The sequence below is a fragment of the Streptosporangium sp. NPDC004379 genome, from assembly GCF_042873875.1.
In the GTDB taxonomy this organism is placed as follows: domain Bacteria; phylum Actinomycetota; class Actinomycetes; order Streptosporangiales; family Streptosporangiaceae; genus Streptosporangium.
This window is the reverse complement of record NZ_JBIAMC010000008.1, coordinates 247,588-305,258: the sequence shown is the minus strand read 5'-3', so window position 1 is coordinate 305,258 and position 57,671 is coordinate 247,588. Positions and strand designations below refer to the sequence as shown.

The following is a 57,671-nucleotide window of genomic DNA, read 5'->3' as shown; positions in this document are numbered from 1 at the left end:
GGTGCAGGATGTGGGCCGCGGTGCCGTACCGGCCGACCAGTTCGAGGACGCGCGCCACCGCGGAGATGCCGCCGCTGCGCGGCCGCCGCCGCTCGTAGTCGAGGTAGGAGCGCGGCTCCCCCTTCCACCGGTCGAGCAGGGTGAAGATGGACTCGTCCTCGGCGTGCAGAAGCAGCTGCACACCGCCGATCGCGGCGGCCGCGAAGATCTTCTCCAGCGCGGCCGGATCCCTGACCACGGTCGGCGCGGTGTGGTGGCCCGCCATGAAGACCTTGGCGGTCGTCGCGATCGCGGGGTCGAGGCGGGCGAGCAGCCCGGGGCGGTGAGGGTCGGCCCCCATGTGGAACCGGTAGTCGACCAGCGACGTCCCGGCGACCAGCTCGGCCTTGGCGACGAGCGTCTCCGGGTCGAGGGTCGGCGGCACCGTGTTCGGCATGTCGATGACGGTCGTCACGCCGCCCGCGACGGCGGCGCGGCTCCCGTGGGCCCAGTCCTCCTTGTGCTCCAGGCCGGGCGTGCGGAAGTGCACGTGCGAGTCGATCAGCCCCGGCAGGACGTAGCAGCCGTCCGCCCGCACCCGGGGGACGTCCGGCGGCACGCCGCCTCCCCCGCCGCCCCTGTCTCCGTCATCGTCTCCCCCGGCGTCGAGCACGGCGGTGATCCGGCCGCCGGTCACGACGACGGTCGCCGGGCGCACCCCGGCGGGGGTGACGACGCGGCCGCCGGTCACCACCAGGTCGGGGCGTGTCCTCAGTTCGTCCATGACGCCGCCATCAGGTCCCGGCACAGGTCGTTGGTCGGCCCCATCAGCGCCACCGCGCGGGCGTCGGCGATGAAGCGGTTGAGCTGGTGGCCCACCACGTACGCGGTGGACCCGAGCATGCGGGCCACCTCCAGGCAGACCTGCTCGGCCGTGGCGGAGGCGAAGAGCTTGCTCTGCAGCGTGACCGTGCCGGGCGTGGCCGACAGCCTCCGTCCCGCGCTGTCGACGATCGCGCGGGCCGCCTCCACCTGGGCGCTGAGCTCCGCGAGCCGCTGCCTGGCGGCCTGCGTGCCGAGCGGTCCCGGCCTACGGGCGTGGTCGATCGCGACGTCCAGCGCCGCCTGCGCGATGCCGACCGACACCGCGCCGAGGGTCGCGCCGGTCTCGCGGACGGCGGCGATGATGGCCGGCGCCTGCCCCAGCGGGCCCAGCCGGTCCTCGTCGGGGACCTCGCAGTCGCGCAGGTTCACGAAACCGGTCGCCGACCCCCGCATGCCGGCCAGGTCGAGCGACCGGTCCACCTCCAGGCCGGGGTTGTCGCCCCGCACCAGGAAGAAGGACTGGCCCGCGGAGCCGTACAGACCGTCCTGACCGGCGTGAACGTCCTGGCCGTTCCGGCCGTCCTGGCCGCTGTGAACGCCCTGGCCGTTCCGGCCGGTCTGGGCGCCCTCGCCGGAGCGGTCGTCGTGCGCGGCGGCGGTCGTCGCGAGCACGAGGTAGATGTCCGCCACCCCGGCCCCGGTGGTGAACGACTTGGCGCCGTTGAGCCGCCAGCGGCCGTCGGGCGTCCGGACGCCCGTCGTGGAGATGTTCTTCTTGGCGGCGCCGGCGCCCCGCTCGCTCCACGCCGAGGCGGCCAGGCACTCGCCGGACGCGAACGCGGGCAGCAGCGCGGCCTTCTGCTCGGCGCCGCCCCACTCGACGACGCGCATGGTGACGGCGAAGTGCTGGAACAGGATGATCGCCACCGACGGATTGACCCGGGCGACCCGTTCGACCACCGAGTTGACCGTGGCCGCGTCCCCGCCCGCGCCCCCGTACTCCACGGGCACCGCGGTGGCGAGCAGCCCCGAGCGGCGGAGTTCGGCCAGCGCCTGCTCGTCCGGCCATCCGCTGACGGCGGTCCGGGCCGCGGAGTGGAGAAGCGTCTCCAGCACCGGGCCCGGTTCGATCACGCTGACACCGACAGACATTCGACAGTCTCCTTGAACTGGAAATGGGCAAGCGACTCGATGAGGAACGAGCCGTGGAAGGCGACCCGGCGGTTGCCGACGGTGATCCAGGCGATCTCGCGTTCCCGGTCGCGCAGGCGCACGGCCGCCAGGACGTCGACGCTCCCGCCGGGGGTGTCGACGTGGATCGCGCCGCCGTCGTACCGGGCCTCCTTCGCGGCCAGCCACGGGACGGTGCCGGGGATCCCGATCGCCGCCCCCAGGCACGCCGCGCCGGTCAGCGCCAGCGTGGGATGCCAGGTCGGCACCGACACCGCGCGCACCGCGATCCGCCCGCCCCCGGCCGGGACGGTGACCGCCACCTTCGGGAACACGCTCTCGGCCGGCCAGCCCAGGTGGGCCGCGGCCGCGCCGCGGATCCGCACCAGGCGGTCGAACAGCTCCGGGTCGTCGCCGAACAGTTCGTCGGCGCCGGAGATCCGCGCGCCGGAGCCGGACACGAAGACGTACGGGTTGCCCGCGGACACCAGGGAGACCTCGACCCGCTCGCCGTCCACGTCCAGGTCCGTCGTGGGCCGGCCGGTCAGCAGCAGCCGGGAGACGGGTTTGGGCGGCGCGTGCAGGAAGTGCATCGTGAACCCGGTCGTCCCCCGGCCGACCTCCTCGACCTCGCAGGCCAGGCAGTCGCCGTTGTTGAGGACGTTCACCCGCACCCGCATGCCCGGTCCGAGCCTGGGCAGCACGCCGGTCTCCGCCGCCGCCGTGATGGCGCACAGCACCGAGTTCCCGCACGAGCCCCGCAGGTCGAAGCCGGAAGGGTCGCCCGGCAGGGCCTGGACGAACCGGTAGTCGAGGTCGAACAGCGGATGCGCGGAGGGCTCGATCAGGGCGATCTTGAGCACGTGCGCCCCGCCCGCGTCGGCCAGCCAGCGGCGGGCCTCGGTGAGCGCGGCGAGCAGCGGCTCCCGCTGCCTGGGCAGATGCCTGGCGTCGAGCACCAGTGTGGGACAGGGGCTTCCCGCCGCGTAGGCGAGGTGGCCGATCATGCCGCCATCTCCGTCTCCTCCGCCTGCCGGCGCGTTCCCAGGCGGAACTGGTCGAGCCACACCTCGTGGACGAGCAGCGCCCAGATCGTCAGCGCCGTGGTGTCGTCCGGCCGCGCCGCCTGCCGGGTGAACAGGTCCCGCACCGCGGCGGGGTCGAGCCGCCCGGCGGGGCGCAGCCGGTCGCCGGCGAGCATGTCCGTGGCGTACTCCCACAGGGGCCAGCCGGGCGCGAGCATCGCGGTGACCGGCAGGGTGAAGGGCTGCTTCGCGCGGTTCGTCACGCTCTCCGGCAGCAGGCCGCGGGCGGCGGCGTACAGCGCGCGCTTGACCTGCCCGCCGCCGATCCGCAGCCCGTCCGGCAGCGCCCGGCCCAGCTCGACGACGCCGCGCTGGCAGTACGGCAGGCGCACCTCGACCGACCGCGCCATGCTCATGTGGTCCACCCGGCGCAGGTGGTAGGCGGGCAGGCGGTGGCGCAGCTCGAACTCGGTGATCCGCCGCAGCACGGTCCCGCCGCCGCGGTCCAGCAGCTCCGTCGCCTCCGCGGGGACGGCGGGCGGCCCCTCGCGCAGCAGCGCCGCGTAGTCGCGGGTGTACAGGCCCGCGCGCCGGTCGGCGGGCAGGACCCCGAGGCTGTCGAGGTAGGCCCGGCGCCAGGGGGCGCCCGCCTCGGCGGCGGCAGCGGCGGCCCGCATCCGGTCGTAGCCGCCGAACACCTCGTCGGCGGCGTCCCCGCTGAGCGCGACCTTGAACCCGGCGTCCCGCACCGCCCCGAACAGGGCGTAGGTGCTGAGCGTGATCGGGTCGGCGTTCGGCTGGCCCAGGTGCCACACGACGTCGGCCAGCATGTCGGGGAACGTCGCGGGGTCGATCTCCACCTGGTGGTAGCGGGCTCCGGCCCGCTCGGCCACCTCGCGCGCGTAGTGGCGCTCGTCGGCGGGCCAGCGTCCCCGGTAGGCGATGTTGAAGGTGTGCAGGGTCCCGGGCCGCCGCGCGGCGAGGGCGGTGACGAGGCTGGAGTCGAGCCCGCCGGAGGTGATGGTGGCGACCGGCACGTCGGCGGTCAGCAGCAGATCCACCTCCCGGCGGAGCCTGTCCCGCAGCTCGCCGCCCACCTCGGCGAGACCGTCGGAGCCGGTCTCCGGCCGCGGCGTCACCGTCCGCTCCCGGACGCGCAGGCGCAGCCCCGCGGCCGCGTCGCAGGTCGCGGTGACGCCCGGGGGGAACACCCTGACGTCGGCGAACATGGTCTGCTCGCCGAACGGGGTCTTGGTCGCGAGGTAGGCGTCGAGACCCGGTTCCCAGACCGCGGTGGAGACCCCCTCGAACGCGAGGAGGGACGGGATCTCCGACGAGAAGTACAGCGTGCGTCCCACCGGGTCCCACCGGTGGTACAGCGGCTTCATGCCCGCGTCGTCGGTGGCGAGCACCAGGCGGGGGGCGCCGCGCAGGTCGAGCACCGCGATCGCGTACATCCCGTCGAGGTGCTCGGCGAAGGCGTCGCCGTACACCCGGTAGAGGGCGGGAAGAATGGACCCGTCGCAGTGGTCGGGGAAGGTGAACCCCCGCCCGCGCAGGTCCTCGCGCAGCGCGTCGTGGTTGTAGATCTCGCCGTTGAAGACCACCTTGATCGTGCCGTCGGGCGAGACGTACGGCTGCCGTCCGGCTCCGGGATCCATGATGGCGAGCCGGGTGCTGCCCAGCGCGTAGCCGGGGCCCCGCGCGAGTCCCGCGCCGTCGGGTCCGCCGTGGCGTTGCAGCGCCTCGGCGGTCCTCAGCTCGTGTGGCGAAGCCGTCGTATTGAAATATCCGTATATGCGGCACATCCGCGTTAGCACTCCTCCCGTCCACTCCGCCGTGGTGCCGGCCGCCCCGTTCCGCGGCACGTGGCTCCCACCCGGCGTCGCGACGTCGGTGGCGGCGACGTCCGCCGGCACCGGCGGCCTTCCCGCCCGCCCGGCCGAATCCGTGTTACGGGTGATCGGGGAGTCCGGTAGGGGGCTCGCCCTCGGTCGCCGGAACCGGGGTTCCACGCCGCCGGCACGACGGCCGTGCCGGCGGATCCGGTTCTGCGGCAAGCCTGGCAGCAGCCCGGACGGCGGGGCACCTTTGGGATTGCGGTGATCGCCCGTCACCCCGGACGGCCGGGGCCGGCGTCCGGCGGGCGATCCGGCGTCCCGCCCCGCCCTCGCGCCGCCGACCCCTATCGCGGCGGCCCCGGCCCTCACCGCCGCGGCCTGGGAGGCGCCGGCTCCCGCCCGCCCGGCCGGACCGGTACGGCGGCCGTCCCGGGAAAGCACCGCAACCCTGAAGATGTGCCGCGGCCGGGCGGGCGGGAAGCTGATCGTGCAGGTCCCCGCGAGGCAGGAGGGGTCCGCTGTGCCGAGGACCGGCTCCGGCCATTCCCCCTCAGCCCCCTCGCCGCCTCCGCCCGCGGCGGGCCCGCCATGGACGCGTCATGGACCTGTCACGGACGCGGGCCGGGCCGCCGGGTTCCGCCCCGCCCGTCACCCGTCCCCATGACCGGCCTCCCATCCTTCCGACGTGCGAGGAGACCCGATGACCGTCAGTTTGCAGCCACCCGTGGCGACCGGCCACGCGGTGGTGTCGTCCCTGGAGGAGCTGGTGGGCGGCACCCCGCTGCTGCGGCTCGCCCTCCCCGACTGCCCACCGGACGTCCGGCTGCTGGCGAAGCTGGAGATGCTCAACCCCCTGTCGAGCGTCAAGGACCGGGCCGCGCTGCGGATGATCCTGGAGGCCGAGCGCTCCGGCGCCCTCCCCCCCAGCGGGGGCACGGTGATCGAGGCGTCGTCCGGCAACACCGGGATCTCGCTCGCCGCGCTCTGCGCCTCGCGCGGCCACCGGTGCGTCATCGTCCTGCCGGACAACGCCACCGAGGAGCGGCGCGCCATCCTGCGGGCGTTCGGCGCGGAGATCGTGCTGTCCCCGTTCCAGGAGGGCCTGCTCGCCGCGATCGAGCGGGGCGTGCAGCTCCACCGGTCCATCCCCGGCTCGTTCCTCGTCGGCCAGGAGCGCAACCCGGCGAACGTGGCGGCCCACTACGAGACGACCGGGCCGGAGATCTGGAACGCCTGCGGCGGCTCGGTGGACGTGTTCGTCTGCGCCGTGGGGACCGGCGGCACGCTGACCGGCGTCGCCCGATACCTCAAGGAGCAGGGCGACGTCCACGTCGTCGCCGTCGAGCCGGCGGGCTCGCCGGTCCTGTCCGGCGGCGAGCGGGGCCCGCACCGCATCCCCGGCATCGGCGGCGGCTTCGTCAACCCGGTCACCGACGTCACCTGCATCGACGAGGTGATCACCGTGACCGACGGGGACGCGATCGGCACGGCCCGCGACCTCGCCCGCCACTCCGGCCTGTTCGCGGGGATCTCCTCGGGCGCCGCCGTCCACGCCTCCCGGGTCCTGGCGGGCCGGGAGCGGTGGGCCGGGGCCACGATCGTCACGATCCTGCCGGACAGCGGCGAGCGGTATCTGTCCATCTGGGACGCCCCCGTGGACCCCGCGCCTCCGGCCACCCCGTCTCCGCAGACCACTCCCGTCCCCCTCAAAGGAAAGTGTGGAGCCTAAATGACCATCACGTCCGAGACCTCGAAGACGCACTGGAACGACGTCGCGATCGACTACGACAAGGTGCTGAACACCGACGCCTCCAACGTGGAACTGCTGTCCACCGCGGTCGGGCTGCTGCCCCCCGGCGCCACGGACCTGCTGGACGTCGGATCGGGCACGGGCCGGCTCACCTCGCTGTGCCGTGAGGCGCTGCCCGGGGCCCGGATCGTCGGTCTCGACCCCGCCCCGACGATGGTCGCGGCCGCGCTGGAGAAGTTCGCCGCCGACCCGGACGTGACGTTCACCGACGGCGTGGTGCAGGACCTCTCCCAGTTCCCCGACGACAGCTTCGACGTCGTGATCAGCAGCTTCGCCCTGCACCACCTGGAGCTGGACACCTACGCGGCCTCCGCCGCCGAGCTCTTCCGCGTCCTGCGGCCCGGCGGGCGCTTCATCAACGCCGACCAGTTCTGCCGGGTCATGGGCGAGCCCGGCGACCGGGAGCGCGCGCTCGACATCCTGGACCTGCTGACCGCCAAGGCGCGGCACTACCTCCTCAACGCCTGCTTCGAGCGCATGCTGCTGCAGGTGGACCTGCTCCCCCGCTTCATGCGCGAGGACGGCGAGATCCTCACCACGCCGGAGTTCTGGCGGGACCACCTGGTCGCGGCCGGCTTCGAGCAGGTCACGATCGTTCCCACCGCGCCGGTGGAGCTGTACAACCGGGTCATCTGGGCGGTCAAGCCCGCCGGCTGACCGTCCGCGCCGCCTGCCCAGGGCGGACCGGGACACCCCGGTCCGCCCTTCGCGTGCCCCGCGCCCTTCGCCCCCGTCGATCCGCCCCCGGACGCCGGAAGACCGTCCCAGGACGGCCGGACCCGGCGGTTCACGTGTTCCGGAAGGCCCCGGAGACCGGGAGGCCCCGGAGACCGGAAAACCGCTCCACCCGGATCGGATGACCCGGGTGGAGCGGCCTGTGCTTTCCCGTCCCCTGTGCCTCCGCGCCTCTCGTACGGCGCGGCGGCGCTCAGGCCAGCCTGGTGGCGCCGGGCATGATGTCGTCGCGGAAGCGGCCCGCCGGGTCCACCCGGTGGCGGACCAGGTCGGCGGCGGCGATCCGGGCGTCGGAGAGGTGCCGCTGCGGCTGCGCGTGCGACTCCACGAACGTCGGCGTCGTCCACCCGGTGTCCCAGGGGGCGAGCGCCTCCCGGACGGTCGCGATGTGCCGGGTGATGGCCTCGGCGGTGCCGGTGAGGTCCGGCACCCCTCCGCCCGAGTACGCGTAGGGGGCGTCGAGGCGGTCGAGCGCGCCGCCCTGCGGGTGGGACCTGGCGTAAGCGCCGCCGAGCTGGCGCAGGCCGGCGGAGATCAGCGGTGAGCCGGAGCCCTCGCCGACCACCCGCAGCAGCGCGTCGATCCCGTCGTCGCCTAGGTCGCCCAGCAGCATGTGGTCGCCGATGACGGCGACCGGGTCGGAGGGGTCCATGTGCGTGTCGAGGAGGTTCACCGGCTCGGTGAGCTGCCAGGTGTCGAGCACCGGCTCGGCGACGGCGCGCAGCGGGCCGAGCAGTTCGTCGGCGTACCGCCGCGCGGCGGCCACGTCGTCGCCGGTCTCGGCGAGCACCGCGCCGTCCACGCACAGGATGGGACCCGCCGACAGCATGGGCGGCACGTCGGGGATCTTCGGCAGGTTCAGCACCCGTACGGAGGTCGTCGCCTCCGGGGGCGCGTCCAGGGTCCAGCGGCGCCAGGCCCGCAGCAGCCCGGGGGCGTGGGCCGCGGGCCAGCAGGTCGTTCCCGTGACCACCTGGGCGGCGGGGAACAGCTTCACCTCGACGGCGGTGACGACGCCGAAGCCGCCGCCTCCGCCGCGCAGGGCCCAGAACAGGTCCGGGTCGGACGAGAGGTCCACCCGGCGCAGCTCGCCGTCGGCGGTGACCAGGTCGACGGCGCGGACGCCGTTGGCGGCCAGGCCGACCTTGCGGCCGTAGAAGCTCAGGCCGCCACCCAGCAGGTAGCCGACGACGCCGACTGTCGGGGACGAGCCGTGCGCGACGGCCAGGCCGTACGGCGCCGCGGCCTTGGCCACGACGCCCCAGCGCGTTCCGGCGGGGATGCGGGCGACGCGGCGGACCGGGTCCACCTCCACCGCGCCGTCCATCTCGGTGCGGATCAGCAGGGCGTCGCGCATGGGCCGGGCGGCGGGGGCGGAGTGGCCGGTGGTGTGCACCCGCAGCGACAGTCCCTCGGCGTCGGCGAGGCGGATGGCCGCGCGGACGTCCTCGACGGTCCGCACGACGACCGCCGCCGCCGGGCGGGGCGGCGCGGCCAGGTTGAACACGGCGGTCGCGGCGTCGTAGCCGGGCTCACCGGGGCGGGCGACGGCGTCCCCGGTGGTCCCGGCGGCGGCGGTGAGACCGGCGGCTGTGGTGACGTCGGCGGCGGGGCCGGGGGCCTCGGCGGCGGTGGTGACGTCGGTGGTCACGTGCGGCTCTCCTTCCCGGCTCAGGCCGCGCGCTCGGCGGTGATGAAGACGAACGTCCCGCTGCCCGACTCCTCGCGGACGACCATCCCCGCCTCGGCCAGCCAGGTCCGCAGCTGCTCGGCCTCGAACAGCAGCATTCCGGCGGGGCGGCCGGGGAAGGAGTGGGCGGCCTGGAAGTGCCGGTAGACGGGGTCGGTGTCCCACACGAACGTCATCAGCGTGAAGGTGCCGCCGGGGCGCAGGCAGCGGCCCACCTCGGCGATGGCCGTACCGGCGTCGTCGGGGAACGCCTGGAGGGCGTTCCAGCAGACCACCGCGCCCAGGCTCGCGTCCTCGAACGGCAGCGCGAGCGCGCTGGCCCGTACGGCCGGCACCTCGGGCAGCTTGCCGCGCAGCGTGCTCAGCATCGGCAGGCCCATGTCGAGGGCGACCAGCCGCTCGGAGCCGACCGCCTGGGCGATGACGCCGGTCCAGCGGCCCGCGCCGGCCGCCAGGTCCAGCACCGGGCCGTCGACGGGGCGCACGTGCGAGGAGATGTAGGCGTCCTCGGAGGCGGGCGTCACGGCGGAGTCCCAGTTGGACCCGGCGACCCGCAGGAACTCCGGTCGCATGAGGGCCTCGTAGTAGAGGCCCATGGTGGGCATCTCGGCGAGCTTGCGCAGCAGGTTGGCCGACGCCTCGTCGCCGGTTCCGGCGGCGGCGTCGCTGATGCCCTCGGTCAGGTCGAGGATGCCCCGGGTGACGGGGTAGGTCACCGCGCAGCGCTCGCAGCGGACGCCGCCGGCGTCGTCGGCGCCGAAGTCCAGGCGGTCGTGGCAGGCGGGGCAGCGGAACGCGGCGGCGTGCGGGCGCAGCAGCTCCGGCCCGGCCTCGGCGGCGGGCGGCACGGTGGCTCCGGTGTCGGCGGGGTGCGGCACGCGGGGGATCGCGGCGGGCACGCCGTCACGCACCGTCCAGTACGCCTTGGCGCCCATGTAGGCCCAGACGTTGCGGGTGTCGTTGCGCCAGTTCACCGTGATCTGCTCGGGGCTCAGCGAGGCGATCCACGCCCTGTCGAAGGCTTTCTCCTCGTCGGTGAGCCGCCACACCGACGGCGCCGGCCACACCCGGCCCAGGTCGGGGTCGGCCGGGTCCAGCTCGCGCAGGCAGCGGTCCAGCCGCGACAGGTCGTCGGCCGGCAGCTCCAGCCTGGAGACCTGGGTGAGGATCCGGTCGCGGTCCTCGGGGAAGTGCGCGAGGAGGTAGATCAGCCCCTGTGCCAGCGGCTCGTCGGGCCCGCAGCGGTCCAGCAGGTCCAGGTAGCGGTCCATGCCCCGCCGTACGGCGGCGCGCACCGGGCTGTCCGGGACGTACGCCTCGGCCTCGGCGAGCAGCCCGAGCAGCACGGCCAGCAGGCCGGCCCGGTCGTCGCCGGCCCGGTCCAGGCCGTCCACGATCTCGGAGGCGGCGGGCAGCGCGAGGCCGGTCAGCGTGCCGCCGTCCCACACCGCCTCGACCAGCCGCCGGTACGCCTCCCGCACCCCGGCGTCCGGCGCGGCGGCGAACTCCTCCACCAGGGCACCGGCGGTCCCACGGGTGCCGGTCCGGTACGTGCTGTCAACGCTCATTGCGGTCCTTTCGCGAGGTCCATCCCGCGGGTCCGGCGCGGGACGCCGCCGCGGGCGCGGAGGTCCGTACCGCGGTTCCGGCGTGGAACGCCGCCGCGGGCGCGGTGGCGGACGACGCCCTTCAGCATCACACCGGGTTCCGGGACCGGGCATCTCCCGGCGTGCGGCGCCGCGTTCCGGCCACACGGACCGGGCGGTCGCGCCGCGCCGCGCGACCACGCGACCGCCTGACCACGCGACCGGGCGACCGGGCGACCGCGTAGCCGGGTGGTCAGGTGGCCGCGTGCCGGATCGGGCCGCCGTTCAGACGCGCAGTCGCGCGTTGAGCCGGGCGGCCTGCCGCGTGAGGTGGTCGCGTTCGGGGAGGCTGGACGCCGACCGGGCGGCCTCGGCGTAGAGCCGCGCCGCGGTCGCCAGGTCGCCGTCCCGCTCGCGCAGGTACGCCTCGACGGCCGTGTGGCGGGGCAGGGCGGGGTCGAGCTCCGCCAGGGCGGCCAGCCCGGCCCGCGGGCCGTCGGCCTCCCCGACCGCGACGGCCCGGTTGAGGCGGGCCACCGGACTGCCGGTGAGGCGCACCAGCTCGTCGTACCACTCGACGATCTGCACCCAGTCGGTCTCCTCCGCCACCGGGGCGTCGGCGTGGAGCGCGGCGATGGCGGCCTGGGCCTGGAACTCGCCCAGCCGGTCGCGGCCGAGGGCCGCCTGGAGCACCTTCACGCCCTCGGCGATGAGGCGGGTGTCCCACAGGCCGCGGTCCTGCTCGGCGAGGGGCACGAGCCTGCCGCCGGGGCCGGTCCGCGCCGCACGCCGCGCGTGGTGGAGCAGCATGAGCGCGAGCAGGCCCGCGACCTCCTCGTGGTCGACCTGGGCCGCCAGCCGGCGGGTGAGCCGGATCGCCTCGGCGGCGAGGTCGACGTCGCCGGAGTAGCCCTCGTTGAAGACCAGGTAGAGCACGCGCAGCACCGTGGCGACGTCACCGGGCCGGTCGAACCGGACGCCGGAGACGGTCCTCTTGGCCCTGCTGATCCGCTGGGCCATGGTCGCCTCCGGCACGAGGTACGCCCGCGCGATCTGACGCGTGGTCAGGCCGCCGACCGCGCGCAGCGTGAGCGCGACGGCCGAGGCCGGCGTCAGGGACGGGTGCGCGCACAGGAAGTACAGCTGGAGCGTGTCGTCCGTCGTCCCGGCCGGACCGGGCACGGGCTCGTCCTCGACGCGCGCCTCGCGGTGCCGGCGGGAGACGTCGGCGCGGGCGGCGTCGAGGAACTTGCGCCAGGCCGCGGTGACCAGCCAGCCCTTGGGGTCCCGCGGCGGGTCCCGCGGCCAGACGCGCACGGCCTCGACCAGGGCGTCCTGCACGGCGTCCTCGGCCGCCGCGAAGTCCGCTCCGCGACGGACGAGAACGCCGATCACCGCCGGGGTGAGGGTTCGCAGCAGCGCCTCGTCCACGGTGTGTCACTCCGTGATGGTCGGGGGCTCGGCCAGGAACGGCCGCAGCTCCAGCCACTCGTGGATCGGCTTCCCGCCCGCGCCCGGCGCCGCGGACAGCTCGGCGGCCAGCTCCAGCGCCCGCTCGTAGGTCTCGACGTCGATCACCATCCAGCCGGCGATCAGGTCCTTGGTCTCCGCGAACGGGCCGTCGGTGACCGGCGGGCGCCCCTCGCCGTCGTAGCGGACGAACGTCCCCTCAGGGGAGAGCGCCTGGCCGTCGACGAACTCACCGGTGCCCTCCAGGCGGTCGGCGAAGTCCCGCATGTACTGCACGTGCGCGGAGACCTCCTCCGGCGTCCACCGGTCCATCGGCACGTCGTTGACCGCCGCCGGCCCGCCCCGGTAGTGCTTGAGAAGCAGGTACTTGGCCATCGTGTTCTCCTCGGTACGGTACGGCCCCCATTGTGGCCGTGTTCACTCCGGGGACGGAGCCGCACCCGGGTTCTCGACATCCCGCCGGCATTTTTCTTCCGGCGGATTCCCCGTCCGATCCCCTGGACCCACCTCCACCCCGGGGACGACGGCGGCCTCTTCCGCAACCACGGAGATGCGGACGTTCCCAGGGCGGCAAATCATGGACGCTGGGCGGGCCCTTTCCCGGTCCGTTTCCGCGACCTTCCTGTGCGCATCTCCGTTCACCGGCGCGCGGGCCGGACGCCGGTCGGCCGCGGGCCGGTCCGTGCCACGGCCGCGCGCCATGAAAGCCACGTAAGCAGAGAGAGGGCTCATGAAACGCAGGATTCCCATCGAGGTGTGGGTGCCGGACCTGACCTTCCCCGGCTGGATGGACCGCTGGTACAAGCAGGGCGAGGACTTCGAGCGGGCCCACCCCGAGTACGAGGTGCGGGTGCACGGCAAGGACTTCTGGCGGTTCCCCCGCCAGGTCGCGGAGGCGGCGGCCGAGGGCCGCACCCCGGCGATCTCGGAGTACTACTTCTACATGACCCAGGCGGCCCGCGACTCCCTGGCTCAGGACGGCAGCCCGCTGTTCACCTCGGTGCAGAAGGCCATCGGCGGCCGTACGGAGATCCTCGGCGAGCCCGTCGTGATCGACGACATCATCCCGCCGATCCGCGACTACTACACCTACCAGGGCGACCTCGACTCGATGCCGACGGTGGCCACCACGAGCCTGCTGTACGCCAACAAGGGGCTGCTGCGCCGGGCCGGGGTGACGAAGCTGCCGGAGACCTGGGAGGAGGTCGAGGAGGTCTGCCGGGCGGTCGCCGCGACGAAGGACGGCCCCTCGCACGCCATCACCTGGTCCAACCACGGCACGTTCATCCAGCAGGCGGTGGCGTCGCAGGGCGGTCTGCTCGTCGACAACCACAACGGCCGCGCCGGCCGGGCCACGACCTCCACCATGGGCTCGCCGGAGATGATCGCCTGGGCGACGTGGTGGAAGAAGCTGCACCGCGACGGCCACTACCTCTACACCGGCAAGATCCCCGACTGGGCCGGGACGCTGCGGGCCTTCGCCGAGCAGGACGTGGCGATCCGCATCTCCTCCTCCAACGACGTGAACTACATGCACCGGGCCGCGGAGGACAACGACTTCGAGATGGAGGTCGGGATCTTCCCGTACGACGACCGGGTGCCCTACGTCGGCAACGCGATCGCCGGGACGTCCCTGTGGCTGGCCAACGGTCTGGACGAGGCGACCCAGGAGGGGGCGCTGGCGTTCCTGCAGTACCTGCACAACCCGGAGTACGCCGCCGAGCGGCACCGGGCCAACAGCTTCCTGCCGCTGACCTACTCCGCGGCCGCGCTGCTGGAGGAGGAGGGCTGGTTCGACCGGCACCCCCGCCACCGGGTGGCCTACGACCACGTCATGAGGTTCCCGGCCGGCGCCGTGCGGCGGCGGCCGGAGCTCGCCGGGAAGGTGCCGGCGTCGGAGGGCGCCATCTTCGGTGACTTCGCCGGCAACCAGGACGTCATGACCCGCGCCATGGGCGACATCCTGGCCCACGACGCCGACCCGCAGGAGCGTTTCGCCTTCGCCGACGTCGAGGCGCAGCGGCTGCTGGACATCTACAACGAGTACGCGCAGACCTCCGGGTTCCGCGACCCGGAGAACAGCCCCACCCACAGCCTCAGCGTGGAGGCGTTCAGCGAGGCCGCGGCCGGCCGCGACTACTCGGCGGCCGACATGGAGGCGGTCGTGCGGCTCAACGGGTGACGTCCCGCCGGCTCCGGCCGGAGAGCTGGAAGATCGGGAAGGGTCCCGGGCGCGGACGGCGTCCGGGACCCTTCGCGTGCGCCCGGCTCTCCGCGCGGTCCCGCCCGCGCGACCCCGCGCACGGCGATCCCCGCGCACGGCCGGACCTCCGCGCGGCCCCGCACACGGCGGCCCTCCCCGTACGGCCCGGCCCCCGCGCACGCGAGAAGGGCCGGGGCGGATCGTTTCCGCCCCGGCCCCTCCGGTGGGTCGTCAGCGCCGCCGGTGTGCGGCGGTGAGCTTCTCCAGGTCCGCGACGATCTCGCCCGGTCCCGGCTTGGCCAGCCACTCGCCGTGGACGGCGTCGGCGCCGGCGCGGTAGGCCGGGTCCTCCAGCACCGCGACGATCTGCGCCCTGACCTCCTCGACGGACTGCGTCTGGTGGTTCAGCCGCAGGCCCGCCCGGCGGGACTCGACGTAGCGGGCCGCCACCTTGGAGAGGATGTGCCGCTCGGCCATCTTGGCGTTCTCGCCGTCGGCGACGACGATCCGCTGGGCCTCGTCGGTGTCGGTGACGATCTGCGGCAGTCCGGCGGCCACCGAGGCCCAGAAGGTGCCGCTGGAGCCGTGGTTGATGCTCGCCGAGCAGGTCGGCAGGAGCTGGACGAGCGGGACGTAGTCGACGGTGCGCACGTTGGCGGGGATGGCGCCGACGCCTTCGAGCTGGTCGGCGTTGAGGGTGGCGACCACCTCGACGTCCAGGTCCGCGACCGCCTCCAGGATCTTGGGGGTGCGCCACTCCCCCTTGTGGTACGCGCGGGTCGACAGGCCGACCGACAGCGCCAGGCGGGGCCGCTCGGGCCTGCCGTACAGCCAGGCCGGCTTGACGCCGCCGCCGTTGTAGGGGCTCCAGCGGACCGGCAGCGAGGCGATGCCGGCGGACAGCCGCATCTCCGCGGGCATGGGGTCGATGGTCCACTGGCCGACCAGCAGTTCGTCGTCCACCTCGACGCCGTAGTGGGCGGCGAGCGGGCGCACCGCCTCGGCCAGCGGGTTCACCGCCCGCTCGGCGCCGGTACGGCCGGCGTGCGCGGCGAACCTCTCGACGGCCCAGCCGCTGTAGTCGGGGCCCATCAGCACCCGCGCGTGCGCGGCGCCGCAGGCGCGGGCCGCCACGGCCCCGGCGGGGAACCAGGGGTCCCACAGGACGAGGTCGGGCTTCCAGGAGCGGGCGAACTCGACCAGCGCCTCGTTCTGCTTGCTGGGCCGCGAGGGCAGGTGGAAGCGGACGGCCATCATGTAGTACTGGAAGAAGACGTCCCAGTTGTCGCGCTCGGCGGCGGGGATCTCCAGCAGCGCGGCCAGGCGCTCCATCTCGTCGGCCTTGGGGTGGATGTCGTCCCGGAGCCAGCCGTCGGTGTCGGGCTCGCCGCAGACGACGGCGGTCAGACCGGCGGCGACGATGTCGTCGGCGGCGCCCGGGGGGCAGGCGACGCAGACCTCGTGCCCGGCGAGCTGCAGCGCCTGGGCGTAGGGGATGGCGGGGTAGAGGTGGCACGTCTGCGGCCAGACGCTGAGCATTACGCGCATTGGCGGTCTCCCTTGGAACATCGCTTACCTGGTGGCCTGGGGCGTCAGGACCCCGCGAGGAGGCCGGGGCGGCCGGGCCCGGCGAAGCCGGTCGGCGGTACGGACCGCCGGACCCGGCGCGGCCGGTCAGCGGCGCGTGCCGCCGGGCCCGGCGCGGCCGGTCATCCGCGCGCCCGCACGAACTCCTTGATGGAGGAGACGACGTAGTCGATCATCTCGTCGGTGAGGCCGGGGTAGACGCCGATGTGGAACGTCTGGGTGGTGATGACGTCGGTGTTGGTGAGCTCCCCGACGATCCGGTACTCCCGGTCGGTGTAGGCGGGGTGCCGGATGATGTTGCCCGCGAACAGCCGGCGGGTGCCGATCTTCCGGTCCTCCAGGAAGTCCACCAGCTCCTTGGCGCCGAACGGGGCCTGCGGGTCCACGGTGAGGACGAAGCCGTACCAGCTCGGGTCGCTGCGCGGGGTCGCCTCGGGGAGCACCAGGTGCGGGACGCCGTCGAGTCCCTCGCGCAGCCGGCGCCAGTTGCGCCGCCGCGCGGCGCAGAACTCGTCGATCTTGTCGAGCTGGCTCAGGCCGAGGGCGGCCTGCAGCTCGGTGATCTTCAGGTTGTAGCCGACGTGCGAGTAGATGTACTTGTGGTCGTAGCCCTCCGGCAGCGTGCCCATCTGGTAGCTGAAGCGCTTGAGGCAGGTGTTGCTCTCGCCGGGCTCGCACCAGCAGTCGCGCCCCCAGTCGCGCAGCGACTCCACGATGCGGGCGAAGGCCAGGTTGGACGTGACGACGCAGCCGCCCTCCCCCATCGTCATGTGGTGCGCCGGGTAGAAGCTGATGGAGGCCATGTCGCCGAAGGTGCCGGTCGGCTCGCCGTCGTACTTCGAGCCCAGGGCGTCGCAGTTGTCCTCGATGAGGAAGAGGTCGTGCTCGGTGGCGAGCCGCGCCATCTCCGCCACCGGGAACGGGTTGCCGACGGTGTGCGCGATCATGATCGCCCGCGTCTTCGGCCCGATCGCCCGCTCCACGGCCTCCACGGTGGGGTTGTACGTGCCGAGCTCCACGTCCACGAAGACCGGGACCAGGCCGTTCTGCAGGATCGGGTTCACCGTGGTGGGGAAGGCCGCCGCGACGGTGATCACCTCGTCGCCCGGCCGCAGGCGCATGTCCCCCAGCTTCTGGGACATCAGGGCCGAGACGATGAGGAGGTTGGCCGAGGAGCCGGAGTTCGTCAGCAGGGCCTTGCGCCGCTTGACCTTCCGGGCGAAGACCGACTCGAACTTACGCGCCCGGCTCCCGGCCGCCACGCGCAGGTCCAGGGCGGCCTCGACCAGCGCCACCCGGTCCTCGACGTCGTGCACCGCGCCGGTCGGCCAGATCTCGGTGACCCCGGGAACGAACTCCCCGCTGGTCTGGACGTCCTGGTGATACTTGCGGACCTCGTCCAGGATCAGAGCCTTGTGATCGTTCATGTACGGTCCTTGTCTCGATCGGCGGGTGCCGGGGCCCGTCGGCATGGCGGCCGCGGCGCGGGAGGACGGCACCGGCCGCGGCCCGCAGAGGCCACGGAGGCCGCGGGCGCCGGGCGCGGAGGGACGCCTTTCCGGCCGCACCGCCTCAGCATTCGCCACGGCGGCCGGGCCGCGCATCTTGTGGATTGCCGGGTTTCCCGCCCGTCCGCACCCCCTCCCATCTCGCACTCCAGGAGATGCGGCGCGGGACCGCCAAGAATGACGATGCGCTAGAAGACGCATGCCAGGGCGATCGACGGACGGAAACGAAACAGGCGCGCCCTGACCACGGAAATCAATTCTCATTATTTCTTCCGATAGGAGCGTCGATGCGTTTCCTACCCGACCGGCAAGACCCGAAAGTCGCGATCGTGGGGCTCGGCTATGTCGGCTCGTGCATCGCGGCGCTCCTGGCCGACCGCGGCTGGGACGTCACGGGCGTGGACATCAACGCCGACCTGGTCGACGAGCTGGCCGGCGGCCACTGCCGCTACCAGGAGAAGGGCCTGGCCGAGCTGATCGCGGACGCCGCGGCCGGCGGGCGGCTGACGGCCACCACCGACTACTCCGCCGTCCGCGCCGCGGACGTCGTGCTCATCGCGGTCAGCACCCCGGTCCACCCCGACGGCTCGCTGTTCGACGACCACCTGCGCGCCGCCTGCGCCCGGCTGGCCTCCCACCTGCGGGAGGGACAGCTGGTGGTGGTCAAGAGCACCGTCCCGCCGGGTACCACCAGGGATCTGGTGCGTCCGCTGCTGGAGCGGAGCGGGCTGCGCGCCGGCGAGCACTTCGGGCTCGCCTTCTCTCCCGAGCGCTTCGCCGAGGGCACCGCGCTGCGCGAGCTGCGCGCGCTGCCCATCACCGTGGGCGGGGTGAACGAGGACAGCACGCTGGCCGCGTCGGCGTTCTGGCGGGGTGGCCTGGGCGTGGACGTCATCCCGGTCGCCTCCCCGGAGACCGCCGAGATCGTGAAGCTCGCGGACAACTGGTGGATCGACCTGAACATCGCGCTCGCCAACGAGCTCGCCAAGTTCTGCGCGCCGTTCGACGTGGACGTGCTGGACGTGATCGCGGCGGCCAACACGGTCCCCAAGGGCACGGGCAACGTCAACATCCTGCTGCCCAGCATCGGGGTCGGCGGCTCCTGCCTGGTGAAGGACCCGTGGATGGTCTGGCACACCGCCCGCACGCGCGGGGTGGAGATCCGTACGGCGCCGCTCGGCCGCGAGGTCAACACCGCGATGCCGGAGTACACGACGCAGCTCGTCGTCGACGAGCTGCTGCGGCTCGGCAAGGAGCCCGCGGACTGCACGGTCGCCATCCTGGGGCTGGCGTTCAAGAACGACACCGGCGACCTGCGGGCGACGCCGGTGGAGGGCGTCGTCACGGCCCTGCGCAAGGCCGGCGTCCAGGTCCGCGCGTTCGACCCGCTGGTCGACCCGGTCCAGGCCGAGGAGCAGCTGGAGCTGCGGCCGGCCGGGAGCCTGGAGGAGGCGGTGCGCGGCGCCGACTGCGTCGCGGTCCTGGCCATGCACCGGGCGTTCCGCGACATCGACTTCGCGGCGCTGCCCGTGGCGCCCTCGTGCCTGCTGCTGGACGGCCGGGCCTACTACCCCAAGGAGAAGATCGCCGAGTTGCGGCGGCTGGGGTACGTCTACCGCGGGATCGGGCGGTGAGCCCGGTACGCGCCGTCGTCACCGGCGGCTCGGGGTTCGTGGGAAGCCACCTGGTGGAGCGGCTCGTCGGCCGGGGCGACGAGGTGACGGTCTTCGACAGCGGCCCGCTCCCAGACGACCAGCGGGTCGCCCGGGAGCACGCCCGGCACGTCCGGGGGGACGTCCGTGACCCCGGCGGGCTCGCCGAGGCGATCACCAGGGGGGTGGACGTGGTCTACCACCTCGCGGCCGTGGTCGGGGTGGACCAGTACCTCGCCCGCCCGCTCGACGTCATCGACATCAACTTCCAGGGCACCAGGAACGTCCTGGAGCGGGCCGCCGCCGTCGGCGCCCGGGTCGTGGTGGCGAGCACCAGCGAGGTGTTCGGCAAGAACCCCGACGTGCCCTGGTCGGAGGAGGCCGACCGGGTGCTCGGCCCGACCTCCGCCGACCGCTGGACCTACTCCTCGGCCAAGGCGCTGGCCGAGCACCTGACGCTCGCGTTCGGCCGCCAGCACGGGCTGGAGGCGACGATCGTGCGGTACTTCAACGCCTACGGCCCCCGGCAGCGGCCGGCGTTCGTGGTGAGCCGGAACATCCACCGCGCGCTCAACGGGCGCCCGGTCGTGGTGTACGACCGGGGCAAGCAGACCCGCTGCTTCACGTTCGTCGGGGACGCCGTCGAGGGGACCCTGCTGGCCGCCTCCCACCCGGCCGCCGCCGGGGAGACGTTCAACCTGGGGAGCATGGAGGAGACCACCGTCGGTGACGCGGCCGGGCTGGTCGCGGCACTGACCGGCGCCGGCACGACGAGCGTCGCGGTGGACACCCGGGCGGAGCTGGGGTCGGCCTACGAGGACGTGCCCCGGCGCATCCCGGACAGCGGCAAGGCGCGGCGGGTCCTGGGCTGGCAGGCCGCGACGCCCCTGCGCGAGGGCCTGGCCAGGACGATCGCCTGGGCCCGCGCCAACCCCTGGTGGCTGGCCCTTCCCGACAGCGGCGCGACCGGCGGGGGCGACAGGTAGGGACGGACCTCCGTCCGTCTCCCCCGGCGGACGGGACCGCCGTCCGTAATCCTCCGGCGGACGGCACACGGGAGATCCGGCCGGCGCGACACGCGCCGGCCGGATCTTTCATGTGCCCGGAGTCCTTCCCGGAGGTACGGGATCTCCCTCCCACGAGGTCCGGGGATTCCGGGTGCGTCGCGGGGGTTTCCGTATCGTCGCGTACGGCCGCGGCCCCCGAGAGGCCGCGGGAGGCATGGAAGAAGCCCCGCACGGGTCCGGCCGGGTCCCCCGGGTGAGGGGCCCGGCCGGTGGCCGCGCGGGGTTCTCGCGAGGGGACGCTCAGCGGGCGCCCGCTCCGGCGGGCACCTGGGCGGTCAGCCGCACCGGCAGGGCGCGGTGGCCGTTCATGATGAACGTCGGCAGCGGCTGCAGGTCCCGCCGGTCCGCGGCCAGGCTCAGCCCGGGGAACCGCTCGAACAGCGAGGACAGGCCGATCGTCGCGACGGCGCGGGCGATGCCGGCGCCGAGGCAGAAGTGCGGGCCGTGGCCGAACGACAGGTGCTCCTTGTCCTGCCGGGTGATGTCGAAGTCACCGGCCCCGTCGCCGTGCAGGGCGGGGTCGCGCCCCACCGCGCTGTAGTTGACGAGGATCGGCTGGCCCTTGGGGATGGTGACGCCGTCGAGCTCGATGTCGGTAACGGCGTAGCGCAGCGGCAGGTGCGCCAGCGGCGACTCCACCCGCAGGGTCTCGTCGATGACGTCGTCCCAGGTCGCCCGGCCCGACCTGACCAGCTCCAGCTGGTCGGGGTGGGTGAGCAGGGCGGTGATGGCGTTGTCGAAGAAGTTGATCGTGGTCTCGGAGCCGGCGCCGAGGATCGCGAAGATCGTGTCGGTCAGCTCGACCTCCGACAGGCGGGAGCCGTCCTCGTCGCGGGCGGCCACCAGGTCGCTGGTGATGTCCTCACCCGGGTTGCGGCGCTTCTCGGCGATGAGCTCCTCCATCGCGCCGCGCCAGCCCATCAGGATGGCCTGGGCCTGCTCGGGGGTGACGGTGGTGTCCACCATCATGTCGATGACCTTGGCGGTCTCGACCCGGGCCTCCTCGGACATGCCGATCAGGTCGGCCACCAGGCGGGCCGGAAGCGGGTAGGCGAAGTGCTGGCGCAGGTCCACGACCTCGCCGGGCGGGACGGCGGCCAGGGCGTCGAGGAGCTGGCCGGTCAGCTCCTCGATGCGCGGTTTGATCGCCTCGGTGCGGCGCGGCGTGAACGCCTTGCCGACCAGCCTGCGCAGCCGGACGTGGTCCTTGCCGTAGGCCGTCACCATGTTGTCCATGGCGATCCAGCTGATCATCTCCCAGTCGGGCGGGATCTCGCCGTTGATGAACGCGGGCCAGTGGTTGCGGGCGCTCTTGGTGACGTTGGGGTCGGTCAGCAGCTTCCTGATGACGTCGTGGCGGTTGACCGACCACGCGATGACGCCGCCGGGGAGCTGGACGGGGACGGCGGGGCCGAGCTCACGCAGGCGGTCCGTCTCCCCGTGGAGGTCTCGGCCGGTGGTGTCGAGGACGGGGCAGCGTCTTTCCACGGATGTCTCCCGAGTTTCGTGATGGAGCTGGTCGAGGTGCCGGAACACCATGAGAAGATATGCGGGGAATACGACGCCGCCGGCGGATGGGAATTCCGCCCCGGCATGGCGCCACATTCCAAGGCTATTTCCATCCGCGCCGCCCGGAAAGTGTCCGGGAATGCGATCCGGTAAGTCAGCAATTCCGAATACGAAATGGCAGGGAGATCATGAGGGCCCGGGAGCCGGACCCCCGGGGCCGCATGGAAAAGCCGCCACGCCGACGGGTGCGGCGTGGCGGCTCCGGGCCGTGGCGGTCCACGGTCCTCGCGCGCCTGCGGCGGCCACGGGGTGCCGTGGCCGCCGGGCGGTTCCGGGGTCAGCCGGAGGCGTTCGCGGCCTCGGCGGCGACTCCGGCGGGCGCGGAGTGCTCGCCGGCCCGCCCGTCCTGGGCGGTCGCGGCGGCGTCCCCGGCCTGCTCCGGCCCGCCCTCGGCCGCCTCCGCGGCCTCGGCCTGGCCGGTGGGCGGCACGTGCCCGAGTGCGACCGCCGCCACGACGGCCAGCGCCAGGGCCAGCGCGGCGCTGGTTCCGGTGGCGGAGTTCATCGCGGTGGTGAACGCCTCGCGGGCGGCGGTGAGCAGCTCGGCCCCGAGGGTGCCGCCCACCTGCTCGGCCGCGCCGACGGCGCCGGCGATGCCCTCCCGGGCGGCGGCGGCCGCCTCGGCCGGGACCTGGGCGGGAACGGTGATCTGGCTGCCGTACACGGCGGCGCCGACGCTGCCCAGCACGGCGACGCCGAACGCGATCCCGAACTCGCCGCCGGTCTCGGAGATCGCCGAGGCCGCGCCGGTCTTCTCCGGCGGGACGGACGTGAAGATCAGGCCGGTGCCGAGCGCCCCCATGGGGCCGGCGCCGACGGCGCCGACGATGAGGCCGGTCAGGACGAAGGCCATCCCGGTGGAGCCGTCCACCTGGCTCAGCATCAGGTAACCCACCGCGGTGACGGCCAGGCCGGCGGCGATGACGTGGCCGGGGCGGAACCGCCGCGCGATGACCGGGGCCAGCATGACGCTGGCGATGGTCGCACCCGTCGACGGCACCAGCCAGAGCCCCGCCTCCAGCGGCGACATGCCCTTCACGGTCTGGAGGAACATGCTGACGAGGAAGAAGCTGCCGCTGGCGGCCCCGCCCAGCACCATGATCATCAGTGCGGCGCGGAACGTGCGGTGCGCGAACAGCCGCAGGTCCAGCAGCGGCGTCTCCAGGGTCCGCTGCCTGCGCACGAAGAACACGCCGACGACGATGCCCACCGCGATGGACAGGAGGTACTGCGGCTCCCAGCCGTGCTTGGCGAGCTCCTTGAGCCCGTAGACGAACGGCAGGATGGTGGCCAGGGACAGCACCACGCTGACCAGGTCGACACGCCCGCCCGCGGGGTCACGGTACTCGGGCAGCAGCAGCGGCCCGGCGATGAGCAGCAGCGCCATGACGGGGATGGCCAGCAGGAACACCGAGCCCCACCAGAACCGCTGCAGCATCAGCCCGCCGACGAGCGGCCCGAGCGCCATGCCGCCCATGAAGCAGCTCATCCAGACGGCGATGGCGGTGCCCATCTGCCGGGGGTCGGGGAACATGTTGCCGAGCAGCGCCATGGTGGAGGGCATCAGCGTGGCCCCGGCGACGCCGAGCAGCGCGCGGGAGACGATCAGCATCTCGGCGCTGGAGGAGTAGGCGGCCGCCACCGAGGCGACGGTGAAGCAGGCCGCGCCGATCAGCAGCAGCTTGCGCCTGCCGACCAGGTCGCCCAGGCCGCCCATGGTGACCAGGAACCCGGCGATGAGGAAGCCGTAGACGTCGGTGATCCACAGTTGCTGGGTGGCGGTGGCGCCCAACTCCTCGCTCAGGTGCGGCAGGGCGAGGTACAGGACGCTCATGTCGAGCGACAGCAGCAGGGTGGGCAGGGCCAGCACGGCCAGTCCGGCCCACTGGCGCGGGCCGGCGCGCACGGCTCCGGCCTCGGGGGTGGTGTCCATCGGAGATCCCTCCTTCGGCGTGGCCCCCGGCCGGCGGATCCGACGGCGCGGCCGGAGGGTCGTTGTAAGGTCGGCGTTCCGGCGCGCACGCCCCCGCGGCGTTCCCGCGATGACGTGCGCACCGGCCAGTCTTCCGGCGGCGCCCCTCTGTGCGCTTCCGCCAGACTGCGCTCTTTTCCGATCTCCGCCGTGGCAGCCCCCGCCGTACGGCGGACCCGGTCAGTCGATCGGGCCCGTGCCCGCGGCGGTTCCGGCCGGAACCGGCGCCGGCGCGGCCGGGGCCTCCCGGACCTCCTCGCGGGGGGCGCGGGTCCTGCGGGAGCCGCTCCACCAGCGCATCGCGGGCCGCTCCACCAGCGTGTGCAGCGCCCACCCGGCGACGAGGTTGGCGACGATCATCCCGAGGATGAGCGCGGTGCCGCCCACGACGCCGTAGCCGGCCTGCCCGAAGAGCTTGGGGAGCAGGTAGAACAGGATGAAGGACTGGGTCAGGTAGAAGGCGAAGGAGATGTTGCCCAGCCAGACCATCGGCCCGCTGCCGAACACGGTGCGGGTGCCGCCGATGTTGGTCACGGCCAGGGAGCCGATCGCCACGGCGAACGGGACCACCGAGACGAGCGTCTGGTTGAACGGCGCGGGGGCCACCAGCGCGGCGGCGTAGCCCACCATCATGAACAGCACGACGGGCACGACGCCGATCCGCGGCCACCGGCCGCTGATGACGAGGCGGGCGACGATCATGCCGAGGACGAACTCGACCAGGCGGGCCGGCGGGAACATGTAGCTGAACCAGAACTGGGGCAGCGACTGCGGCTCACCGGGGTAGGTCGGGGAGTCCGGGATGACGTAGACGGTGACGAGGCAGAGCACGGCCATCGCGGCGACCGTGACGACCGCCCACAGCCACAGCCGGTTCTCGGCGATCTTCCTGATCGGGATGATCAGCAGGGGGAACAGCAGGTAGAAGAACATCTCCGGGCCCAGCGACCAGGCCGGCATGTTCGCCCCGCCCCACAGCGCCGGGTCGGGCGAGAAGGAGTTGACCAAAAAGAGGTTCGGCAGGCCGAAGTACGGCGTGTAGGCGCCCGCGAACAGGAGCATGGCCAGCGCCCAGGTGACCGCGTGGTTGGGGAAGATCTTCACGACGCGGCGGCGCCAGTACGCCAGGACCCGGTCACCCGGACGGGTGGACCAGGTGATGATGAAACCGCTCAGCAGGAAGAAGAACGACAGGGAGATCTGCCCGCCCGCGGAGAAGAACCACAGCAGCTTCATCGTGAGCCCCTGATCGCCGTACGGCATCGGGGGGTTGTGGTTTCCGGAGGTCACCGGAAGCACGGCGTGGCAGAGGAAGACCAGCAGTGCGGCGATGATGCGCATCCCCGTCAGCGCTGGCAGATCGGGGCGGCGCTCGGCCGGAGCGCCGGCCTGGCCGGATGACGTTGCCACGGACACCATGGCTCTTCCTTTCTTCTGGCCGCCCTGGCCGGCGAGTCTGCGGGGCTGCCCTGGCCGGCGAGGTGGGAACCGGGGGGTCGCGGAAACGGGGCGACCGGACGGTCACCATGATTCGCGCTCCCCTTCCGGGGCCGCATCTCCACACGTGCTGACAAACGGGCGTCCCCACGCCCTCGCGCCGCAGGACGCCCCCGTGCCGCCGGACGACCTCGCCCGCCCCGCGCCGCAGGACGTCACCGGGCGTCCTCGAACGCTCCGGTGCCGCCGGGCGTCGCCGTACGGCCTCAGACGATGTGGACGTCGGGCACGTAGAGGATCCACCGGCCGCCGCGCTCGGCGAACTCCCGCTCCTTGGCCATGATCTCCTCGGCGTGGTTCCAGGCGAACAGCAGCGCGTAGTCCGGGTAGTCCGCGGAGAACGCCTCCGGCGCCCTGACCGGGATGTGCGTCCCGGCGACCAGGCGGCCCTGCTTCGACGGCGTGGAGTCGCACACGAAGGGGATCAGGTCCGGGCCGATGCCGCAGTAGTTCGTCACCGTGGTGATCTTCGCGGGCGCGCCGTACCCGACGATCCGCTTGCCCTGGGCGTGCAGGTCCCGCACGAGCGTGGTGAGGTCGTCGCGGACGGTCCGCGCCCGGCGGGAGAACTCCTCCAGGGCCGCGTGCTCGCCGAGTCCCTGGGCGGCCTCCTTCTCCAGCAGCTCGCCCACCCGGGGTGAGACCGGGCGCGCGCCCGCCGGGGCCAGGGTGTAGCGCATCGAGCCGCCGTGGATCTCCATGGGCCGCGCGTCGACGAGTTCGAGGCCGAAGCGCTCGGCGGCGGCCTGGATCGCCCGGACGGAGAAGACGAACGAGTGCTCGTCGTAGAGGATGTCGAAGGCGGTCTTCTCGACGACGCTGCCGAGGTAGGGCTCCTCGAAGACGAACACGCCGGTGCGGGCCAGCAGCAGGGCGGCACCGCGGAGGACCGAGGCCAGGTGGGAGATGTGCGCGATCACGTTGGCCCCGAACATGACGTCCGCGGGGCCGTGCTCGGCGCGGATCCGCTCCGCGGTGCCCTCGTCGAAGAACTCCGGGAGCACCCGGACGCCCTTGGCCCTCGACATCTCGGCCACCTGCCGGGACGGCTCGATGCCCAGGTGGCGCACGCCGGCCTGTGCGATCCTGGCGAGCATGACCCCGTCGTTGCTGCCGATCTCGACGGCGAACGGGTCGGGGCCGGTCAGCTCGGTGTCGAGGAATCCCTGGGCGATGTCCTCGAAATGCCGCCGGTGAATGGCCGACCCGGAGGCGTGGTAGGGGTATTCGTCGTGGTACCGGACTTCCTGTGGGATGTCCTCCAGCAGCTGGACCATCGTGCACACGTCGCACATTCCGACGACCAGCCGGTAGAAGAACTCGTCCGACGTCTCCCCCGGCCGGGGGAAGGCGTTTCCACGGGGGTGGCGCCCGAGGTCGATCGACCCCTTGACGGTTCCGCCACAGATTCGACATGGATTATGCATGACCCGACGTTAACACCGGCCCGCGCGGGCCCTTTATCGGTGATTGCGCTGGCCAACCCCTCTTTCCGGGGGATTCCGGATGCTTTTTACGGGGTATTTCAAAAGGGGTGGCCGGGGGCTTTCTGGGGTTTTCAGCGCCTGTCGGGGAAACGCCGTCCCGGTCTCACCATCCGGACCTGATCGTCTCGGCGATGTGCGATCGCTCCTCCGGCGTCAGCCACCAGCCGACCGGGATGTTGACCACCCGGTCGTGGACCGCGTCCACGCCCGGCAGCGGCGTCCTGGCGTCCGCCACGCAGCCGTGCTCGTCGTTGCGGCGGCAGACCACGCTCGCGGTGATGCCCGCGCCGGCCAGCTTGCGCATGAAGGACGCGCGGTCGTCGACCAGCACCGGGTACAGCCAGAACGACGGCTCCAGCCCCTCGGTCCGCGCGGTGAGCTCCAGGCCCGCCACGCCGGCCAGCTCCGCGTCGTAGAAGGCCGCGTTCAGCCGGTGCCGCCGGACCCGCTCGTCCACCGTCTCCAGGTTCGCCAGCCCGATCGCCGCGTTGATCTCGTTCATGTAGAAGTTGTAGCCCCACTCGGCGACCTCGTAGTCGGCGTTCACCCGGTCGGCGTCCCGGTCGATGCCGAAGAAGCGCAGCCTGCGGGCGCGCAGCAGGGACTCCTCGTCGGGCAGGGTCACGAGGCCGCCGCCACCGCAGCTCAGGTGCTTGGTGGCGTGGAAGCTGAAGACGCAGAGGTTGCCGTGGGCGCCGAGCGGCCGGCCGTGGCAGACGGCCCCCCACGCCTGGGCGCAGTCCTCCACGACCGCCGGCCGGAAGCCGTACTCGGCCTCGGCGTCGTCGAGGACGCGGGCGAGCCGGACCAGGTCCACCGGGAAGCCGGCCCAGTGGACCACCATGATCGCGCGGGTCGCCGGTGTGATCTTCTTCGCCAGGTCGTCCAGGTCGACGTTCAGCGTCGCCGGATCGATGTCGGCCCAGGTGACGCGCATGCCGTTGGCGAGGATGCTCCAGTTGGTGGCCTCGAAGGTGAACGGCGTGCTCAGCACCTCCCCCGGCCCGCCGGGCGCGTCCGCGCAGGCGCCCGCCAGCCGCAGGGCGAGGTGCAGGCCGGAGGTGCCGTTGTTCACCGCGGCGACCCGGGGATTACCCACCCGGGCGCCCACGGCGCGCTCGAACTCCTCGACGGCCGGTCCGTGGCCGAACCGGCCGCTGTCGACCACCGCGGTGACGCGTTCGGCCGTGCCGGGCGCCACCGCGGTGCGGAACAGAGGGATCATCGCCGCACGCCGACGAACAGGGACCGCCCCGCCAGCAGGTCGCCCGGCTCCACGCGGACGGGGTCGAAGCCGGCGCGGGTGAAGGCCGCCGCGTACTCGTCGCGGCCGAACAGGTTCATCACCTGGACGTGCTCGAAGTGCCGCACCCCGGCGGCGTCGGCCAGGAGGTAGTGCGCCTCCACCCGGACGACGTTCCCCTCGCGCACCGAGGTCGCCAGCCGGGTCACCGTACGGCCCGGCTCGCGGACGATGTCGTCGCCGATGTGGCCGTCGGCGAACCCCTCGCGGAAGTACCACGGCTCGGCGATCAGCACGCCGCCGGGCGCCACGTGCCGTCCCATGGCGGCGATCGCCGAGTCCAGCTCCTCCTGGGAGGACATGTAGCCGATCGTGCCGTAGAGGCTGCAGACCGCGTCGAAGGTGCGGCCCAGGTCGAAGTCGCGGATGTCACCTGAGTGGACGGCCACGCCGGGGAGCTTCCCCTGGGCGCGCTCCCGCATCGAGTCGGAGAGCTCGACCCCCTCGACGTGGCCGAACATGGTCCGCAGCGTGACGAGGTGCTCCCCCGTGCCGCAGGCCACGTCGAGCAGCGACGCCGCGTGCGGCGCGCGCTCGCGGATCAGGCCGGCGATGACGGCGGCCTCGGCGGCGTAGTCCTTGCCGCGCCTCTTGTAGAGGAGGTCGTAGATGTCGCTGACCTCCTCACCGTAGACGTTGGCGCCCCGGTGCCCCGGCGCGCCGTCGCCGGGGGTGTTCCTCGCGATGGTGTCAGTGGTCACTGCTCCTCCAACCGGCCCGGACGGTGGACGCCCGATGTCGTACGGCACGCGAACGGCCGGGGCGGGCGGGTCCCTCCGCCCGCCCCGGCCGTGTCACGCGGGATCGCGCCCCGCGCTACTTGACGTTCTTGAGGTGCTCGTCGAGGGCGTTGAAGAAGTAGCCCCAGCCCTCGGTGGCCCGCGGGACCTCGTCCTCGGGCAGGTCGCCCTGCTGCACGAAGGTCAGCTCGGTGCCGCCGGCGGCGGCGTCGGCGAAGGTGACGGTCACCAGTTCCTCGCCGTCGTGGTCCCGCTCCTGGCGCGCGGCCTGCTTCTCGGCGTCGTCGCTGAGGTCGAGGAGGCTGTAGGACAGCTTCTCGTTCGGCACGACCTCGCGGTAGACACCCGCGAAGGGCACCTGGGTCTGCTCGTCGACGACGATCGTGGCGCGCCACTCACCGCCGGGGCGGACGTCCATGGAGATCGTGTCGAGCGGGGCGCCCCACCAGTGGGTGAAGTGCTTGGGCTCGGTCCAGGCGGCGTACACCAGCTCGCGCGGCGCATCGAAGGTTCGAGTGATCTCGATCCTGCTCGTCATGTGTCGTCCTTTCTCGGACCTGAGGGAAGAAATGGCTTCTGCACGGATCGAAGCCGGCCCGCCCGGCTCCGCCGTCCGCCGGCGTGTCGAAAGACCCGGATGGGCCGGCTCGCCGTCGTCCCGCGATCCGTGACAGCGGTCACGGCCGGGGATCATGAAGAGCCTATAGGCCCAGCAAGGTACCGGTAGTGCGATTCTCGCCCCGGCCCGGTGCTTTTTCTTATTCAGGAATGCTCTCTTGGGCCCCTCCCCGGAAAAGCCGCGTCCCCCGTCCGGAAACACCCCGGGGAAGCGGGCGCGGCCGTCGTCCGGACCGCAACCCGAAAGATGCGCCGGCCCGGAGCCGGGTGTGACGCTGGCGCATGTCGCATCCGCCCACGAGACCGTGAGGACACGCGAAGAATGGGAGTCGTCACCAGCATTCCCGAGCGCCGCCTTTCCCTCTCCTCCCCGCCCGAGCCCGGCCTGACGCCGGAGCAGATGGTGGCGAGGGCCGAGGCCATCGCGCCGTCCCTGGTCGAGCGCCAGGCCGAGACCGAGCGGCGCACCTTCTACGGCGAGGACGTCCACGAGGAGTTCACCCGGGCCGGTTTCTACCGGATCCTGGTCCCCCGCCGGTACGGCGGTTACGAGTTCGGGATCGACACCTTCATGCGGGTGACGATGGCGCTCACCCGGGGCTGCCCCTCGACCGGGTGGATGTACTGCCTCGGCGCGGCGCACGCGCTCGCGGTGGCCACGCTGTTCGAGGAGCGGGTGCAGGAGGAGGTCTTCGGCGACGGGCACTTCATCTGCCCGGCGACCGTCATGCCCGGCGGCACCGCCGAACCCGCGGCCGACGGCGGCTGGGTGCTCAACGGCACCTGGGGTTACTGCTCGGGCTCGCCGTACGCCACGCACTTCATCGGCCACGCGATGGTCGCCCCCGACGGCGGCGGCGAGCCGGAGCCGGCGATGTTCATCGCCCCCCGCAGCGAGTGGACCCGCCTGGACGACTGGGGCAAGGCGCTCGGCCTGAAGGGCAGCGGCTCGCACAGCATCCGGATCGAGAACGGGCGCATCCCCGCCCACTTCCTGATGCGGACCCACATGAGCCAGGTCAGCGTCACCGAGGGCACGCCCGGCCGCGCGCTGCACGGCAACCCCGAGTACGGCGGCGGCCAGCTCAGCTTCATGGTCCTGGAGGACGCCGCCCTGGCCGTCGGCATGGCCCGGAACGCGCTCGACGCCTACGAGGACCTGATGCGCACCCGCACCACCCCCTTCCCGCCGATCGTGCCGCGCGCCGAGGACCCCGACTTCCAGCTCCGGTACGGCAGGGCCGCCGGCATGATCGCCACGGCCGAGGCCGCGACGCTGGACGCGGTCCGGCAGTGGCGCGAGACCTGCGCCCGGGGCCCGGCCGCCGTCACCCGGGAGCAGGAGCTGCGGATCGCCGGGATCTGCAGCGAGGTGGTGGACCTGAGCTGGCGCGCGGTCGAGCGGCACCTGTACCCGACCGCGGGCTCCAGCGCGGTGCGGAACGGCGAGCGCATGGAGCGCGTCTGGCGTGACATGTCGATGTTCGTCACCCACGCCGGAGTCTCGACCTTCCTCGCCACCATCGCCCCGCGCGATCTGGCGCGGGTCCGCTTCGGCGTCGAGTGACCCGGTGGGGGCCCGGCCTCCGGCGTCGTGCGAGCCGGCGGGCCCGGCCCCCGGCGATGAGCGATCCGGCGGAGGCCCGGCCTCCGGCGATGAGACCGTCCCCGCCGGCCGCATCCGGCGACGCGGGTTGAGACCGCTCCGCGGGCCGCATCCGGCGACGCGGAATGAAGGGAGAAGTCCGTTGACTGAGCTTCAGGACCGCACGCCCGGCACCGGGGACGCGGAGCCCGCCGGTCCGGCGCGGCGGCAGACACGCCCGATGACCGGCGACGAGTACATCGAGAGCCTGCGCGACGACCGCGAGATCTACCTGTACGGCGACCGCGTCAGGGACGTCACCTCGCACCCCGCGTTCCACAACCCGGTCCGGATGACGGCGCGGCTGTACGACGCGCTGCACGACCCGGAGCGGCGCGGCTCCCTCGTGGTGCCGACCGACACCGGCAGCGACGGCTACACCCACAGTTTCTTCACCACGCCGCGCAGCGCCGAGGACCTGGTGGCCAACCAGCGGGCCATCGCCGAGTGGGCGCGGATGAGCTACGGGTGGATGGGGCGCAGCCCCGACTACAAGGCCGCCTTCCTCGGGACGCTCGGCGCCAACGCCGAGTTCTACGAGCCGTTCTCCGACAACGCCCGGCGCTGGTACCGGGAGTCGCAGGAGAAGGTGCTGTTCTGGAACCACGCGATCGTGCACCCGCCGGTCGACCGCAACCGGCCGCCGGACGAGGTCGCCGACGTGTTCGTCCACGTGGAGAAGGAGACCGACGCCGGCCTGGTGGTGAGCGGCGCCAAGGTCGTCGCGACCGGCTCGGCGCTGACCCACTACAACTTCATCGCCCACTACGGCCTGCCGATCAAGGACCGGAAGTTCGCGCTGGTCGCGACGATCCCGATGGACGCGCCCGGCCTGAAGCTGATCTGCCGCCCCTCCTACACCGCCACGGCCACCGCCATGGGCAGCCCGTTCGACTACCCGCTGTCGTCGCGGCTGGACGAGAACGACACGATCCTCGTCCTGGACAAGGTGCTCATCCCCTGGGAGAACGTCTTCATCTACGGGCACCTGGGCAAGGTCCAGCTCTTCACCGGCCGCTCCGGCTTCCCCGAGCGCTTCACCTTCCACGGGTGCACCCGCCTGGCGGTCAAGCTGGAGTTCATCGCGGGTCTGCTGATCAAGGCGGTGGAGGCGACCGGCACCAAGGACTTCCGCGGCGTGCAGAGCCGGATCGGCGAGGTGCTGGCCTGGCGCAACCTGTTCTGGGCGTTCTCCGACGCCGCCGCGCGCAACCCGGTCGCGTGGACGAACGGCGCGGTGCTGCCCAACCCCCAGTACGGCCTGGCCTACCGGTGGTTCATGCAGATCGGCTACCCCCGGGTCAAGGAGATCGTGCAGCAGGACATCGCCAGCGGCCTGATCTACATCAACTCCAGCGCCGACGACTTCAAGAACCCCGACGTGCGCCCGTACCTCGACAAGTACCTGCGCGGCTCGGGCGGCATGGAGTCCGTCGAGCGGATCAAGATCATGAAGCTGCTGTGGGACGCGGTCGGCAGCGAGTTCGGCGGCCGGCACGAGCTGTACGAGCGCAACTACGCCGGCAACCACGAGAACACCCGGGTCGAGCTGCTGGCCGCGCAGACGGCGAACGGCCAGGTGGACGGCTACAAGGCGTTCGTCGAGGAGTGCATGTCCGAGTACGACCTGGACGGCTGGACCGTCCCGGACCTGTCGTCCTTCGACGACCTGCGCCAGGTCCGCAACTCCATGTTCGACCTCTGACGGCGTTCGGCCTCTGACGGCGCGGACCGGCGCCTTCCGGGAAGGCCCGGCCGCCGCCCGTCCGGCGGGCTCCGCCCCTCCCTTCCGGCCCGGCCCCCACGCGGGGGCCGGGCCGGACGCGTCCGGAGGGTTCCCGGGCGGATCGCACGCCGGACGCCGTCAGCGGGCGGGCACGCGGGCGAACCACACGCCGGCCACGGCGCACAGCACGGCCGGCAGCAGGAGCGCGGCCGCCGGGCCCGCCGGGGAGCCGAGGCCGGTGAGGGCTCCCATGGCGGCGACGCCGAAGGTCGCCCCGGTCTGGCGGACGGCGTTGAGCACGCCTCCCGCGGATCCGGCCGTACCCTCGGGGGCCGCGCCGACGACCGCGGAGGCCAGGGCCGGCAGGACGAACGACACCCCGAATCCGGTGAGCAGCAGTCCGGGGGCGAGCACGCCGTACCCGGCGCCGGTCCAGGCGGCCCAGCCGAGCACCGCGCCGCCGGCGGTCAGCAGCGCCGCGCCCGCCGTGATGGGCGCCCGCGGGCCGCGGCGGGCCGTGATGCGGCCGGTCAGCGGCGGGTTGAGCGCGAACGGCAGGGTCAGCGGCAGGAACGCCAGGCCGCTGGCGACCGGGCCCAGGTGGTGGTCGTGGCGCAGCAGCAGAGGCAGCACGAACAGGTCGCCGGTGAGGGCGAAGTTCACCGCGGCGCCCACCGCCAGGCCGGTCCGCACCCCCCGGCCGCGCAGCAGCGCCGGGTCGAGGACCGGCGCGGGGCTGCGCCGCTCCCGCAGGACGAACGCGGCCCCGGCGAGCACGGCGGCCGCCGCGGAGACCGCCACGCGGGCCCAGGACGCGGAGCCGGCGGCGATCAGCGCGTCGGTCAGCAGCGCCAGGGTGGCGCAGGCCGCGAGCTGCGCCGTCCAGTCGACGCGCCGCTCGCCGCGCGGGCAGGCCACCGCGCGTCCGGCGGTCGTGGCGAGCACCAGCAGCGCGAGCGGGACGTTGATCAGGAAGATCGCCCGCCAGCCCGCCAGCTCGACCAGGGCGCCGCCGGCGACCGGGCCCGCGGCGACCGCGGCCCCGCTGACGGCCGCCCAGGTCGCCACGGCGCGGGCGCGCCGGGCCGGTTCCGGGTACAGCCGCGCGATCATCGCCATCGAGGCGGGCACGCAGGCCGCCGCCGCGGCGCCGAGCACCGCGCGCACCCCGGCCAGCGCCCACAGCGCCGGCGCGAAGGCGCACAGCAGCGAGCCCAGGCCGAAGACCGCGACCCCGGCGCGGAAGACGCGGTGCGCGCCGTGACGGTCGGCGACCGCGCCGGCCGTCAGCAGCAGGGAGCCGAAGACGACGGTGTAACCGGTGGTCGCCCACTGCAGGCCGGCGACCGAGGTGCGCAGCGAGACGGCCAGGTCCGGCTCGGCGACCGACAGCACGGTCATGTCGAGGAGCACCATGAAGTACCCGAGCGAGATTCCCAGGAGCGCGAGCGGGCGCCCGGCCCGGCCGACGGGCCCGGCGTGTCCGGGGTGTCCGGCCCGGCTGGGGTGTCCGGCGTGTTCGGCGCGTCCCGAATGCTCGGTCCGGGTGGCGTGTCCGGTCCGGCCGGTGTGGCCGTCCGGCCGCGTCGCGGCACCGTAGCCGCCGGGGGAAGGGGATTCGGCTGTGGTCATGGGGACCAACTGTCCGGTTCCCGGCTTCCCGCCTCCACCGGCCCGTCCGTACACTCCGTTCGGGAATTCCGAACGGAACGGGTGATCGGGGGGCGGCGTGGAGCTGCGCCAGTTGCGGACCTTCGAGGCGGTGATCCGCGGCGGCACGGTGACCGACGCGGCCAACGAGCTGGGGCTGGCGCCCTCCACCGTCTCCGAGCAGATCCGCGCGCTGGAGAGGTCGCTGGGCGTGGAGCTGTTCGAGCGGACGGCGCGGGGGATGCGGCCGACCGGCGCGGGTGAGCGGATGCTGGACTGGGCCCGGCGGCTGCTGGACGCCGCCGAGCAGGCGCGCCGCGAGGTGGCCGGGCTGCCGGGGGTGCTGCGGCTGGGCGCGCTGGAGACCATCGCCGCCACGCTCGTCCCCCGGGTGCTGGCCCGGCTCGCCGGGCGCCGCCCCGGCCTGGCCGTGGAGGTCGCCCCGTCGGTGAGCCGGGACGAGCTGCTCGACGGGGTCGCCGCCGGACGGCTGGAGGCGGCGCTGCTGCTGGACACCGGGGAGGCGCTGGGCGACCTCGGCTTCCCGCCGCCCGCCGGGCCCCTGACGTTCCTCGACCTCGACCCCGTCCCCCTCGTCCTGGTCGCCGCGCCCGGTCACCGGCTGGCCGGCCGCTCCCCCGTCCTGCCCGGCGACCTGGACGGTGAGCGGCTGCTGGTCAACGTGCCGGCCTGCTCCTTCCGGATGGCCGCCGACCGGATCCTCGGGCCGGGCCCGGAGCGGGTCCGGGCCGGCGGGGTCGCGGTGATGCGGGCCTGGGCGGAGCGGGGGCTGGGGATCGCGCTGCTGCCGGAGTTCGCCGTGGCGGAGGCGCTCCGGTCGGGCGCGCTGACCCGGCTCGGCCTGGCCGCCCCGGACCTGCGGCTGCGGCTGGTCTGGCGCGGCGACCGGGAGGACCTGCCCGGCCTGCGCGACGTGCTGTACGCCGCCGTGGCCTGACCGCTTCGCCGTACCGTGAGGCGGTGGGCCGGCCGGCGACGGAGCCTGACGGGATGTCAGGGGTCGACCGGGTGACTCCTGGCCTCTCATCGACGACCGACGACCGCCGACGTCGTCCGGACGGCGGGGACGGGGGCGGTGCCCCTCCCGGCCGGTCAGATGGTCCTGGCCAGGGCGCGGGAGATGCCCAGGGCGGCGGCCTTGACGACGGGGGCCAGGCGGGTGGGCTGGAACCGGGCCAGGGGGACGGAGACGGACAGGGCGGCGACCGCCATGCCGTCGCCGAACACGGGGGCGGCGATGCAGGCTCCGCCGAGCTGGGCCTCCTCGCGTTCGTAGGCCAGGCCCGCCGCCTGGATCTGGCCGATGGTCTCCTCAAGGCGCTGCGGGTCCACGATCGAGTGGGGGGTCAGGCGGCGCAGGGGGCGGCCGAGGACCTCCTCGATCAGGTCGGGGCCGGAGTAGGCCAGCAGGGCCTTGCCGATCCCGGTGCAGGTCAGGGGGAGCCTGCCGCCGACGCGGGAGGGCAGGGCGAAGGTCTCCTGGCCGCGGATCTTCTCGACGTAGACGACGTCCAGCCCGTCGCGCACGCCCAGGTGCACGGTCTCGTGGGTGGCCTCGTAGAGGTCGTGCATGAAAGGCAGCGCCGCGTGTCTCAGATCCCGCTCGAGGGGCACGATGCAACCGAGTTCGAAGAGGCGGCGGCCGAGGTAGTAGCCGTCCTCGCGGCGGGCCACCGCGCCGATCCCGGTGAGCTCGGTGAGCAGCCGGAAGGCGGTGGTCTTGGGCAGATGGCAGCGTTCGGCGACGTCGGCCAGCCGGAGGGGGCCTCCCGTGGGGCGGAACGAGTCGAGCACGAGCCAGGATTTCTCCAGGACCGAGAGGCGGTCGGGGTTCCGTGTCACGGAACGCATTGTTGCCGATGAACCGCCTTCACCTCTATACCCGTATCCAGTGACCAAGAGGGGTCCTACCCTGAGGAGAAGTCTTGTCTGACCAGGTGACCCACTTCATCGGTGGGGTGCCGGTCGCCGAGGGCGCGACGTTCGCCACGTACGACCCGGTGACCGGCCGGCCGGTCCGCCGGGTCCACGAGGCGGACCGGGCCGTCGTCGACCGGGCGGTCGCCGCCGCCCGCGCGGCCCTGCCGGGATGGGCGGCGCTGCCGGTGGCGGAACGGGCCGCCTGGATGCGCCGTCTCGCCGACGCGATCGAGGAGCGGTTCGAGGAACTGGTGGCCGCGGAGATCGCCGACACCGGCAAGTCGATCACGCAGACCCGCACGCTGGACATCCCGCGGGGGGCGGCCAACTTCCGGTCCTTCGCCGAGATCGCGGCCCAGCGCCCGGAGAGCGCGTTCCACCTGCGGGACGTGCTGAGCTACACGGTGCGCAGGCCGCTGGGCGTGGTGGCGGTGATCGTGCCGTGGAACCTGCCGTTCCTGCTGGCGACCTGGAAGATCGGCCCCTCGCTCGTGGCGGGCAACACCATCGTGGTCAAGCCCTCCGAGCACACGCCGGGCTCGGTCGCGGTGCTGGCGGAGATCGCCGCCTCGGCCGGGCTGCCGCCCGGCGTCCTCAACGTCGTGCACGGGTTCGGCGGCGGCTCCACCGGCCAGTTCCTGGTGGAGCACCCCGGTGTGGACGCGGTCACCTTCACCGGCGAGAGCCGTACCGGGTCGACGATCATGAAGAGCGTGGCGGACCGGGTCAAGCCGGTCTCGTTCGAGCTGGGCGGCAAGAACGCCGGGCTGGTCTTCGCCGACGCCGATCTGGACGCGGCCGTCGAGGGAAGTGTGCGCTCGGTCTTCACCAACGGCGGCCAGGTCTGCCTGTGCACGGAGCGGCTCTACGTGGAGCGGCCCGTCTTCGAGGAGTTCACGGCGAGGCTGGCCGAGCGGGCGGGACGGCTGAAGTTCGGGCGTCCCGCCGACGAGGACACCACGATGATGCCGATGATCTCGGCCGAGCACCGGGACAAGGTGCTCTCCTACTACGAACTGGCCAGGGCCGAGGGAGCCGAGATCCGGGCGGGAGGCGGCGTGCCGCGCTTCGGCGACGACCGCGACGGCGGCTACCACGTCGAGCCGACCGTGCTGACCGGGCTCCCGCGCGACTCCCGGGTGAACCGGGAGGAGATCTTCGGCCCGGTCTGCCACATCGCGCCGTTCGACACCGAGGCCGAGGCCGTCGAGCTGGCCAACGACAGCGAGTACGGCCTGGCGGCGACGGTCTGGACCTCCGGCCTGGACCGGGCCCACCGGGTCGCCCGGTCGCTGGAGGCCGGACTGGTCTGGGTCAACACCTGGTACCTGAGGGACCTGCGCACCCCGTTCGGCGGGGTGAAGCTGTCGGGCATCGGCCGCGAGGGCGGCACGCACTCGCTGGACTTCTACTCCGAACCCACCACGATCACGATCAAGCTGGAGCCGGGACATGCCTGAGTTGAGCGAGGCCGCCGACGTGCTCGTCGAGGCGGCCGACCGGCTGCTGGAGGCGGTGCGGAGCGGCAGACCCTGCCCGCCGGTGCGGGAGACGCTGCCGGGCCGGACCGCCGAGACCGGCTACGCCGTACAGGAGATCAACACCAGGCGGGCGCTGCACGACGGACGGCGGCTGGTCGGGCGGAAGGTCGGCCTGACCTCCCAGGCGGTCCAGCGCCAGCTCGGCGTGGACCAGCCGGACTTCGGCATGCTCTTCGCGGACATGGCCTTCCTCGACGGCCTGCCCATTCCGACCGGCCGTTTCCTGCAGCCCAGGGCCGAGGCGGAGATCGCACTGGTCCTCAAGAGCGACCTGGTGGGCGGCCCCTTCACGGTGGCCGAGGTGATCCGGGCGGTCGACTTCGTGCTGCCCGCGATCGAGATCGTGGACAGCCGGATCGCGGGGTGGGACATCACGCTCGTGGACACCATCGCCGACAACGCCTCCAGCGGCGCCTTCGTCCTGGGCGGCACGCCCGTCCCGCTCACCGGCCTGGACCTGCGCCTGGCCGGGATGACCATGAGCCGGCGCGGTCAGGAGGTGTCCACCGGCGCGGGCGCGGCCTGCATGGGGCATCCGCTCAACGCCGCCGTCTGGCTGGCCGGCGCGCTGGGCGGCAGGGACTTCCCGCTGCGCGCCGGGGACATCGTGCTCACCGGCGCGCTCGGCCCGATGGTGGCCGTCGAGCCCGGCGACGTGTTCGAGGCCGTCATCGACGGCCTCGGCTCGGTGCGGGCGGTCTTCTCGTGACCCACGACGAGCCCGGCCGGGGCACCCGGCGGATCAAGATCGCGATCATCGGCTCCGGGAACATCGGCACCGACCTGATGTTCAAGGCACTGCTGTCCGAGCGGGTCGAGGTCGTCGCCATGGCGGGGATCGACCCCGGCTCCGACGGCCTCGCCCGCGCCCGCCGGCGCGGGGTGGCGACCACCCACGAGGGGGTCGAGGGCCTGGTCGGACTGCCCGGGTTCGCCGGCGTGGACGTCGTCCTCGACGCCACCTCGGCGAAGGCGCACCTCCACAACGACCGGGTGCTCGGCGAGCACGGCAAGCGGGTCATCGACCTGACTCCCGCCGCCGTCGGGCCCTACGTGGTGCCTCCGGTCAACCTGGACGCCCATCTCGCCGAGCGGAACCTCAACATGGTCACCTGCGGCGGGCAGGCGACGATCCCGATCGTGGCGGCGGTGGCCTCGCAGACCCCCGTCCGGTACGCCGAGATCGTCGCCTCGATCGCCTCCAGGTCGGCCGGCCCCGGCACCCGCGCCAACATCGACGAGTTCACCGAGACGACCTCCCGGGCGATCGAGGAGGTCGGCGGGGCCGCCAGGGGGAAGGCGATCATCGTCCTCAACCCGGCCGAGCCGCCGCTGATCATGCGCGACACGGTCTACTGCCTGGTCGGCGACTGCGACGAGGCCGCCGTGGCGGGAGCCGTACGGGCCATGGTGGAGAAGGTCCGCGACTACGTGCCCGGCTACCGGCTCAAGCAGGACGTGCAGTTCGAGAGGATTCCGGAGGGCGAGCCGCTGCCCGACGGGGGGCGGGGCGGGGGGACCAAGGTGAGCGTCTTCCTGGAGGTGGAGGGTGCGGCCCACTACCTGCCCGCCTACGCGGGGAACCTGGACATCATGACGTCGGCCGCGCTGCGCACCGCCGAGCGGCTGGCCGAATCGCCGGGCCGTAGCGGACGGACCGCGGACACGGGGGTGGGCGCGTGAGGCTCTACGTCCAGGACGTGACGTTGCGGGACGGCATGCACGCCGTCCGGCACCGCTACACCACGGCCCAGGCCGCCGAGATCGCCGCCGCGCTGGACGCCGCCGGTGTGGCGGCCATCGAGATCGCCCACGGCGACGGCCTCGCGGGGGGCAGCTTCAACTACGGCGCGGGCGCGCACACCGACGACGAGTGGATCGAGGCGGTCGCGGGAGCCGTACGGCGGGCGCGGCTGACGACGCTGCTGCTGCCCGGCATCGGCACCATCCACGACCTCAGGCGTGCCCACGCGCTCGGCGTGACCTCGGTCCGGGTCGCCACCCACTGCACCGAGGCCGACATCTCCGCCCAGCACATCGCCACCGCGCGTGAGCTCGGCATGGACGTCGCCGGCTTCCTGATGATGTCCCACATGGCGCCGGCCGACGAGCTGGCACGGCAGGCCAGGCTCATGGAGTCGTACGGCGCGCAGTGCGTCTACGTGACCGACTCCGGCGGCCGGCTGACCATGGACGGGGTCCGGGACCGGGTCCGCGCCTACCGCTCGGTGCTCGACGAGGGCACCGAGATCGGCATCCACGCCCACCACAACCTGGGACTGGGCGTGGCGAACTCGGTCGTGGCCGTGGAGAACGGCACCTGCCGGGTGGACGCCTCCCTGGCCGGGATGGGCGCGGGCGCGGGCAACTGCCCGATCGAGGTGTTCGTCGCGGTGGCCGGCCTGATGGGCTGGGAACATGGCTGTGACCTGCACGCCCTGATGGACGCGGCCGACGACCTGATCAGGCCGCTGCAGGACCGGCCGGTCCGGGTGGACCGGGAGACGCTGACGCTGGGCTACGCCGGGGTCTACTCCAGCTTCCTGCGGCACGCCGAGGCGGCGTCGGCGCGCTACGGGGTCGACACCCGGACCATCCTGACCGAGGCGGGCCGCCGCCGGATGGTCGGCGGCCAGGAGGACATGATCGTGGACATCGCACTGGACCTGGCACGCGCGGAGGGGACCTCATGAGGGAGACGTTCGGCTCCGGCCGCGGGGAGGGCTCCGAGCCCGGGGTTCCCGGCTCCGAGCCCGGGGTTCTCTGCTCCGCGTCCGGCGTTCCCGGCGTTCCCGGCTCCGTCAGGGAGGAGGAGACCCCGTGACCGACATCCACAGGCTCGCCGCCGTACTGGACGAGGCCGCCCGCACCGCCCGCGCGGTGCCGCAGCCCGAGCAGGGCTACGACGTGGCAGCCGCCTACCAGGTCCAGGAGGAGCTGCTCCGGCTCCGGCTGGAGCGGGGCGACCGGCTGGCGGGGGTGAAGCTGGGCTTCACCAGCGAGGGCAAGCGCCGCCAGATGGGCGTGCATGACGTGATCTTCGGTCGTGTTCCGGAGTCGTCGGCCATCCTTGACGGCTCATACGCCGATATATCGAGCTACATCCATCCCCGTGTCGAGCCGGAGGTCGTCTACCTGATCGGCCGCCGCATCGCCACGGTCGCCGACGCCCTCGCGCCCGGCGCCGTCGCCGCGGTCGCCCCCGGCATCGAGGTCATCGACTCGCGCTACGAGGACTTCCGGTTCTCCCTGCCGGACGTGATCGCCGACAACACCTCGGCCGCCGGATACGTGGTCGGCCCGTGGCAGCCCTACGATCCCGCCCGCTGGAACCTCGGCGTCGTCTTCGAGATCGACGGCCGTCCCGTCCGGACCGGCTCCACCGGCGCCATCCTGGGAGACCCGCGCCGGGCCGTCGCGGAGGCCGCGCGCCTCGCCGGAGCGAACGGGGTGGTCATGGAGCCCGGGTGGATCCTGCTCGCCGGCGCCGCCACGCCCGCCGAGCCGCTGGCCCCCGGAGCCCATGTCAGAGCGGAGATCCAGCACCTGGGTTCGGTCTCCTTCACCGCGTCCGGGGGGCGGCCGTGACCGATGGGCTCGTCGTCCGGGGAAAGGCCACCCCGCGCGGAAGGTTCCCGCACGTCAAGCGGGCCGGAGACTTCCTCTACGTGTCCGGCACCAGCTCCCGCAGGCCGGACGACACGATCGCCGGGGCCGCGGCCGACGAGTCCGGCACGGTCACACTCGACATCGCCGAGCAGACCCGGGCCGTGATAGAGAACATCGGTGACATTCTCAAGGCGGCCGGGGCCGACCTGAGCGACCTCGTCCAGATCACCGCCTACCTGGTGAACATGGACGACTTCGGCGGCTACAACGCGGTCTACGCGGAGTACTTCGACGAGGCCGGTCCGACCCGCACCACCGTGGCCGTCCACCAGCTGCCCCACCCCCATCTGCTCATCGAGATTCAGGCCGTGGCCCATCGGCCGGAGGAGCGACAGTGATCCCCCCCATCGACTTCGGCAAGTGGATCGACGAGCACGCCCACCTGCTCAGGCCGCCGGTCGGCAACAAAATCATCTTCGAGGGCTCCAGCGACCTCATCGTGATGGTCGTCGGCGGCCCGAACGCGCGGACCGACTTCCACGTCGACCCGTACGAGGAGCTCTTCTACCAGGTCCGCGGCAACATGCACATCAACGTCATGACGCCCGAGGGGCCGGACACCGTCCACGTCCGCGAGGGCCAGATGTGGCTGCTCCCGCCGAACATGCCGCACTCGCCGCAGCGTCCCGAGGAGGGGTCGGTCGGCTTCCTGGTGGAGCGGATCAGACCGGAGGGCGTGCTGGAGAAGTTCCGGTGGTACTGCCAGGAGTGCAACGCCGTGGTCCACGAGGTCGAGCTCCAGGTCCGTGACATCGTGGCCGACCTGCCGCCGATCTTCCAGGCCTTCTACGACGACGAGAGGGCCCGCACCTGCGACGACTGCGGCGCGCTGCACCCGGGCAGGGGATGACCCTTGATCATCGACGTCCACACGCACCACGTCCCCAGGGGCTGGCCGGACCTCGGCTGGCCGGGGGCGCCCCGGCTCCGGGTGGAGTCCGAGCGGGAGGCCATGATCCTGCTCGGCGACCGGGAGTTCCGGCGGATCCGGGACGACTGCTGGAACCCCTCGGCCCGCCTGGAGCAGATGGACGCCGACGGGGTGGACGTCCAGGTCGTCTCGCCGACACCGGTGTTCTTCTCCTACGAACGCCCGGCTGCGCAGGCCGCGGGGGTCGCCAGGGTCTTCAACGACCTGGCTCTGGAGATCTGCGCGTCCGAGCGGCTGGTGCCGTTCTGCCAGGTGCCGCTCCAGGACCCCGACCTGGCCTGCGCCGAGCTGGACCGCTGCCTGGCCGCCGGGCACGCGGGCGTCGAGATCGGCAACCACGTCGGCGACCGTGACCTCGACGACGAGGGGATCGTCCAGTTCCTCCAGCACTGCGCGGCGGTGGGCGCGCCCGTCTTCGTCCACCCGTGGGACATGCCGGACGGTCCCCGGCTGCGGCGCTGGATGGCCCAGTGGCTGGTCGGCATGCCCGCCGAGACGCACCTGTCGGTGCTCGCCCTGATCCTGGGCGGCGTGTTCGACCGGGTGCCGGACTCCCTGAGGATGTGCTTCGCGCACGGCGGCGGCTCGTTCGCCTTCTGGCTCGGCCGCTTCGAGAACGCCTGGCACCGCCGTAACGACCTCGTCGGGACCTCGGAGTTCCCGCCCTCCGCCTACTTGGAGCGCTTCAGCGTGGACTCGGTGGTGTTCGACGAGCGGGCACTGCGGCTGCTGGTGGACACGATGGGCGAGGACCGCGTCATGCTCGGCTCCGACTTCCCCTACCCGCTGGGCGAGTCACCGGCGGGATCGCTGATCCGGGGGGCCGGGTTCCTCTCCGACGGCGCCCGCGCCAAGCTGCTCGGCGGCAACGCCGCCCGGTTCCTCGGCCGGTGACCCCGTGCCGCCGCACCGGGTGACGATGCGGTCCCCGCCCGGCGGGTCCGGCGCCGTCCGGCCCGCCATGCCGGGCGGAGGTTCCGCGTCCCGGAACATCCCGATGCTCTGACCTTCGCCGATGCCGGATGATGGAGAGGCTGGTAAGCACCTGACCGGGAGATGATTCGTGACCATCAGCCGTGCGGACTGCGTCGCCCTCGACGCGGACGACCCCCTCAAGCACCTCAAGGACGAGTTCGTCCTGCCCGACGGGACGATCTACCTGGTCGGGAACTCGCTCGGCGCCATGCCCCGTGCGGCCGTGGCCGCCACGGCGCGTGTCGTGGAGGAGGAGTGGGGCCGGCGACTGGTCGGCGGCTGGAACTCCGCCGGCTGGTTCGACCTGCCGCTGACCACCGGCGACCGCCTGGCCCCGCTGATCGGCGCGGGTCCCGGACAGGTGGTGGTGGGCGAGAGCACCTCGATCGCCATCGTCAAGGCGGTCTCGGCCGCCCTGGGCCTCCGCTCCGGCCGCCGGGTGATCGTCTCCGACCTGGCCAACTTCCCGACCGACCGCTACATGGTCGAGGGCCTCGTCAAGACGCTGGGCGGCTACGAGGTGCGCGACATCGGGGTCCTCGACGAGGCGCTGGGCGACGACGTCGCCTGCGTGCTGATGTCGGAGGTGGACTACCGGACCGGAGAGCGCCACGACACCGCCGCGGTGACCGCGAAGGTCCAGGCGGCGGGCGCGTTGATGATCTGGGACCTGTGCCACAGCGCCGGCGCCTTCCGGGTCGACATGTCGGCGGCCGACTTCGCGGTCGGCTGCACCTACAAGTACCTCAACGCCGGCCCGGGGGCTCCCGCGTTCATCTACGTCAACCCGCGGCACCACGACCGGGCCGAGCACATGCTGACCGGCTGGCACGGCCACGCGGCGCCGTTCGCGTTCGAGCCGGACTACCGTCCCGCGGAGGGCGTCCGGCGCTTCGCGGTGAGCACCCCGCACGTGCTGTCCTACGCCCCGCTCAACGCGTCGCTGGACATCTGGGAGCGGGTGGACCTGGAGCGGGTCCGGGCCAAGAGCGTGGCCCTGACGTCGCTCTTCATCGACCTGGCCGAGGAGCTCCGCGCGCCGTACGGGCTCGAGCTGGTCACCCCCCGGGACCCGGAGCGCCGCGGCAGCCAGGTCAGCCTCCGCCACCCCGACGGTTACCCGGTCATGCGCGCGCTGATCGACCGCGGCGTCCACGGGGACTTCCGCGCCCCCGACATCCTGCGCTTCGGCTTCGCCCCGCTCTACATCGGTTTCGCCGACGTCTACGACGCGGTCGCCACGCTGGCCGAGGTGCTGGAGAAGGAGCACTGGCGCGACGAGCGGTACCGGCGGCGCCTGGCCGTCACCTGAGCCGGCGTTCCGTGAGATGGAACCCTTCCTGTTCCATCTCACGGAACGGAGCGTGGCCGGCGGGGGACGGAACCGAAAGCCTGAGGGTGTTCCTCCCTTTCCTGTGAAAGGTCGCGCCATGCGCCACTTCCTCCGGCATGCCCTGATCACCTCCGGCGTCGCGGGTCTCGTCCTCGCCTCCGGTACGGCGGTGCGGGCAGCGGCCCCCGACGATCCGAACATCCCCTCCGTCTGCGGTGACCGCCGCCCGGCCGACCCCCAGGCCGGCACGTACGGCATGCAGCTCGACGGCACCTTCCGGCACCCCTCCCTGACCCCGGCGGGCGAGGAGCGCTTCTCCTTCCCCGGCGGCGCCCAGGACCTGTTCGGGAAGACCGAGGGCTACGACCCGAAGTCCTACCTGGAGGGCCCGATCAAGCTGGAGGCCGCCTACCGGGGCGCCGGGTTCACCCCGGACTACTTCCACAGCTGGCAGAACATCGTCGACTTCGACGGCCGCCGCTACCTGTTCCAGTACGACCGGAGCGAGGGCCGCGTCTACGACGTGACCGACGTCAGGAAGGTCAAGATCGTCGAGTCGCTCAGCCGCAACGACATCAAGGCCGAGTACGGTGAGAACGTCGAGCTCAAGGACGGCAAGGACTGGAAGGCCCACGACTACTGGGGCGCCTCCACCATCCAGTGGAACACCAGGCTCGGCGCCTACGTCATGGTCCAGAGCTTCGAGCAGAAGCGCCAGGTCGGCGAGCTGGGCGACTCGGTGGAGCACTCCAAGTTCCACAACGCCGAGGGCGTCGGAAAGCTCCGTGAGACCACGAGCTTCAAGGGCTTCAAGGTCTACCGGCTCGACGGCCCGCGCAAGAGGGACTGGAGGCTGCTGGCCACCGTCACCACCGACGGCTCGGTGACCGACCCGCTGAACGCGCCGGTCGACGGGCCACAGCAGGGCTCGGGCTCACTGGACGTGCCGTACTGGACGGGCGGCAGGTACATGTTCGTCGCCGCCGCGCCGCTGGACACCTGGAGCAACACCGAGGTGCCCACCTACCTGTACTCGGCCGGCTACCAGGCCTACGACATGTCCGACCCGGCCAGGCCGAAGAAGATCGGTGAGTGGCACCGGAAGGGCCAGGTCGCCGGCGAGTCCGCCGACTACGCCAGGAACCCGCGCTGCGGCAACCAGACCTCCTGGATGGGCGCCCGCATGCCGCTGTTCATCCCCGAGCCGGTCGAGGAGGGCGGCAGGTACGGCTTCGCGGCCCTGGGCGGTTACGGCCTGTCGGTGCTGGACATCTCCGACCCGGCCAAGATGACCGAGGTCTCCCACCTGGACCTGCCCATGTCGGTCGGCGGCACCGAGGCGGACAACGTGGACGTCTCCCAGTTCGAGAGAACCGGCATGATCTACGTCTCCGGCTACCCGCTGGGCGAGGACTGCCACGAGCCCTACAAGGACATCTTCCAGATCGACGTCCGCGACCCGGCCAAGCCCCGCATCGTCGGCGCCCTGCCCCGGCCCGAGCCCGCCGCGGCGGCCCCGTTCGGCGACTACTGCCAGCGCGGCGGCAGCTTCGGCCCCAAGCGCTCGGGCTATTACACCTCGCCCGGCGAGCCCAGGCAGGGCCTGCTGCCGTACGCGTTCTACAACGCGGGCGTGCAGTTCTTCGACACCCGCGACCCGAAGCACCCGAAGATCGCCGCGCAGTTCGTCCCGGCGGGCTTCGCCAAGGGCGTGCCCGGCTACGCCCTTGGCAACCAGACCCACGGCGTCTACGTCGAATGGGACCGCAAGATCGCCTGGGTCTTCACCAACGACGGCATCTACGCGATCTCCTCGAAGAAGCTGCTCGGCACCCCCAACCTGGGCAGGCCGGCCAAGCCGTTCCGCACCAGCGCCCGGTGACGCCCCACCCGGCCGGGGCGCCTCCGTTCCCGGCCGGGTGACCCCGGGGACTCCCCCGGACGCGCGGAACGAGCGCGCCCGCAAGGCGCTTCGCGTCGTCCGGCGCCCAGGGAGCCCCCGTTCCACACCGGTCGCCTCGGCGGTCACGGCCGGCGTGCCCTGCCCGGCGGCGGATCAGCCGGTGACGGAGGCGGCGCCGGAGGCGATGTCCACGCCCGCCGCGCGGCGGGTCTCCTCGTCCTCCAGCATGATGTACGGGTCGTTCATCTCCACCCAGCCCAGGCCGGGCGGGCAGCGGTCGTAGCCGAGGAGCCGCCTGACCTCCTCGGGGTAGGCCAGCACCTTCTCCCGGGGCACCGCGAGATACTGGTTCTCCTCCTGGCGGAGGTTGCCCAGGTCCAGCGAGATGGTCATGCCGGTGCGCGGCACGGTGGTGACGTTGCGGCCGCCGCCGTGATAGACGCCGCCCAGCCAGATGAGGCACGACCCGGCCGGCATCTCGGTGGGGATGGCCTCCGCGGCCTTCGGCGCGCGCTCGTCGTCCCAGTGGTGACTGCCCGGGATGACCAGGGTGCCGCCGTTGTCGGCGGTGAACTCGCTCATCGCGAGCATCATCTGCACCCGGCTGGCCGGGCCCGGGTGCGAGCGCAGGTGCAGCGCGTCGTCGCGGTGCAGGGGCTGCTTGCCCTGACCCTGGTGGATCTGGATCAGCTGCGTGGCGCTGATCTGGATGGTGGGGATCATCTCCTGCCGGGACCTGCCGATCCACATGGGGATCGGCCGCTGCATGATGGCCCGGGCCGCCCCCAGGTAGAGGCGCTGGGTCACCACCGGCGTCAGGCGCGTGGTCCGGGCGAACAGCGAGGACACCCGCCTGGTCCGCAGGCCGTCGTACCAGTTGTCGCTGTAGTCGTGGGACTCCAGGCACGGACCGAGGTCGTCCCACAGCCCGGCGAGGGTCTCCTGGTCGACGAAGTCCTCGACGACGACGGCCCCGTCCCGTTCCAGGATCTCGACGACGTCGTCGAGATCGGCGTCCGGCCTCACCCTGATCAGGCCAGCCATGGTGAACCGCCTTTCTCCGCGATCCTTCTCCGTGCTCGTTCGATGCTCGTTCCGTGCTCGTTCGGTGCTCGTTCCCGTCCCCGGTACGGCCGGCGGGCGCCCGGCCCGCCGGCCCGTGCCCGCCGTACGGCACTCCCCCGGCCTCGCGGCGGGCGGCCGTACGGCGGGCCGGTCCCTCAGCGCAGCTCGACGTCGCTCCGGGCGACGGCGCCGACGAACTCGCCGCGGGACAGCGCCGCGGCCACCAGCTCGATGTCGTCGGACATGTAGCGGTCGTGGCTCAGCGTCGGCACCAGCGACCGCACCGCGTCGTAGGTCGCCTTGCCCGCCGGGCTGAGCCGGTCGTAGCGGCCGGACACGTCCACCGCCTGCGCCGCGGCGAGGAACTCCACCGCGAGGATCCTGGTGTTGTTCTGCATGACCCGCCGCGCGTTGCGGGTGGCGATCAGGCCCATGCTGACGACGTCCTGGTTGTCGCCGTTGGACGGCACGCTCTGGGTGCTGGCCGGGCCGATGGTGCGGTTCTCGGCGACCAGCGCGGTCGCCGGGTACTGGGCGCCGGCGAACCCGCTGTTGAGGCCGGGGTCGCCCGCGACGAGGAACTCCGGCAGGCCGTTGCTGAGGTGCCGGTTGAGCAGCCGGTTGGTGCGGCGCTCGGAGAAGACGCCCAGCTGGGTGAGGGCGATGGTGAGGAAGTCCATCGCGAAGGCGACCGGCTGGCCGTGGAAGTTGGCCCCGTGGAAGACCTCCTGGCCTTCGAAGACCAGCGGGTTGTCGTTGGAGGAGTTCAGCTCGGTCTCCAGGACGTCCGTCACGTGGTACAGCGTGTCGCGGACCGCGCCGACGACCTGCGGGATGGCGCGCAGCGTGTACGCCTTCTGCAGGTAGACCTCGGTACGGTGCACGCCGCCGTCCGCGTCCTCGCCCGAGTCGCGCCGGGCGGCCTCGCGGGCCTTCAGGGCGCGCAGGCGGTCGGGGTCGGCGCTGAGCGCGCGGCGCAGGTCGCTGTGCTCGACGGCCAGCTCGCTGCCGTGCAGCAGGGTCCGCATGTTCGCGGCGCTGTCGATCTGGCCCCGGTGCGGGCGGGCGATGTCGTGCCCCTCGGCGCCGAACGGGCTGGTCGAGCTCTGCAGGACCTCGCAGATCAGGGCGGTGACGATCTCGGCCTGGCGGATCTGGTCCATGGCTCGTCCGGCCAGCAGGCAGCCCACGCCGGTCATCGCGGAGGTCCCGTTGATCAGCGCGAGCCCCTCCTTGAACCGCAGCTGCAGCGGCTCGATGCCGAACTCCCGCAGGACCCGCGCGGTCTCGACGCGGCGTCCCTCGCGCAGGACGTAGCCCTCGCCGATGAGGGTGGAGGCGACGTGCGCGAGCGGGGCCAGGTCGCCGCTCGCGCCGAGGGAGCCGATCTCGGGGATGGCGGGGGTGATGCCCAGGTTGAGGTAGAGCGCGAGGCGCTCCAGCAGTTCGGGGCGCACCGCCGAGTAGCCCTTGGACAGGGCGTTCAGCCGGGCCGCGACGACCGCCCTCGCCTCGTCCTGGGCGAAGGTCGGGCCGACGCCCGCGCTGTGGCTGCGGACCAGGTTGGTCTGCAGTTCCACCTCCTTGTCGGTGCCGACCAGCATGTAGATCATCTCGCCGTAGCCGGTGGTCACCCCGTACACGGGGATGCCCTGCTGGATGATGTCCTCGAACATGCGGCGGTTGGCGGCCGCCTTGGACAGCGTCTCGGAGGAGACGACGCAGGCGGCGCCGTCCTCGGCGACCTGCCGCACGGCGGCGATGTCCAGGGTCTCGCCATCGAAGTCGACCGACGTTTGGGTCTCGACCAGAGTCAAGTTTCTCACCTCGCCAGAGAGGGGCTAACGGCTTCAGCGGGTACGGCTTGCGCGTCGACCGGAGCGGCCGTGCGTGCGCGGGACGTCGGGTCGCGACGTGAATTCCCCCACGGCAGCGAATTACGGCCGAAAATAGCGGTCGATGTTCCGCGTGGAACGACGTCGGCCGAATTCCGGCGCGAATGCCGGGGAGCATGGGCGGTGTCGTCGCCGGCGGCTCCCGCGGCATACGGGATATGCGCGGTCCTCACCACGACATCGTCACGTCCGGGCGTCACCCGGTGCATCTTCTGGCGTGCTGGCCACCGGGCACGCCGCCCGCCGCGCGGTGCCGCGCCCCCTCCTGCCTGGTCATTCGATGATGCGCCATCCCGGAGGCGCAGGCGCGCGGAACGGATGACAGGAAGCGGCAACCGGAGGACAACATGTTGCATCCGTCGCGTCTTGCCATCGGGTCCCGCCGGACGCACAGTTTCCGCATGAGAGAAAACCAGCGCATTATTGAATCGCTTCAGAAGTCCCGTAACGGGACGACGTGGGACTAGAAGAATGAGCTGCGTCCCGGCCGCCGTCCTTCTGCGCGGCGGCGGGCGGAAAACGACGCGGCGGCTTCGCCGGCGGCGACGCTGCGTTCCCCGCGGGCGCCCGGCGCCGCGCGCGACGCAGCGGCGCACAACGCGGCGGCGCACGAAGAACCGCGGGGACCGGCCGTGACGGCCGGATCCCCGCGGTCGGGACGAAAGGGCGGGGAAGGTTACCGGCTCACCCGGGTCTCGGTGCCCGCCAGCACGTTGCCCGGGTCGGTGGCGACCAGGACGAACGACGCCCCCGAGGGGTCGGCGTACACGTTGAAGTTCGCCGAGCTGTCGCCCAGGTGGAACGACGCCTTCCCGCTGCAGTCGCTCTTGATGCTGTAGGAGAGCGTGATCGGGGTGTGGTCGTTCACCAGGGCGTCCTTCACCACGAAGGTGGCGATGCCGGTACCGCCGCCCTTGCCGTCGAAGTAGTCGAGGCCGCCCGTGGAGATCGGGATGCTCTCGCCGCCCGGGGGCACCGACGTGCCGTTGGCGCCGAAGATGTAGTGCCCCTTCAGCGTGGCGTTGCTGCACCGGATCGTCGACTCGCCGGGCGCGGCATCGGCGTTGGTGGGGCCGACGAACGGGAGGATGCCCGCGGTGGCCAGGGCGCCGGCCGAGACGAGGACGGCGATGCTCTTGCGCGGGCCGATCCTGGAGATGAGTGATCGGGGCATGGGGCGCTCCACTTCTGGATGTCCGGGGGCGTGAAAGGCTCAGGCGCGCTGGAAACACTGGCATCGTTCGCAGACCGGCGCTTCTTCTTCCTTGCGGTCATGGCGCTTTGTTTCCGGCCGTGATGGCGGCGCCCCCGAGCAGGTCAGTGGGCGGTGAAGAAGGCTTCCAGGATGGGGGCGAAGACCGCCGGGTCCACGGCGTGGCTCTGGCCCTCCAGGGTGAGGTGCCGGGACCCCGGCAGGACGGCGGCGAGCGCCCGCGCGCCGGTGCGCAGGTAGTCCCTGCTCCGGCCGCCGTCCGCGACGAGGACGGGGGCGGTGACGCAGCTCCACCTGTCGGCCGGCAGCGGCCTGCCCGCCATGGTGGTCCTCATGACCGCGCCGTCGTAGGCGAGGGTGTGGGCCACGGCCTCGAACGCCCGCCAGCCGGCCGTGCTCCGGCTGCGGGCGACGGCCTCGGCGGGCACGCCCGCGGCGCGGGTCATGAAGAACTCCACGGCCTCGCCCCGCCGCCCCCGGGCCACCAGCCCGTCGAGCCTGGTCACGTAGTCGTCGGGCAGCGGCGGGCGGGTGGCGTCCACGACGAACGGCGGCTCGTACAGCGCCAGCCTCGCGATGCCGGGCAGCCGGCGGGCCGCGTCGAGGGCGATGACCGCGCCGGAGGAGAACCCGCACACGAACACCGATCCGCCCGCCTCCGCGATGACGGCCTCCAGGTCCTCGACCTCCCGGGCGACCGCGTAGGGGGCGGTGTCGCCGCTGTCGCCCCGCCCCCGGCGGTCGTAGCGGTAGACGGTGAAGCGCGGGGCGAGCAGCTCGGCCAGCCGTTCCGAGACCGGGTCGAGCGACCGGTGGTGCAGCGCCCCGCTCACCAGGACGATCGGCGGCCCCTCACCGCGGCGGTCGAACGCGATGCCGGTGCCGTCGCTGGAGGTCACGTACCGCATGGGATCGATCGCCTTCGGCGGAGTCAGCGGGAGCCCGGCCGGGCCGGGGGGATGTTGTGGTTGAGGCGGAAGAAGTTGTCGGGGTCGTAGTCCCGCTTCACCTCCCGCAGCCGCCGGTGGTCGTCCGGCGTGTACGCCGTCTCGGCCCTGGTGGTGTCGCCCAGGAAGTTCAGGAACGTCCGGTCGCCGGAGTGCGGGCGCAGCACCCGCGAGACCTGCGGGTCGCAGGCGTCCAGGACGACCGACAGTTGCGCCGTACGGTGGCCCACCGGCCCCGCGCCGGGCCCGGGGTCGCTCATCGCGCCGCCCCAGTGGCGGACCTCCACCATGGTGACGGGCGAGTCGGGCCGCACGACGACGGCCGCCACCGCCTCGATCACCTCGTCGGGCAGGGTCTCCAGGAGGTTGAAGTCGCGGGGCGCGATGCCGCCCATCTCGGCCTGGGCGAACGTCGTGGTCCGCAGCTGGTCCAGCAGCACCGTCCCGGCCGTGTCGGTCAGGGGGCGCAGCGCGGCGCGGGCCTCCTCGGCCTCGCCCGCGTACATGACGCGCAGGCCCAGGACCCACCTGTCGCGCAGCGGCGCGGGGGTCTCCGGGGCGTCGGCGAACCGGGCCAGCAGGATCGAGGTGCTCAGCTCGCGCGGGGCGTCGGCCATCCAGTCGCGGTAGCGGGTCAGTGTCTCGGCGGCCCGGTCGGCCGTGAAGTAGACGACGCCGGCGTGGACGCGGGGAACGGGGTGGAGCCGGAACTCCAGGGAGGTCACCACGCCGAAGTTGGCGCCGCCGCCGCGCAGCGCCCAGAACAGGCCGGGATCGCTGTCGGGGCTCGCCGTCACCAGCCGGCCGTCGGCCGTGACCATCTCGGCGCGCAGCACGCTGTCGGAGGCGAAGCCGTACGGGCGGGCCAGCCAGCCGATGCCGCCGCCGAGGGTGTAACCGGTCACGCCGACCGTCTGGTGCGAGCCGGCGAGCGGCGCGAGGCCGTACGGCTCGGCGGCGGCGATCACCTCCGCCCACGTGGTGCCGGGGCCGACGCGGGCGGTCCGGCGGTCCGGGTCGACCAGGACGGAGTCCATCCTGCCGGTTCTGAGGAGGAGGCCGCCGTCGGAGGCGACATAGGTGCCGTGCCCGGTGGCCTGGACGGCGAAGGGCAGGCCGTGCTCGCGCGCGGTGAGGATCGCGGTCCGCACGTCGGCGGGGCCGGTCGCCTCGGCGATCAGCGCCGGCCGCGGGTCGATGTCGGCGTTGGGGGCCTCGCGCTGCTCGTCGTATCCGGGCTCTCCGGGCAGGATGACCGCTCCGCCGAACTCCTCACCCAGGCGGCGTGCGGCTTCGGGACCGCCGGCCACGGCGTCGCCGGCCCGGTACGGCCGGCTCTGGACCTGCTGGCTCATCTCGAACCCTTTCGTCTCTCGTGTGCGGAGCGGGCGTCCTTCGTGTGACGGGCCGCCCGGCGTCTTCGGTGAGCCGCGTCCGGCTTCGACCAGCATCCTCCGCGAACACCCCCCTGGTCATCCGTGAAAACCACGGATTCGGCACGTAAAGACCACTGATCGCGGTGCCGATGGGTGATGATGTCGGGGTGACGACAACGGGGCCGGGTGAGGTGTCGGCGCGCGAGGCGGAGGTTCTGGAGGCGCTCGGCGCGCGGCTGTCCAACGCGGAGATCGCGAGCAGGCTGCACATCTCGGTACGGACCGTCGAGAGTCACGTGTCCTCGCTGCTGCGCAAGTACGGCGTCGCCGACCGGCGGGCGCTGGCCGCGCTCGCCGGCGGGGCGGCGCCGGCCGAGGCCGTCCCGCCGCCGCGGCCGGCGGCCCCGCCGGGACGGATGGCGGGCCTGCCGGCGGCGCTGACGTCGTTCGTGGGCCGCGAGCGGGAGCGCGCGGCGGTCCTGGCGGCGTTCGGCGAGTCCCGGCTGGTGACGCTGCTGGGTCCGGGCGGGGTCGGCAAGACCCGCCTGGCGGCGGTGGCCGCCGGGGAGGCGGCGCCGTCGTTCCCCGCGGGCGGCGCGTTCGTGGACCTGGTCCCGGTGGGCGGGGGTTTCGTCGCGCAGGCGGTGGCGGCGGCACTCGGCGTCACAGAGCGTCCCCGGCAGCCGCTGGAGGACGCCGTCGCCGAGCGGCTCGGCCGGGGCCGGTCGCTGCTGGTCCTCGACAACTGCGAGCACCTGCTCGACGCGGTGGCCGGGTTCGTGGAGCGGACGCTGTCGGTCTGCCCCGGTGCGAGGGTGCTGGTGACCAGCCGTGAGCGGCTGGGCGTGCCGGGAGAGAGGGTCGTGCCGGTCGCGCCGCTGCCGCCGGGGTCCGACGCCGAGCGGCTCTTCCTCGACCGCGCCGCCGCGGCCGATCCCGGGTTCACCGCGGATCCCGCCGTGGTCGCCGAGCTGTGCGCCCGGCTGGACGGCATGCCGCTGGCCATCGAACTGGCCGCGGCGCGCAGCGCCTCCCTGGGCGCCGACGGCCTGCTGGCCACCCTCGACGACGTCCTGCGGCTGCTCGCCGGCGGGCGCGGGGCGGTCGAGCGGCACCGATCGCTGCGGGCGGTGATCGGCTGGAGCCACGATCTGCTCGGCGAGGAGGAGCGGACGCTGTTCCGGCGGCTGGCCGTCTTCACGGGCGGCTTCGACCTCGACGCCGCCGTCGCCGTGACGCGCGCCGGGGGCCGGGGGCCGGTCGCCGACGTGCTGGGCCGCCTGGTGGACAAGAGCCTGGTCGTCCGGCGGGGCGGGGAGAGCAGGTGGCGGCTGCTGGAGACGGTCCGTGCCTTCGCCGCGGACCGGCTCGCGGCGGCCGGCGAGACGGACGAGACGCGGCGGCGGCACCTGGAGTGGGCGACGGCCGTCGCGACGGCGCTCGCGGACCGGCAGACCGTCACGACCGCACTCCCCGACCGGCAGGCCGTCACGACGGCGCTCCCCGCCCGGACCGCGGACGCGACCGCGCTCCCCGGTCAGGGGCCGGGTGGGGGGCGCGACGACTTCGACGCCGGGTTCGACGCCGTCGCCGACGACCTGCGCGCGGCGCTGGCGGGATCGCCGCCCGGCCCCGGCGAGACGCCGCACCGGCTGGCACGCGCGCTGGGCCGCCTGTGCTACGCGCGGCGGTTCCTGACCGAGTCGCTGGACCACTACCGGGAGGCGGCCGAGCGGGCGCCCCACCCGGGTGAGGCCGCCCGGGACCTGCGCAGCGCGGCCGACGGCGCGCACGCCGTCGCCCCGGCGGGCCACCACGCCTTCGAGCTGCTGCTCGCGTCGGCCGGGCGGGCCCGCGCCGCGGGCGACGGCGACGGCGTGGCCGTGGCGCTGGCCTCCGCGGTGGTCACCGCGAACCGGTTCTCCGCGGGTTTCTCCGCCGACGTCCCCCACGAGCGCCTTTCCGCCCTGCTGGAGGAGGCCGCCGCGGCCGGCGACCGGGGGGATCCCGTCGTGGCGGCGCTGCTGGCGGCGGCGGCCGCGTGGAACGCGGGCCGGGAGAAGATGGCGCCGGACCCGGGGCTGGCCGCGTCCGCCGCCGAGGCGGCGCGCGCCACCGGCGACCCGGTGCTCGTCAGCGGGGCCCTCGACGCGGTGAGCACCGCCGCCGCCACGGCGGGCCGGCTCCGGGAGGCGTACCGGGTCACCCGCGAACGGCTCTCCCTGCTCGCCGCGATGTCCCGCGACGACCCGCGCTCCGCCCCGGAGGTCACCGACACCTACAACATGGCCGCCACCTACGCCGTGGCCACCGGCGACCTGCGGACCGCGCTGGAGACCGCCCGGTCGGCGCTGGAGGACGACCTGCTGGGCGGTCACTCCTACCTGTCGGAGAGCAGCCTGGTCCTTCCCCTGGCGCTCACCGGCGAGTTCGACGAGGCGCTGCGGCGGGCGGACGGCATGTGGGACGGCTGGGAGCGCGCCGGCGGTCCCGTGGCGGGCTGGATGTCGCCCGCCGTGGCCGCCGTGGCGCTGGTCCACGGCCTGCGCGGCGACGACCACCGGTACCGGTTCTGGCGCGCCCGCGCCACGCAGGTGTCGGGCGGCCCGCGCAACCACGCGACGTTCGCGGCGTTCGCCGACGCCCGCGTCGCCGTGCACACCGGCCGGTTCGGCGGCGCGGCCGGCCTGGTGGAGCTCGTCTTCACCGACTTCCCCCAGGGGCGGTACCAGACCTACGCCCGCGCCGCCGGAGCCGAGCTCGCCGTCGCCGCCGGGCTGCCGGACGCCGCCGAACGGCTGGCCTCGGCGTCCGCCGTCGCGGGTGAGAACGACTGGGCGGCCGCCTGCCTGGCCCGCGCCGAGGGGCGGCGGAGCGGCGACGGCGCCGCCCTGGCGGCCTCGGTGGCGGGCTGGGAGCGGGCCGGCGCCCGTTTCGAGCGGGCCTGCACCCTGCTGCTGCTGCCGGACCGCGCCGCCGAGGGCCGCGCCGAGCTGGCCGCGCTGGGCTGCCCCGCGCCCGCCTGAACCCGGCGGCGGAAGACGGCCGCGGGAGTCGGGAACGGAAGACGGCTGTGCGGCGCGCCGGGCCCCGGTCACACGGGGACGCGGACCGCTCCGCGCCCGTCCGGGACCGGTGGGAGACATGACCGGACCGCGGGCGGCGGGCGCCCGCGGTCCGGATTACCTCACCTGGCGTCCGCGCTAGGCGGCGCAGCCCTCCAGGCCGGCCGGCGGAACGGTGCCCTTCGCGCCGAAGAAGAGGTTCGCGCACTGGCCGAGGAACGCGGGGTTCTCCTCGGGGACGAAGTGCCCGGCGTCGGGCGCCACCACCGGGCGGACGTCGGTCGCGACCTGGCGGAACGAGCCGGCCACGCCCTCGCCGAAGGAGTACTGCCCGCCGACGGCCAGCACCGGCGCGGTCAGCTTCGTGCCGGCCCCGGCCTTGTTGTTCTCGGCGTCGGCGGCGAAGGCCCGGTAGTACTCGTAGCCCGCGGTCCGCCTGGCCGGGTCGGCGTAGGCCTGGAAGTACGGCTCGGCGTTGATCGCGCCCGGCTGGTGGCTGAAGCCGAACATCATGCCGAGGTAGGTGCGGACGTCGTCATTGTCCATGATCGTCTCCGGGATCGGAGCCGGGGACATGTTGAACCGGAAGTGCCAGCTGATGCCGTACAGGTCCTCCAGGCCGAAGCCAGCCAGCGGCGTCTCGACGACGGCGATCCGGCTGACCTCGCCGGGGAAGTCGCGCGCGTAGGGGTAGGCGACCAGTGCGCCGAGGTCGTGCCCGATGATCCCGACCTGCTTGAGGCCCAGCTTGACGACGGCCTCGTGGATCCTCTTCGCGGCGGTGGCCTTGTCGTAGCCGCCGGACGGGATGGAGGAGTCTCCGAGTCCCGGCAGGTCGAAGGCGATGACGGTGTGCTCGCGGGCGAGCGTCGGCATCACCTTCTCCCACATCTGCCAGGTCTGCGGCCAGCCGTGCAGCAGCACGAGCGCCGGGCCCGAGCCGCCGCGGACGTAGTGGAGGGTCCCGCCGGTCACGGAGACCTTCCCGTGGGTGAAACCGGGCGCGAGCTGCGCCGTCCCCTCCGACGGCCTGGTGGCCGTCCGGCTCACGTCGGCGCCCGCGGCGCCCGTGGTGAGCAGGGCCGCGGCGGCGGCGGTGAGCGCGGCCACGGCGAGGCGCGTCCGCCTCATGCCGGTCCGCCCCGTCTGCCGGGTCCGCGCGGTTTCCTGAGCTGGCTGCATATCCGATTGTCCCTTTCCTTGTACTTACCGAGTGCACGGGAGATCCGGGTCCGGCGGTGGGGGGTACCACCGCCGGGCCCGGGAAGACCGGGGACCGCCGCGCTCCCGCACGCGGCGGCCCCGGTGCCTTCGGGTCAGCGCGCCAGCACGGGGATGCTCGGCTCGACCGGCTTCTTGCCGAACCGGTTGCGCAGCCGCATGGCGGGCTTCTCGACGGCGTAGTAGCTCACCAGGGCGGCCACGAAGCTGCCGGCCTGGACGATGAGCCACGTCAGGGGGA

The 57,671-nt window shown here is 73.2% G+C and carries 46 protein-coding genes (2 of these 46 only partly in view); 20 read left to right on the top strand and 26 right to left on the bottom strand.

Annotation, left to right across the window (positions count from 1 at the left end; all coding sequences use genetic code 11):
• The 4 genes in view from ACFYSC_RS19905 to asnB are tightly spaced (each overlapping or abutting the next) and all read right to left on the bottom strand, a layout consistent with a single transcriptional unit that may run on beyond the window.
• Positions 1 to 763, bottom strand: partial view of a dihydroorotase family protein gene (locus ACFYSC_RS19905; protein WP_389963410.1) — the 5' portion only. 722 nt of this gene lie to the left of the window's left edge; 763 of the gene's 1,485 nt are visible here — the first part of the coding sequence; its start codon is at positions 761 to 763; its stop codon lies off the left edge, out of view.
• Positions 751 to 1,956 carry an acyl-CoA dehydrogenase family protein gene (locus ACFYSC_RS19900; RefSeq protein WP_389963407.1) on the bottom strand — a complete coding sequence of 402 codons (1,206 nt, stop codon included), beginning with the start codon at positions 1,954 to 1,956 and terminating at the stop codon, positions 751 to 753. The genes ACFYSC_RS19905 and ACFYSC_RS19900 overlap by 13 nt, the downstream gene beginning before the upstream one ends.
• Positions 1,935 to 2,981, bottom strand: a complete 1,047-nt coding sequence (locus ACFYSC_RS19895; protein WP_362940980.1) for a PrpF domain-containing protein — start codon at positions 2,979 to 2,981, stop codon at positions 1,935 to 1,937. Before ACFYSC_RS19895 ends, ACFYSC_RS19900 begins: the two co-directional genes overlap by 22 nt.
• A complete protein-coding gene (asnB, locus tag ACFYSC_RS19890) occupies positions 2,978 to 4,807 on the bottom strand; it encodes an asparagine synthase (glutamine-hydrolyzing) (RefSeq protein WP_389963403.1) in 1,830 nt (609 codons plus the stop codon). Before asnB ends, ACFYSC_RS19895 begins: the two co-directional genes overlap by 4 nt.
• Before the next feature lie 733 nt (positions 4,808 to 5,540).
• Here asnB and ACFYSC_RS19885 point away from each other — a divergent pair.
• Both ACFYSC_RS19885 and ACFYSC_RS19880 read left to right on the top strand, forming a co-directional pair.
• A complete protein-coding gene (locus tag ACFYSC_RS19885; protein WP_389963400.1) occupies positions 5,541 to 6,569 on the top strand; it encodes a PLP-dependent cysteine synthase family protein in 1,029 nt (342 codons plus the stop codon).
• Positions 6,570 to 7,307 (top strand): methyltransferase domain-containing protein, encoded by a 738-nt coding sequence (locus ACFYSC_RS19880; protein WP_389963397.1) that lies wholly within the window; start codon positions 6,570 to 6,572, stop codon positions 7,305 to 7,307.
• 271 nt (positions 7,308 to 7,578) lie between these two features.
• On the opposite strand, the gene ACFYSC_RS19875 is transcribed toward ACFYSC_RS19880, so the two are convergent.
• The 4 genes from ACFYSC_RS19875 to ACFYSC_RS19860 form a co-directional block, all read right to left on the bottom strand.
• A complete protein-coding gene (locus tag ACFYSC_RS19875; RefSeq protein WP_389963394.1) occupies positions 7,579 to 9,036 on the bottom strand; it encodes an FAD-binding oxidoreductase in 1,458 nt (485 codons plus the stop codon).
• 20 nt (positions 9,037 to 9,056) lie between these two features.
• Positions 9,057 to 10,643 carry a class I SAM-dependent methyltransferase gene (locus ACFYSC_RS19870; RefSeq protein WP_389963391.1) on the bottom strand — a complete coding sequence of 529 codons (1,587 nt, stop codon included), beginning with the start codon at positions 10,641 to 10,643 and terminating at the stop codon, positions 9,057 to 9,059.
• Between the two features lie 303 nt (positions 10,644 to 10,946).
• On the bottom strand, positions 10,947 to 12,092 hold the full coding sequence (locus ACFYSC_RS19865; protein ID WP_389963388.1) for an RNA polymerase sigma factor: 1,146 nt from the start codon (positions 12,090 to 12,092) through the stop codon (positions 10,947 to 10,949).
• 6 nt (positions 12,093 to 12,098) lie between these two features.
• On the bottom strand, positions 12,099 to 12,506 hold the full coding sequence (locus tag ACFYSC_RS19860; protein WP_389963382.1) for a YciI family protein: 408 nt from the start codon (positions 12,504 to 12,506) through the stop codon (positions 12,099 to 12,101).
• Positions 12,507 to 12,861: 355 nt separating this feature from the next.
• Here ACFYSC_RS19860 and ACFYSC_RS19855 point away from each other — a divergent pair, with 355 nt between their 5' ends.
• Positions 12,862 to 14,313: an extracellular solute-binding protein gene (locus ACFYSC_RS19855; RefSeq protein WP_389963379.1), complete on the top strand. Its 1,452-nt coding sequence runs from the start codon at positions 12,862 to 12,864 to the stop codon at positions 14,311 to 14,313.
• Positions 14,314 to 14,565: 252 nt separating this feature from the next.
• On the opposite strand, the gene ACFYSC_RS19850 is transcribed toward ACFYSC_RS19855, so the two are convergent.
• Positions 14,566 to 15,882, bottom strand: a complete 1,317-nt coding sequence (locus ACFYSC_RS19850; RefSeq protein WP_389963376.1) for a nucleotide disphospho-sugar-binding domain-containing protein — start codon at positions 15,880 to 15,882, stop codon at positions 14,566 to 14,568.
• A 161-nt stretch (positions 15,883 to 16,043) separates the two neighbouring features.
• Positions 16,044 to 17,348, bottom strand: coding sequence for a lipopolysaccharide biosynthesis protein RfbH (rfbH, locus tag ACFYSC_RS19845; protein ID WP_362941026.1), 1,305 nt, complete (start codon positions 17,346 to 17,348; stop codon positions 16,044 to 16,046).
• A gap of 368 nt (positions 17,349 to 17,716) precedes the next feature.
• On the opposite strand from rfbH, the gene ACFYSC_RS19840 reads away from it, so the two are divergent.
• Entirely contained in the window at positions 17,717 to 19,063 is a 1,347-nt protein-coding gene (locus ACFYSC_RS19840) for a nucleotide sugar dehydrogenase (protein WP_362941029.1), read from the top strand.
• Positions 19,060 to 20,067: an NAD-dependent epimerase/dehydratase family protein gene (locus tag ACFYSC_RS19835; protein ID WP_389963371.1), complete on the top strand. Its 1,008-nt coding sequence runs from the start codon at positions 19,060 to 19,062 to the stop codon at positions 20,065 to 20,067. The genes ACFYSC_RS19840 and ACFYSC_RS19835 overlap by 4 nt, the downstream gene beginning before the upstream one ends.
• Positions 20,068 to 20,388: 321 nt before the next feature.
• Here ACFYSC_RS19835 and ACFYSC_RS19830 read toward each other — a convergent pair whose 3' ends face one another.
• A complete protein-coding gene (locus ACFYSC_RS19830) occupies positions 20,389 to 21,636 on the bottom strand; it encodes a cytochrome P450 (protein WP_389963368.1) in 1,248 nt (415 codons plus the stop codon).
• 21 nt (positions 21,637 to 21,657) lie between these two features.
• On the opposite strand from ACFYSC_RS19830, the gene ACFYSC_RS19825 reads away from it, so the two are divergent.
• Positions 21,658 to 21,810, top strand: coding sequence for a hypothetical protein (locus ACFYSC_RS19825; protein ID WP_362941038.1), 153 nt, complete (start codon positions 21,658 to 21,660; stop codon positions 21,808 to 21,810).
• Between the two features lie 184 nt (positions 21,811 to 21,994).
• On the opposite strand, the gene ACFYSC_RS19820 is transcribed toward ACFYSC_RS19825, so the two are convergent.
• From ACFYSC_RS19820 to ACFYSC_RS19795, 6 genes are all read right to left on the bottom strand, one after another.
• Entirely contained in the window at positions 21,995 to 23,650 is a 1,656-nt protein-coding gene (locus ACFYSC_RS19820; protein WP_389963365.1) for an MFS transporter, read from the bottom strand.
• Positions 23,651 to 23,869: 219 nt separating this feature from the next.
• Positions 23,870 to 25,108 carry an acyltransferase family protein gene (locus ACFYSC_RS19815; RefSeq protein WP_389963362.1) on the bottom strand — a complete coding sequence of 413 codons (1,239 nt, stop codon included), beginning with the start codon at positions 25,106 to 25,108 and terminating at the stop codon, positions 23,870 to 23,872.
• Between the two features lie 284 nt (positions 25,109 to 25,392).
• Positions 25,393 to 26,613, bottom strand: coding sequence for a methyltransferase domain-containing protein (locus ACFYSC_RS19810; RefSeq protein WP_389963359.1), 1,221 nt, complete (start codon positions 26,611 to 26,613; stop codon positions 25,393 to 25,395).
• Between the two features lie 163 nt (positions 26,614 to 26,776).
• Positions 26,777 to 27,898 (bottom strand): DegT/DnrJ/EryC1/StrS family aminotransferase, encoded by a 1,122-nt coding sequence (locus tag ACFYSC_RS19805; RefSeq protein WP_389963355.1) that lies wholly within the window; start codon positions 27,896 to 27,898, stop codon positions 26,777 to 26,779.
• Positions 27,895 to 28,677: a methyltransferase domain-containing protein gene (locus ACFYSC_RS19800; protein ID WP_389963352.1), complete on the bottom strand. Its 783-nt coding sequence runs from the start codon at positions 28,675 to 28,677 to the stop codon at positions 27,895 to 27,897. Before ACFYSC_RS19800 ends, ACFYSC_RS19805 begins: the two co-directional genes overlap by 4 nt.
• Positions 28,678 to 28,792: 115 nt before the next feature.
• Positions 28,793 to 29,254, bottom strand: coding sequence for an SRPBCC domain-containing protein (locus ACFYSC_RS19795; protein ID WP_362941056.1), 462 nt, complete (start codon positions 29,252 to 29,254; stop codon positions 28,793 to 28,795).
• A gap of 402 nt (positions 29,255 to 29,656) precedes the next feature.
• Between ACFYSC_RS19795 and ACFYSC_RS19790 the strand changes: the two genes are divergently transcribed.
• Positions 29,657 to 30,901, top strand: coding sequence for an acyl-CoA dehydrogenase family protein (locus ACFYSC_RS19790; RefSeq protein WP_389963347.1), 1,245 nt, complete (start codon positions 29,657 to 29,659; stop codon positions 30,899 to 30,901).
• Between the two features lie 181 nt (positions 30,902 to 31,082).
• Complete coding sequence (locus ACFYSC_RS19785) at positions 31,083 to 32,684, top strand: 4-hydroxyphenylacetate 3-hydroxylase N-terminal domain-containing protein (protein ID WP_362941063.1); 1,602 nt, start codon at positions 31,083 to 31,085, stop codon at positions 32,682 to 32,684.
• Between the two features lie 159 nt (positions 32,685 to 32,843).
• Here the strand turns inward: ACFYSC_RS19785 and ACFYSC_RS19780 are convergent, their stop codons facing one another.
• Positions 32,844 to 34,337, bottom strand: a complete 1,494-nt coding sequence (locus tag ACFYSC_RS19780; protein ID WP_389963343.1) for an MFS transporter — start codon at positions 34,335 to 34,337, stop codon at positions 32,844 to 32,846.
• 97 nt (positions 34,338 to 34,434) lie between these two features.
• Between ACFYSC_RS19780 and ACFYSC_RS19775 the strand changes: the two genes are divergently transcribed.
• Positions 34,435 to 35,313, top strand: coding sequence for a LysR family transcriptional regulator (locus ACFYSC_RS19775; protein ID WP_389963340.1), 879 nt, complete (start codon positions 34,435 to 34,437; stop codon positions 35,311 to 35,313).
• A gap of 155 nt (positions 35,314 to 35,468) precedes the next feature.
• Here the strand turns inward: ACFYSC_RS19775 and ACFYSC_RS19770 are convergent, their stop codons facing one another.
• Complete coding sequence (locus tag ACFYSC_RS19770; RefSeq protein ID WP_389963337.1) at positions 35,469 to 36,227, bottom strand: IclR family transcriptional regulator; 759 nt, start codon at positions 36,225 to 36,227, stop codon at positions 35,469 to 35,471.
• 74 nt (positions 36,228 to 36,301) lie between these two features.
• Here ACFYSC_RS19770 and ACFYSC_RS19765 point away from each other — a divergent pair, with 74 nt between their 5' ends.
• From ACFYSC_RS19765 to ACFYSC_RS19720, 10 genes are all read left to right on the top strand, one after another.
• On the top strand, positions 36,302 to 37,756 hold the full coding sequence (locus ACFYSC_RS19765) for a 2-hydroxymuconic semialdehyde dehydrogenase (RefSeq protein ID WP_389963334.1): 1,455 nt from the start codon (positions 36,302 to 36,304) through the stop codon (positions 37,754 to 37,756).
• A complete protein-coding gene (locus ACFYSC_RS19760; protein ID WP_389963331.1) occupies positions 37,749 to 38,546 on the top strand; it encodes a 2-keto-4-pentenoate hydratase in 798 nt (265 codons plus the stop codon). Before ACFYSC_RS19765 ends, ACFYSC_RS19760 begins: the two co-directional genes overlap by 8 nt.
• Entirely contained in the window at positions 38,543 to 39,520 is a 978-nt protein-coding gene (locus ACFYSC_RS19755) for an acetaldehyde dehydrogenase (acetylating) (RefSeq protein WP_389963328.1), read from the top strand. Before ACFYSC_RS19760 ends, ACFYSC_RS19755 begins: the two co-directional genes overlap by 4 nt.
• On the top strand, positions 39,517 to 40,530 hold the full coding sequence (gene dmpG, locus ACFYSC_RS19750) for a 4-hydroxy-2-oxovalerate aldolase (RefSeq protein WP_362941084.1): 1,014 nt from the start codon (positions 39,517 to 39,519) through the stop codon (positions 40,528 to 40,530). The genes ACFYSC_RS19755 and dmpG overlap by 4 nt, the downstream gene beginning before the upstream one ends.
• A 127-nt stretch (positions 40,531 to 40,657) precedes the next feature.
• On the top strand, positions 40,658 to 41,425 hold the full coding sequence (locus ACFYSC_RS19745; RefSeq protein WP_389963325.1) for a 2-keto-4-pentenoate hydratase: 768 nt from the start codon (positions 40,658 to 40,660) through the stop codon (positions 41,423 to 41,425).
• Positions 41,422 to 41,844 (top strand): RidA family protein, encoded by a 423-nt coding sequence (locus ACFYSC_RS19740; protein ID WP_389963322.1) that lies wholly within the window; start codon positions 41,422 to 41,424, stop codon positions 41,842 to 41,844. The genes ACFYSC_RS19745 and ACFYSC_RS19740 overlap by 4 nt, the downstream gene beginning before the upstream one ends.
• Entirely contained in the window at positions 41,841 to 42,356 is a 516-nt protein-coding gene (locus tag ACFYSC_RS19735; RefSeq protein WP_389963319.1) for a 3-hydroxyanthranilate 3,4-dioxygenase, read from the top strand. Before ACFYSC_RS19740 ends, ACFYSC_RS19735 begins: the two co-directional genes overlap by 4 nt.
• A 3-nt stretch (positions 42,357 to 42,359) precedes the next feature.
• Entirely contained in the window at positions 42,360 to 43,331 is a 972-nt protein-coding gene (locus ACFYSC_RS19730) for an amidohydrolase family protein (RefSeq protein ID WP_389963316.1), read from the top strand.
• A gap of 169 nt (positions 43,332 to 43,500) precedes the next feature.
• Positions 43,501 to 44,724, top strand: coding sequence for a kynureninase (kynU, locus tag ACFYSC_RS19725; protein ID WP_389963313.1), 1,224 nt, complete (start codon positions 43,501 to 43,503; stop codon positions 44,722 to 44,724).
• Positions 44,725 to 44,842: 118 nt separating this feature from the next.
• Positions 44,843 to 46,627, top strand: a complete 1,785-nt coding sequence (locus ACFYSC_RS19720) for a hypothetical protein (RefSeq protein ID WP_389963310.1) — start codon at positions 44,843 to 44,845, stop codon at positions 46,625 to 46,627.
• 174 nt (positions 46,628 to 46,801) lie between these two features.
• Here ACFYSC_RS19720 and ACFYSC_RS19715 read toward each other — a convergent pair whose 3' ends face one another.
• The 5 genes from ACFYSC_RS19715 to ACFYSC_RS19695 all read right to left on the bottom strand — a co-directional run bounded on the left by ACFYSC_RS19715 (position 46,802) and on the right by ACFYSC_RS19695 (position 53,123).
• Positions 46,802 to 47,692: a phytanoyl-CoA dioxygenase family protein gene (locus ACFYSC_RS19715; protein WP_389963307.1), complete on the bottom strand. Its 891-nt coding sequence runs from the start codon at positions 47,690 to 47,692 to the stop codon at positions 46,802 to 46,804.
• A 176-nt stretch (positions 47,693 to 47,868) separates the two neighbouring features.
• On the bottom strand, positions 47,869 to 49,530 hold the full coding sequence (cmdF, locus tag ACFYSC_RS19710; RefSeq protein WP_389963304.1) for a tyrosine 2,3-aminomutase: 1,662 nt from the start codon (positions 49,528 to 49,530) through the stop codon (positions 47,869 to 47,871).
• Positions 49,531 to 50,284: 754 nt separating this feature from the next.
• The gene (locus tag ACFYSC_RS19705) at positions 50,285 to 50,782 is read right to left on the bottom strand and encodes a hypothetical protein (protein ID WP_389963301.1); all 498 of its coding nucleotides are present in this window, start codon (positions 50,780 to 50,782) and stop codon (positions 50,285 to 50,287) included.
• A 143-nt stretch (positions 50,783 to 50,925) separates the two neighbouring features.
• Positions 50,926 to 51,729, bottom strand: coding sequence for an alpha/beta fold hydrolase (locus ACFYSC_RS19700; protein WP_389963298.1), 804 nt, complete (start codon positions 51,727 to 51,729; stop codon positions 50,926 to 50,928).
• A 23-nt stretch (positions 51,730 to 51,752) separates the two neighbouring features.
• Positions 51,753 to 53,123, bottom strand: coding sequence for an FAD-binding oxidoreductase (locus ACFYSC_RS19695; protein ID WP_389963295.1), 1,371 nt, complete (start codon positions 53,121 to 53,123; stop codon positions 51,753 to 51,755).
• A gap of 188 nt (positions 53,124 to 53,311) precedes the next feature.
• Here ACFYSC_RS19695 and ACFYSC_RS19690 point away from each other — a divergent pair, with 188 nt between their 5' ends.
• Positions 53,312 to 56,170 (top strand): ATP-binding protein, encoded by a 2,859-nt coding sequence (locus tag ACFYSC_RS19690; RefSeq protein ID WP_389963292.1) that lies wholly within the window; start codon positions 53,312 to 53,314, stop codon positions 56,168 to 56,170.
• A gap of 177 nt (positions 56,171 to 56,347) precedes the next feature.
• Here the strand turns inward: ACFYSC_RS19690 and ACFYSC_RS19685 are convergent, their stop codons facing one another.
• Complete coding sequence (locus tag ACFYSC_RS19685; RefSeq protein WP_389963289.1) at positions 56,348 to 57,340, bottom strand: alpha/beta fold hydrolase; 993 nt, start codon at positions 57,338 to 57,340, stop codon at positions 56,348 to 56,350.
• Between the two features lie 185 nt (positions 57,341 to 57,525).
• Positions 57,526 to 57,671 carry the end of an acyltransferase family protein gene (locus tag ACFYSC_RS19680; RefSeq protein ID WP_389963286.1) on the bottom strand. 1,120 nt of this gene lie beyond the right edge of the window, so 146 of the gene's 1,266 nt are visible here — the last part of the coding sequence; the start codon falls outside the window, past its right edge; its stop codon occupies positions 57,526 to 57,528.

Coding starts and splice junctions, on each gene's coding strand:
- ACFYSC_RS19900 (WP_389963407.1), bottom strand. CDS start 1,956: ATGTCTGTCGGTGTCAGCGTGATCGAACCGGGCCCGGTGCTGGAGACG.
- ACFYSC_RS19895 (WP_362940980.1), bottom strand. CDS start 2,981: ATGATCGGCCACCTCGCCTACGCGGCGGGAAGCCCCTGTCCCACACTG.
- asnB (WP_389963403.1), bottom strand. CDS start 4,807: ATGTGCCGCATATACGGATATTTCAATACGACGGCTTCGCCACACGAG.
- ACFYSC_RS19885 (WP_389963400.1), top strand. CDS start 5,541: ATGACCGTCAGTTTGCAGCCACCCGTGGCGACCGGCCACGCGGTGGTG.
- ACFYSC_RS19880 (WP_389963397.1), top strand. CDS start 6,570: ATGACCATCACGTCCGAGACCTCGAAGACGCACTGGAACGACGTCGCG.
- ACFYSC_RS19870 (WP_389963391.1), bottom strand. CDS start 10,643: ATGAGCGTTGACAGCACGTACCGGACCGGCACCCGTGGGACCGCCGGT.
- ACFYSC_RS19860 (WP_389963382.1), bottom strand. CDS start 12,506: ATGGCCAAGTACCTGCTTCTCAAGCACTACCGGGGCGGGCCGGCGGCG.
- ACFYSC_RS19855 (WP_389963379.1), top strand. CDS start 12,862: ATGAAACGCAGGATTCCCATCGAGGTGTGGGTGCCGGACCTGACCTTC.
- ACFYSC_RS19850 (WP_389963376.1), bottom strand. CDS start 15,882: ATGCGCGTAATGCTCAGCGTCTGGCCGCAGACGTGCCACCTCTACCCC.
- rfbH (WP_362941026.1), bottom strand. CDS start 17,348: ATGAACGATCACAAGGCTCTGATCCTGGACGAGGTCCGCAAGTATCAC.
- ACFYSC_RS19840 (WP_362941029.1), top strand. CDS start 17,717: ATGCGTTTCCTACCCGACCGGCAAGACCCGAAAGTCGCGATCGTGGGG.
- ACFYSC_RS19825 (WP_362941038.1), top strand. CDS start 21,658: ATGGAGCTGGTCGAGGTGCCGGAACACCATGAGAAGATATGCGGGGAA.
- ACFYSC_RS19820 (WP_389963365.1), bottom strand. CDS start 23,650: ATGGACACCACCCCCGAGGCCGGAGCCGTGCGCGCCGGCCCGCGCCAG.
- ACFYSC_RS19815 (WP_389963362.1), bottom strand. CDS start 25,108: ATGGTGTCCGTGGCAACGTCATCCGGCCAGGCCGGCGCTCCGGCCGAG.
- ACFYSC_RS19810 (WP_389963359.1), bottom strand. CDS start 26,613: ATGCATAATCCATGTCGAATCTGTGGCGGAACCGTCAAGGGGTCGATC.
- ACFYSC_RS19805 (WP_389963355.1), bottom strand. CDS start 27,898: ATGATCCCTCTGTTCCGCACCGCGGTGGCGCCCGGCACGGCCGAACGC.
- ACFYSC_RS19795 (WP_362941056.1), bottom strand. CDS start 29,254: ATGACGAGCAGGATCGAGATCACTCGAACCTTCGATGCGCCGCGCGAG.
- ACFYSC_RS19790 (WP_389963347.1), top strand. CDS start 29,657: ATGGGAGTCGTCACCAGCATTCCCGAGCGCCGCCTTTCCCTCTCCTCC.
- ACFYSC_RS19780 (WP_389963343.1), bottom strand. CDS start 34,337: ATGACCACAGCCGAATCCCCTTCCCCCGGCGGCTACGGTGCCGCGACG.
- ACFYSC_RS19770 (WP_389963337.1), bottom strand. CDS start 36,227: ATGCGTTCCGTGACACGGAACCCCGACCGCCTCTCGGTCCTGGAGAAA.
- ACFYSC_RS19760 (WP_389963331.1), top strand. CDS start 37,749: ATGCCTGAGTTGAGCGAGGCCGCCGACGTGCTCGTCGAGGCGGCCGAC.
- ACFYSC_RS19720 (WP_389963310.1), top strand. CDS start 44,843: ATGCGCCACTTCCTCCGGCATGCCCTGATCACCTCCGGCGTCGCGGGT.
- ACFYSC_RS19715 (WP_389963307.1), bottom strand. CDS start 47,692: ATGGCTGGCCTGATCAGGGTGAGGCCGGACGCCGATCTCGACGACGTC.
- ACFYSC_RS19705 (WP_389963301.1), bottom strand. CDS start 50,782: ATGCCCCGATCACTCATCTCCAGGATCGGCCCGCGCAAGAGCATCGCC.
- ACFYSC_RS19700 (WP_389963298.1), bottom strand. CDS start 51,729: ATGCGGTACGTGACCTCCAGCGACGGCACCGGCATCGCGTTCGACCGC.
- ACFYSC_RS19695 (WP_389963295.1), bottom strand. CDS start 53,123: ATGAGCCAGCAGGTCCAGAGCCGGCCGTACCGGGCCGGCGACGCCGTG.
- ACFYSC_RS19685 (WP_389963289.1), bottom strand. CDS start 57,340: ATGAGGCGGACGCGCCTCGCCGTGGCCGCGCTCACCGCCGCCGCCGCG.